We start from the raw sequence: 57,246 nt of genomic DNA, 5'->3' as shown, positions 1-57,246 counted from the left end.
TTCAATGCGGCAAACGCGCCAGCAACCGCCGCCAGGGCCGCACCGATGATCCAGGTCCAGCGCACCACCTTTGCCGTATCCAGGCCCGAGACTTCAGCCAGTTCGGGATCATCGGCCACCGCGCGCATGGACCGTCCGGTGCGGGTCATGGTCAGGAAAAAATGCAGCAGCACGGCAATGACCGCTGTCGCCACAATTGCCTGCAGATGCAACACGGACACCCTTATCGTGTCGAACAAGACCAGTGGCGGCTTCACGCCGGATGAAAACACCTGGTTTTCAGAGCCCCAGACAAGCTGGATGACGGACCGGAACACAAGCGCAATGCCAAAGGAGGAAATCACCGTGTAGATCGTCGGCAGGGACCTGAGCGGCTGGTAGAAATAGCGGTCGACAAAAAGCGCGGAGACAATCGTCAGGGCCATACCAAAGGGGATCAGCAACAGCGGATTGACCGGCATGACGGCCGCGGCCGCCAGGATCCCGTAGGTGCCGAGCGTCATCAGATCGCCATGGGCAAAATGGGCAAAGCGCAGGATCCCGAAAATCATCGAGATGCCGACGGCGCCCAGCGCGTAGATGCTGCCTATGGTGAGCGCCGGAAACAGATAGAAATTGATGAACTCGATCACGCCGCGCCTCCAAGAAAGAGACGGCGGACATTTTCGTCAGCCAAAAGCTCCTGTCCGGTTCCGCTGACGTGATTGCGCCCCCCGACCAGAATATGGCCATGATCGGCAATCTGAAGCGCCTGGCGCGCGTTCTGTTCCACCATCAAGATCGTGATCCCGGTTTTGCGAATGTCGAGCAGCAGATCGAAGATCCGCTCCAGATAAGCGGGGGAAAGACCCGCCGTGGGTTCGTCCAGAAGGACCAGCTTGGGCTCGCACATGAGGGCGCGGCCCATGGCGACCATCTGGCGCTGACCGCCCGAGAGTTCCCCAGCAGGCTGTTTGAGCTTGTCCCTCAGGTCCGGAAACAGGGTCAGCACCTTGTCGAGTGTCGCTCCCTTGTCTTTCGGCGGCGCGGCATAGGTCCCGACATCCAGGTTCTCGGCAACCGACATGGTCGCAAACACGTTTTTGGATTGGGGCACCGCTGAAACGCCCAGCGGCACAAGCGCCGAGGTTTTGGCACCGGTGAGGTCCCTGTCTCCAAGACGGATCGACCCTGCAGAGAGTTCTGTCAGCGCAAAGATTGTCTTCAGCAAGGTCGACTTGCCTGCCCCGTTCGGCCCCAGAATGACGGCAATCTCGCCAGGCTCGACCGCCAGAGAAATGTCCTCGATGATCGGAGGGCCACCGTAGCCGGCGGTCACCCCCATAACCGTCAGCTGCTCCGTCATATCTGGACCTCGTATTTGCCGCCGCCGAAATAGGCTTCGATCACGCGCTCGTCGTTGCGCACGTCTTCCACCGTTCCCTCGGTCAACAGGGTGCCCTGGGCCATGACCAGAACGTGGTCGCAAAGCTTCGAGACATAGTCGAGATCGTGTTCGATCAGGCAGAAGGTGAGCCCCCGCTCCCGGTTCAGCATCAGGATCTTGTCCGCCAGTTTGCCCAGCAGCGTCCGGTTGATGCCGGCGCCGATTTCATCCAGCAGGATGATCTTGGGATCACGCATCAGGGCCCGGCCAAGCTCGACGAGTTTCTTCTGCCCGCCCGACAGGTTGCCGGCCTGCTCGTCAATGACATGTTCCAGTTCCAGGAGCTTGATCGTTTCGCGCGCCCGGTCATAGACCGCCCGCTCCTCGGCGGCAAAACGGCCGCGCCGGAAAACGACATTGAAGACATTTTCCCCCTCGGGCGCGGCCGCCGCTGCCATCAGGTTTTCAAGCACCGAGAGCCGGTCGAATTCATGCGGGATCTGGAACGTGCGCGCGAGGCCCGCCGCTGCCCGCTCGTGGGGTTTCAGCCGCGTGATGTCGTGCCCTTCCAGCAGCACCCGGCCGGAACTGGGCCGGATCGCCCCGGCAATGACGTTGAAGGCCGTTGTCTTGCCCGCACCATTGGGCCCGATCAGACCGGTGATGCGGCCTGCGCCGATGTCGAAGCTTGCCTGGTCAACCGCCCGCAAACCGCCGAAATCGACGCAGATCTTGTCCAGCTGGATCACGAGTTATTCGACAATCGCGATCTGCTTGTAGCCATCGCCATCGACGACGAACTTGCCTATGTAACCGCCGACATCGCCATTGGCGTCGAACTCGGCAGCACCGCTGGCACCGTCATAGTCGATGTCCTTGCCGGCCTTGATCAGCGCGACGGCCTTTTCCCATTCACCCGGACCAACCTTTTCACCCGGTGCCATGGCAACATCCCGCAGGGCCTGAGCCATGGCCGCACGATCGGTGGAGCCGGCCTTTTCAATCGCCAGCAACGCCAGGAAGGTTGCATCATAGGTCTGGTCGACAAACGCCTTGTCCGCGCCTTCGCCATATTCGGCGTTGAAGGCATCATGCAGGGTCTTCTGGGCCGGATTTTCCGCCGGTGACGTCGGCGAGGAGAAGAAAGAGGTCTTCAACGCGTCCGCTCCGACATTTTCAATCAGGAGCTCATCCCGCAGACCGTCGGTGCCGACGAACTTGGTGAATAGCCCGCCTTCAATCGCCTGGCGCACGATCTTGCCGCCACTATCGCCGGCATAGGCGATCACCACGAGTGCTTCCGGCTCTCCCTTGGCGAGACTTGCCAGTTCCGAGCGATAGGAGTCCTTCTTTTCCTCGTGTTTGTTGGCTGCGGTGATCTTGCCGCCCGCGGCTTCATAGGCGGCCTGGAAGGTCTGGCCGATGCCGACGCCATAGTCGTTGTTGACATAGGTGAGCGCGACATTGTTCAGGCCTTCTTCCAGAACCATCTTGGCCAGGATTTCCCCCTGATAATTGTCGGAGGGCACAATGCGGAAGACCAGGCCATCGTCTTGCAGGTCGGTCATGGCCGGTGACGTTGCCGTCGGCGAGATCTGGGCGACGCCGGCCGGAATGATCGCCGCTTCAGCCGCTGCAATCGTGGTGCCCGACATCAAGGAGCCCATGACAATAGGTACGTTCTCGATGTTGACGAGTTTCTGCGCGGCATCCACCGCACCCTGGGCGGTGCCGGTGGTGTCGCCATAAACCGCGACAGCGTTGCCACCCAGCAGGCCACCCTGGTCGTTGACATGCTTGACCGCGAGGTTGGCCGCGTTCTGGAGCGGCGGAATGAAGTTGGCAATCGGTCCGGTAATGTCCATCAGGATGCCGATCTTGGTGTCATCGGCCTGAGCCGCAGTACCGGCCCCCATCAGGGCAGCGGCTGCCACGAAAGTCATCAGTCTGTTCATGCTGTCATCCCCTCTTACACACTTGCTCGTTCACGCCTGCACGGTTTGCTCATTCCTCCTCGGCAAACTTTCTTCCTGCAGGATTTCCGTCTCGAACCGGCCCGGCAAACTGACTTCCAGCAGCTCAAGGTCGGTCGTTGCGCCCGTGTATCTGGTCGCCAGTTTCGGCGGGATCACAAAGGCGTCTCCGGCAGTCAGGCGGAAAGGGTCTTTGCCCTCGCCCTCAAGGGTCATCTCGCCTGCCAGCACAAAGTTGAACAGAATGTCGCCGTGATGGCGCGTCCAGGGGGCCTCTTCCCCCGTCGGCCGCGCCACCATTACGGAGGCGACACCCTGGGTGTTGTCGCAAATGGTCGTGTCCCGCGCCTCGAAGCCCGGTACGCGAAACGGCCTGAACGTGCCGTCCTTTGCCAGATTATGCACGAATTTCTGGCCCTGCCATTCCCGGTCGGGACGCTCATGCGGCGTCGGCAGGGTCATGTCGTGATCGATTTCGGTAATGTGCTCCGCCGGAACGCCGATCTCGACCACCTCGATCCCGTCCGCCGCATGCATGACCCGGTGGCGGATTTCCGGCGGCTGGATGAAACAGTCCCCGGCCGTCAGCCGGCGCATGCCGCCCTGGTCTTCGTAAAGAACATCCACCCAGCCACGCACGCAGAAGATCAGCTGAAACCCAACCTTGTGGAAATGGACCATGTCCGGCACAGGACCATCCGGCACCCGGATATGCGATGCGATCATCGCACCACCCAGCCGTGTCGGCACCAGATCGCGGTATTCCATGCCTGCGCGCCCGATCACCCAGGGAGCCTGGTCCGCCAACCGGCGCACCACAAAGGCGTGCTCGGTCTCCGGCAGAACCAACGGCGGGTTCAGTTCATCGATTTCAACACGCGTGCCATTGGGCGCGACCAGCAACCGGTCTCCATCGGCAAAACCATCCGGGTCTTCGGTCAGAATTCGCAAGGTCCCCGGACCTTCCGGCGCTCCTTTTTCGACCCGAACACGCAGGCCGTGACCTGAAAAGACCGCGATTTCCGGATTGTCGGCCGGATAGATCATGTCCAGCCGCATCTTCAGAACCCTGGTGAAGAACGGCAGGTCCTTCGCCAGGTCTTCGGTCGGCAATCGTATCTCGGCACGGGTTTCCGTCATGTCGCTCTCCCCCTTCGATCCCCTTGTCACCCTGCCTTGGCAGGTGCAGCGGCTTTGTCTTTTTGTGCCGCCTCATGGGCGGCGAGATAGGCTGCCTCGCCATCAAAGACGAAGCGTAGAATTCTGTCGGACGCGGCCACGGCATCCCGGCGGCAGAAAGCCTCGTAGAGACGCGCATTGCCTTCGACGATCAGCGGGTGATTGTCGCCATCGGCAAAGGTCATCAGGCGCACAGCCTGGACCTGGGTCATGTAGCGCTGCAGGGCCTTGCGCAAGGAACCGTTCGGCACCGCATCGATCCAGCCGTTTCGGAATATCTCACAGGCGCGAAACAGCCGCTCCGCGTCTCCCACCGCCATGGCGGACCGCGCGTCGTTCAGCGTTTCACCCAGCGCGGCCAGCTCCGTTTCCGAGAACGCCTGCGCCGCCAGAGCCGCCGCACGGGGTTCCAGCAGCCGGCGCAGATCAAAAATCTCGAGAATTTCCTGATGATCGAGCCGCGGAAGGACAAACCCGCGCGTCGTCGGCTCCAGATAGCCCTCATGCGCCAGACGCATCAGGGCATCCCGGGCAGGCATGCGCGAGACACCAAACTCCGCCGCAACGGCCGTGTCGACCAAACGCACGCCCTGCACCAGTTCACCGCGCTGAATGCGCCCCATCAGAACGTCATGGATCTGAGCGCTGGTGCTTTGCCCGCTTGAAGGCGCCGGGTCGGCTTTGTTGGATGTCATAACCAGCTAGCTTTCATCAAGTCAGGCGCAAAACCGTATACAGTAAAAGTCAGGAGTCCGTGGCTTCGACCTTTAATTTCAGCCAAAAATCGCAAACCTGAAATCCTTTAAGCTTGAACTATTGTCAAAATTGTATACGAATAATCCCCTACGGGTCAACAGTCTTAACAACGCCCATGACGTCGAATTCGAACGGCGTGACAACCAAATAGCGGCGGAACCATCGGGGGGATCATGAGCACCAGAAAAGACGGCTATTTCCTCTATCATTCGATTGGCCAGTATCCGGAGAAGGAAGCGGATCTCGCTGCAGCAATGACAGACCTTGGTGCAGTGTGGAGCGCCTCAAACGACCGGCAATGGCCTTATCTTCTGGGCAAGCGCGCAGAGTTCATTGATCTTTGGCGACAGCTGCTTGGCGCACCGTCCGGATCGGTCACGACCTGCGAGAATGTCACGCAAGGCGTGCACATGTTTCTGACCGCCCTGCCCGAAAATCGGCTCAAGGGTCAAAAGGTACTGGTGGGGGAAGACTGCTTTCCGTCAAACCATTTTCTCCTGACCCGCCTGCAGGATCGCTTCGATTTTGACCTGGTCACAGTTCGGGCGCGCCAGGGGGCGGATTGGGTCGCCGACGAGGACATGATTGCCGAATGGGACAGTGACGTTGCCTTTGCCCTGATCACCTGGGTCAGTTCGACAACTTCGCACCGGGTCAACCTGGAAAATCTCGTGTCTCATGGACGCGCCAAGGGCAGTCTGATCGGCGTCGACATCACCCAGGCCGCTGGATTGCTGCCTTTCTCGGTCGCGGCGCCCGAGGTTGATTTTGCCGTCTCGACCAGCCTGAAATGGATGTGCGGTACACCAGGCGCAGGCGCGTTCTATGTTCACCCGGATCTGATCCCGGAGTGCAAGCCGGAGCTGCGCGGCTGGTTCAGCCAGGACAACCCGTTCAACTGGGACATCGACGCCTTCGACTACGCGCCGGATATCCGGCGCTTCGACAATGGCACGCCGGCCATTTTGCCCGCTGCTGCAACGGTCCCGGCGCTCAAGTGGCACAGGGATGCCGACACAGATGCCATCCTGGCACATAACAGGCGTCTTTCGGATCTGCTGATTGCCGGCATTGACGACATCGGACTGAAGCTTCTCACGCCGCGCGCTGAACAGGAGCGCGGTGGCAGCCTGATGATTTCGCTCGGCGCTGACGCGGAGGCAGGCCGTGCACTGGACGATCTTGGCAGGGCCGGCTTTTCCGCCGACACGCGCGGCGCCACACTGCGCTTGTCTCCGGGCGTCCAGACGACGGAAGAGGCCTGCCGGGAAGTGCTCGAGGTTCTGAAATCATCGGTGAGCGCTGCCGTTTGAGGTTGCTCCGCAACTTTCTGTTTGGGTACCGCAGAGCCCCCCTCGGGGCTGCCTCTCAAAGAGCCCGGGGTAAAGCGCCGATCCTTCGAGACGCCGCTAAAGCGGCTCCTCAGGATGAGGCTGGAGTGAACAGCAGCCCTCGGTTGCTTAAGAGAGCAACACTCATTCGTGTGAAGCTGCATTTGCCGGATTGAGCAGGCTGTTCCACAAACTGAAACCTCATCCTGAGGAGGGCCGACGGCCCGTCTCGAAGGATCGGCCACACACACCAACTCCCCTTCTACCGCACCCCGGTCAGGCAAAGCACTGACCGGGATGACGATGGAAAAGGCCTTACTCTACTTCTGCAAAACTCGCCACGGTCTTCAAGGCGCCGTCGAGATCGGTGCCCTTCTCGTCCTTCAACGCGGCCTCCCGCAAACGCGCTACCCATACCGGCCCATCCTCGCGGCTTTCCACCATCCGCGCGCCGGCCAGCACCTTGTCGAACTTTGAAAGACCTCTGGCATGGGTGTCGGAATAGCCCTTGATCAGACGGCGGCATTTCAGAATTTCAACGGCCATGGCGTAGCGGTCCGGCAGATAACCGGACACCATCTTGAGCCAGTCCTCCAGGTGGTCCTGCTCCATTTTATGGCGCAGGGTCTTGAGGCGCCAACCGCGCATGCCGCCAAGGATGTACAGCATCGCGAAACCACGCAATCCGTCGGCGCGCATTCGCCTGCCGCGGTTGAACCAGCGGTCGATGCGCGCCATCCAGGCCGGGTCGCGCTCCAGCCGACTGCCCAGCTTGACCGGCAACAGGCCAACGATCTCTTCGGCACGTGGATGAAGATAGTCCGTCAGACGCAGCAGCTTGCCATCGTCGATCCGCATTTCCTGATTGATGCGTTCGAAACGCTGCGGCCGTGTTTTCAGGTCGGCAACGCGAATGACGTCGTCATAGGCCATCGCATTGGCAATGTATTTGGCAGCTTCCCTTGAAAGCTCGAAGCCATGCTCTGCATCATCCTGCCGAACCAGAGCCTCCAGCCGGTCCAGATATTCGCTGCCATAAGCTACATCCTGAAAATCGACCACTTTTTGCAGCCCGGCACGCGCCATCTCCTGGGCAGGTTCGGGAAGCGCAACAATCCGGGCTTGCAGACTGGCATAGGCGGCACGGCTTTTCTCCGGCCCGGTCGGTTCGAGGATCTGCGGTTCCGGTGCGGTTTTCTCTTCCGGCTGCTCGGGCTCGCCCTTCCTGGCCAGCTCGTAGCCGGCCGCGAAGGCACGCAGGCTGGCCTCAACGCCCTTGCCACCGGCGCGAATAGCCTCTTCGAAGGCTTCCCGCCTGAACGGCAGTGCCTCGGATCCGGCAAGCGCACCGAAGAGCGATGCTGAAATCACGGACCCGACCTTGAGCGCCGCTGCATCCATGTCCGCCATGACCAGTTTCTGGGCGGCGAGTTCAGCGGCGGCCTTCACCTCTTCGGAGGACGCCATGCCATCGCCGGGCACGGTTTTCTCCGACACCGCCAGCATGCGATGGGTGGAGGCGATCAGCGTGGTCCGATCCGGCGTCACGAAGCCCCGCATTATCGCGCGGCCCGTTTCCATCATTTCCGCCGCGATGGTGATGTCAACGTCACCGGCTGAGGGAGCCAGCGAAAAGACCGGTGAGACCACGTCTCCCGGTGCCATTTCGATGTAGTAGATCGTGGCCCCGGTCCTTTGCGCCACCCCGGCGACGCTGGTCGCCTGGCAGTGATAACCTTCAGCGCGTGCCAATCCCTCGATCCAGTTGGTGAGCACACCGCCCCCCTGGCCACCGACAGCCAGGATCGCGATTTTCAGGATCCCTTCAAGCGCGGGATCGGTCGGCTGCCCCTCCAGGGGAAGTGCCAGGGACATCAGACCTCCTCCGCGCTGAAAGTCAGACGACGACCTGCGCGGCGCGTCTGCAGCCAGGCAATCACCTTCTGACGCAATCCGGCAAACCAGCTCTCAAAGCCACCCGGATTGTGAACCACGTTCGCCTCGTAAAAGGAGGGGCAGAGGATCGCGGCGTCGGCGACCTCGCCACAATTGCCACAGCCGACACAGGACTGGTCGATATGCGCGACGGGATCGTCTCGCAAGGGATCGTCCAGCTTCTTCAGCGACAAGGACGGGCAGCCCGACAGGCGAATGCAGGCGTGATCGCCCGTGCACACATCCTGATCCACCCCGAAGCGCGGCACCTCCACCCGCGTGCCGCCGGCAATCGCCTTGTTGCGCAGAGGCTTTTCGCGGCGCTGCCGGTTGAGCATGCACTCCGAAGACGCCACGATCACCTTTGGCCCGTCATAGTCGGTTGTCAGCGCTTCGCGGATGGTCGCCCGCATCTGCGTGACGTCATAGGTCCGGTCAATCTGTCGGATCCATTTGACACCCGCGCCTTCCAGCGCCTTGGTGATCGGATTGTTGGTGGACTTGGACTTGTTGCGCGCCCGGCTGGAGGGAATGTCCTGGCCGCCGGTTGCTGCCGAATAGTAATTGTCAACGATGATGGCAACGCTGTCGGACTTGTTGAAGACCATGTTGCCGATCGAGGAACTGAGGCCGTTGTGCCAGAAACCGCCGTCGCCCAGGATCGAGATCGCCCGTTTCTCGCCACCACCATCAAAAGCCGCGTTGGAGGCCGGACCAAGGCCATAGCCCATGGTCGAGCCGCCAATCTCGAATGGCGGCAGGCAGGCGAAGAGATGACACCCGATGTCGCCGGTGATCTGGTGCTGACCGACTTCCTGCTCCACCAGCTTCAGCGAGGCGAAAATCGGGCGTTCCGGACAGCCTGTGCAAAAGCCGGGTGGCCGGATCGGCACGGTCTGGCTGAGATCGGGAAGCTCCGGCTTGGGCGCATTGGGCGCCAGAACCTTGCCGGGCAACAGATCCGGTGCATGCTTGCGAACAAAAGCATCGAGACCGTCCAGCATGATCTGGCCGGTGTATTCGCCGGCTTTCGGAAAGATGCCCTTGCCTTCGAGTTTTGTTGTTCCCCCGGCCTTGTAGAGCATGGCTCCGAGTTGCTGCTCGATGAACTCCGGCTGCCCTTCTTCGACCATCAGGACGGCGTCCTTGCCAGTGCAGAAGTCAAGCAGGTCTGACTGAACCAGAGGATAGGTTACGTTCAGCACATAAAGCGGCACGGACGTGTTGCCGCTGATATCGGCGAGACCGAGCCGCTGCAGGGCACGGATGACGCTGTTGTAGAAGCCGCCCGGGCAGATGATCCCGACCTTGCCATTGTCCGGTCCGAACCGCTCGTTGAGCTTGTTGTCCAGGATGAATTTTTCGGCCGCCGGCCAGCGGTTGTCGACCTTGTCATGTTCATGCGCATAGGACATGGGCGGCAGGACCACCCGCTTGAAATCGCGCATGGGGTTGGCCAGAGCATCGCGGACCGAAAGCGGAGGCGGCACGTTGTCGCTTGTTTCAAAACTGCCGGTCACGTGACAGGACCGGATCCGCACCATCAGCATCACCGGTGAATTGCTTGCCTCCGACAGGGCAAATCCGTCGCCGACGGACTTGACGATCGAGGTCAGGTTCGGACGCGGATCGAGCAGCCAGAACTGGGATTTCATGGCAAAGGCGTAGGACCGCTCCTGCATGATCGAGGAGCCTTCGCCATAGTCCTCGCCCACGATGACCAGAGCTCCGCCATTGACCCCTGACGAGGCAAGGTTGGCCAGCGCGTCGGAAGCCACATTGACCCCAACCGAGCCCTTGAACGTGACCGCACCACGAATGGGATAATGCACGGAGGCCGCCAGCATGGCCGCGGCTGCGGCCTCCGAGGCATTGGCCTCGTAGCGGATGCCGAGCTCGCCCATCAGGTCCTCGGCATCGGCCAGCACGTCCATCAGATGGGAGATCGGTGCGCCCTGATAGCCGCCGACGTACCCGACACCGTTTTCCAGAAGCGCCTTGGTGATGGCCAGTATGCCTTCACCGGTAAAGGTGTCGCCGGTGCCTTTGCGAAGATGCTCAACCTCGGCCTTGAACGACCTTTCGGCCATCGGCTCCTCCCTCGAAACTCACGTCATATCGGGTGCTTGCGCACGTTCTTCAAAATGGTCTGCAAGGTGGCCACGAAGGCGCGCTGCTCGGCCTCGTCGATGCCCTTGAACATCGCCTGGTAGGCACTTGCAAGATGCGGCCAGAGCTGCTCATGCGTGTCGCGTCCCTTGTCGGTCAGATGGACGCGGACAGCCCGACTGTCCTCCTTGTCTGTCACCCGCCGCACCAGCCCGTCGCGTTCCAGCGCATCCAGTGCCCGGCTCAGCGTCGACACCTCCACGATGGCATAAACGGACAGATCCCGGATCAGCAGTCCGTCGATCACGGACAAGACGGCGAGAGACCGCATCTTGGGCGTGGTCAGCCCGAGCTTGGCCATTTCATCGCGCAGGGCAGCATTGTAGCGCCCCATGATGCGGTTCATCAGATAAGGCGGAAAGTTCTCAAGTCCGATTTCACCGAGCCGCGGCACGCGCTCGTCTTCAATCGCCTCTGCCGTCCGATCTTCCTCGTTCATGCACCCATCCGCTTTGCCAGATTGTAGCCGGATCCGCCGCCAAGCCCCGGACCGGGATGCGTCGAAGCCCCGATCTGGTGAAGGTTGCGGATTTGGGTGGCGCTATTAACGGACTGGGCCAAGGGGCGCCAGATGAAAAACTGGTCGATGCTGCAGGCTCCGCCATAGGGATCGCCGCCGACCAGATTGATGTTGAGGTCGTTGAGATCCGCCGGAGAATAAGCCCGCCGGGCCAGTTTGATCTCATCGAAATTCCGGATATGCCGCCGCAAGATGTCCTCCAGCCGATCGGCGAAGGCTTCGCGTGTCGCCTCCGTCCAGTTTGGTGCGGTCTGGATTACGCTTGCAGCGTCGCCCTTGATCACCCGTGGCGCATCCGGCACCTGCAGCCACAGCAGGGCTTTGCCTTCCGGGACACGCGTCGGGTCGAGCCGATGCGGCTGGCCGACACAAATTGTCGGTGTTTCCGGCAGCAGGCCGCGCTCTGCCTCGTTCGCGGATTTCGAAACACTGTCAATGCCATCCGCCAAATGGATCAGGGCAACGTCCTCCAGCCCCGCCGTAATCCAGTCCGGATCGCCATCCAGCGCATAATGCAGCTGAAAATTGCCGCGCCCATAACGGTAGGTGGCAGCGCCGGGGGCAGCCTCCTCATCATCAAGCAGGCGTCCATAAAGCTGGGTTGGGGTGACCGAAGCGATGACCGATTGCGCCTTTATGGTCTCGCTATCTGCCGTCCTGACACCGACCGCCTTGCCGTCTTTCACAAGGATCCGATCGACATCCGCACCGGTGCGGATGGTCCCGCCCTTCGCCTCGATGAGCTTTCGAAAGGCTTGCGGAACGCTTGCCGATCCACCTTTGGCAACGGGCGCGCCGGCGGCCTCCAGGGCAAAGGCAATGACCCGCCCCATCTGTCCGGAATACGTGCTTTCGGGTGTCAGGCCCGTGTGCAGAACCCAGGGCGCCCAAAGGGCCTGCAGGGTTTCACTCTTGTAGCCAGTTTCCAGCCAGCCTCTTGCCGGCTGCAATGCGGTTCCGAACCAGGCCTTCAGGCCGGTCAGACCCAGCTTCCAGGCCTGACCGACCATCAGGCGCGCCATCTTCACCGACCAGAGCGGGTTTCCGAGCAGGGCAAAGAGAAACTCGGCATCCGCCTCGACACCGCCGACATCGGCGGCATGTTGCAGCCCGTCGCCCGCCGAAAGCGCGTCAAAGGCGGCAATGTTCCGGCTCCGGTCCATAGACAAGACAGCCACCTCGCCTCCAGGCCGCAAAACGGCCGTCGGATGATTGCCATGGCAGAATTCCAGTCCGTGTTTGCCAAGATCCTCGGCCAGTTCCGCATAGGACGGCGACGTCAGAAACAGAACGAAGGTCGCCGCCATGACATCGTGGTGATAGCCGGGCAGCGTGATTTCTTCCGTGCGCATGCAGCCGCCAAGCCGATCGGACCGCTCCAGCACAAGAACGGGCTCGCCCCGGCGCGACAGCATTGCTGCCGCGACGAGGGCATTGATGCCCGAACCGATAATGACATGCGGAGCGGTCACGGTGTCTGCCTCACGCCTTGGGAACGAGTGCCAGGGCGCGGATCGGACTGCCGGTTCCGCGTTCGATTTTCAGCGGCGCGGCGATCAGGATTGCCCCCTTGGCCGGCAGCTTGTCCAGGTTGGCAAGCGAGGCCAGTCCAAAGCAGTTGTCCCGGTGCAGAAGATTATGCGCCGGATAAGGAGGCTCCATCCCCCCTGCCTGTCCGGCATCAGTCCCGATGCATTGGCTGCCCCAACCGACAATCTTCTTGGACAGCAGGTATTCGATGGCATCCGGCGTCGGACCGGGACTGTGCGGCCCGGTGTCATCTGTGTTCAGGAACAGCGCCTCGTCATGGGCGCGTTTGTCCCAATCCGTGCGCATGACAACCCATTCCCCCTCGCCGATCTCGCCATGTTCGGCTTCCCAGGCCTTGATCAGGTCCGCAGTCAGAAGAAAATCCGGATTGTCGAGGCTCTCCTGCGAACAGTCGATGACGTTCACGGGCGCCACAAGACGCTGTACATCGAGTGTGTCAGTAAAGCCGTCGTCATAGTCCTTGCCGGTGATCCAGTGATGCGGCGCATCGAAATGGGTTCCGGAATGCTCGCCCAGCACCATCCAGTTCCAGGCAAAAAACGGCCCGTCTGAATCATATTCGCTGATCTTGTGAATTTCGACCTTCGGCGTCGCCTTGGCGAAATCCGGCGGCAACTGAATGATCGGCGTGCTCGGTCCCAGGACGCCCGTGCAATCCACCACTTCCACCTCTCCGGACAGGAGCTTGGCTCCGAGCCCGCCGAGTGCGTTCTCTGCAGACATGATGTGTTCCCTCTGTACCTCTGCGGCCTGTCGGCTCGTTGTTGCAATTCGATGCTAGACAGATTTATTTGTATTTGCAATTATCTTCTTCGTCAGCGGAGGGGAAGAGCGTGACTGAGACCTTGGACAGCATCATTATCGGCAGCGGGCACAACAGCCTCGCCTGCGCTGTCCACCTGGCGGCTCGCGGCTGGAAGGTCGGTGTTTTCGAGCGCGCGGCAGAACCAGGTGGCGCGGTCAAGACTGGCGAATATACGCTTCCCGGTTTCCGTCACGACTGGGCCGCCATGAACCTGTCGCTCTTTGCCGGCTCGGCTTTTTTTAAGGAATATGGCGAAGATCTGGGTAGGAGCGGACTTGAATTTGCGCCGGTAGCCAATTGTTTTTCTTCCGTCTTTCCGGATGGCAGCTGGCTCGGCGTCAGCAATGACCTGGAAAAGACGGCACAGCGTATCGCCGCCGAAAATGCGCTGGATGCCGAAACATGGCGCTCCCTGACGGCCGAATTTCCGGCGCGCGCCGAGGGCCTGTTCGGCCTCCTGGGTGGTCCGGCGAAAAAACGTGCATTTGCATATATATTGTTCAAAGAGTGGCGCCGGAGCGGCACCGGCGGGGTGATGGATCTCGGCCGCTTCCTGCTGGCATCGCCAAGAGACTGGCTGAGCGAGACCTTCGTCTCTCCCAAGGTGCGCGCCCTCCTGGCCGCTTGGGGCATGCATCTTGACTTTGCACCCGATATTTCTGGCGGCGCAGTCTTCCCCTACCTGGAGGGCATGGCCAACCAGGCTTTCGGCATGGTCCTTGGCAAAGGCGGCGCAGATACGATCACCAGGGCGATGACCGCAACGTTGGAGAAAAACGGCGGCTCGATAACCTGTGATGCCGAGATCACACGCGTTCTGATCGAAAATGGACAGGCCATTGGTGTCGAGCTGTCCGACGGTCGACAGGTAATGGCAAAAAAGGCCGTGATCGCCAACGTTGCGCCGGCGGCCCTTGCCAGGCTCACCGGCGCGACCGGAAACAAACGCTATGACAGCGGCCTGAAGACCTCGATCCATGCGCCGGGCACCATGATGATCCACCTCGCGATGGAAGACCTGCCCGACTGGACGGCGTCTGAGGACCTCAAGACCTTCGCCTATGTGCATCTTGCCCCCGATCTGGACCAGATGGCACGGACTTATACGCAAGCGCAGGCCGGCTTGTTGCCTGATGAACCAGTGGTCGTCTGCGGCCAGCCGACCGCCATTGATCCAAGCCGTGCCCCGGACGGCAAGCACGTGCTCTGGCTTCAGGTCCGCATGGCCCCCGGCACGATCAAGGGAGATGCAGCTGGCCAGATCACGGCGACCGATTGGGAAAGCGCGGCCGAACCCTTCGCCGAACGTGCCCTTGATCTTCTCGAACGCTATGCGCCTGGCGCTCGAGCCAGGATCCTCGGCCGTCATATCGTGACACCCGCCATGCTGGAGGCGGACAATCCCAACCTGGTCGGAGGAGACCAGATCTGCGGGAGCCATCACTTGACCCAGCATTTCCTGTTCAGGCCCGTTCGCGGTTTTGCCGACGGCACCACTCCGGTTGGAAACCTTTTCCATACCGGAGCCGCCGTCTGGCCTGGTGCAGGCACCGGCGCCGGGCCCGGATATCTGCTCGCACAAAAACTTGCCGGATAGCGACAAAAGAAACGCACCGGCTCCAGAGACACGATGGGGAACAACATCATGAAGCTTACAAGACGAACGCTTTTACAAACTGCAGCGGCAACAGGCGTCCTGACCGCTGTTGGCACACCGGCCCTGGCCCAGGGCATCGAAGAACTGGTGATTGCCTACAATGTCAATCTGCCGAGCTGGGATCCGACGGTCGGTCCGTCGGCCGTCAATCCGACGATCCAGGGAATCTACCAGTCCGTCTTCGACATGTTCATTCATCAGAACCCGGATCTGAGCTTCGGCTCCGGCATTCTGACCGAGTGGGGCTGGAACGAGGACAAATCCAGGATCTGGATGGATGTGCGCGAAGGTGTCACCTGGCACAATGGCGACCCTTTGACGCCGGAAGACATCGTCTGGTCGCTGGAGCGGGCGGGCAATGCAGACACCGGCAATCCGATCCAGTTCATCTGGGGCAAGATCGGCAATTTCAGTGTCGAGGGAAACCGGATCACCGCCGACGTCAAGGAATACGAGCCGACCATCTTCAAGTGGATGAGCTTCCTGACGGGCTACGTGCTGCCGAAGAAGTACTACGAGGAAGTCGGTGCGGATGGCTTTGAGGCCGCGCCCGTCGGAACCGGTCCCTATATGGTGGACAAGTTCGAGCGCAACGCCTTCGTGCGCCTGAAGGCCAATGAGAAGTACTGGGGCGGGGCTCCGGAGTTCAAGACGGTGACCATCAAGTTTGTCACAGATGCCTCCAGCCGCACCTTCGAGGTCATGTCCGGCAATGCGCATGTGACGCTGGAAATGCCTTATGAGGAATTCGACCGGCTGAAGGAACAGGACGGCCTTGTCGGAACCGCCGCCCCGATCTCGGATATCGGAATGATCTTCATCAACGATGTCGAACCGATGAACGACCCGAATGTGCGCAAGGCCATGGCGCATGCCATTGACAAGAAGACCATCATCGAACGGCTCCTGTCGAATTACGGCGTCGCCATCGACACCCTGCAGACCCCTGATTACACCGCTTTCGATTCCTCGATCACGGTGCCCTATGACCCGGACAAGGCCAAGGAGCTGCTGGCGGCCTCCGGCTACGGTCCGGACAATCCGGTCACCTTCCGGATCCAGACAACGCGCGGCTTCAAGCCCAAGGATTATGAAATCATCCAGGCAATCGTCGGGCTCTGGCGCAAGGTCGGCATCGAGGCCGAGATCGAGGTTTACGAAATCGCCAAGCACTATGAACTGCGCGCGGCCGATACACTGGCCCCTGCCGCCTTCTACAATTGGGGCAATGCCATTGGCGACCCGACAACCTCGACCGGTTTTGCCATGTTTGGCCCCTCACCGCATTCGGTCTGGGACGGAGAAGATCTGATGCAGAAGATCCTGCCGCTCTGGGGTGAGGCCGACGAGGACAAGCGCATTGCCGGCTGGAAGGAGGTCGACCGGTTCATCGCGGACAACGCGCTGGTCATTCCGCTGATCCAGTATGTGCAGCCGATCCTGCATTCGGATCAGGTCAAGGTCACGCCTCATGCCTCTGGTGCCCTGTTGCCCCACCTGATGACGCGTTCTTAACTTCGCCTGCGCCGCAGCGCCCAGCTGTTCCAGCTTCCCGGGGCGCTGCGGCGGCTTTTTGATCCGATATCGGGCCACATCACCATGCAGATCGTGCGCGCGTTGCTGACGCGTTTCGCCACCACGCTGGTCACCCTTCTGGGGGCCGCCATCATCGTCTTTGTCGTCATTCGTGTCGTTCCCGGCAACCCGATTGCCATGATGCTGCCGCCTGGCGCAAGCGATGCCGACATTGACCGTCTGAAAGCCCTCTATGGCCTCGACAAGAGCATCCTGGAGCAATTTGTGATCTGGATCGGCAATGTCGTTCAGGGGGACTTCGGCACCTCGATCACACTGCGTCAGCCGGTTTATGACCTTGTGATCGGACGCCTGCCGGCCACGCTGGAGCTGTCGATCCTCGCCCTGTTGATCGCAGTTCTGATGGGCGGCGCCGCCGCACTGACGGCAACGCTTTATCGGGGCACGAAGATCGAAGGCGGCATTGATGTCACCGGCGGCATCGCTCTGTCATTGCCGGACTTTCTCTGGGGCCTGGCGCTGATCCTGCTCTTCGGCGTGCTCTGGCCGCTGTTTCACATTTCCGGGCGGGTCTCCCCTTCCCTCGGTTTTGAGTTCACCTCAAACTTCTACCTCTTCGAGGCCCTCCTGCGTCTGCGCTTCGATGTGGTTGGCGACCTGATCGGTCACATGCTGATGCCGGCGCTGGCGCTTGCCATCCCGCTTGCCGCCATCATCCTGCAGCTGCTCAAGCAATCCCTGAAAGAATGCATGCACGACGACTACATCACCCTGGCGCGCACCAAGGGCTATTCGGAGACCTCGATTATCCTGAAGGACGCGCTGCCAAATGCCATCCTGCCGACCCTGACGCTGATCGGTGTCCAGTTCACCTTCCTGATCGGCGGCACGGTGATCATCGAGCGGCTGTTTTCCTATGAAGGGCTCGGCAACATGGCTATCGATGCGGTGATCAATCGTGATCTGCCTCTGATCCAGGGCATCGTTCTGGTGTTCGCGCTGCTGTTTACACTCGTCAATCTGGTCGTCGACATGACCTATGCCGCTCTTAATCCGAGGCTGCGCCATGCTTGACGCCAGAGCACATGTCCGCCGTTTGCCCGGTCTGCGCCTTTGGCTGAGCGGAGGCTGGCTGACCCTCCTTGTCCTGGCCGCCATCTTCGCCCCCCTGATCAGTCCCCATGACCCGCTGGCCCAGGATCTCTTTGCCGGGCGACTGCCGCCGGTCTGGGAACAGGGCGCCGACCCGGCCTATCTGCTGGGCACGGACAGCCTGGGCCGCGATCTCCTGAGCCGCATGCTGTATGGTGCCCGCGTGGCCCTGATCGTGGCGCTGGTGGCCGGCACGCTGACCTGCCTGATCGGATCGGCACTTGGACTGATTGCCGGCTATTTCCGGGGCTGGGCCGATCTGGTGATCTCGCGCCTGATCGACATCTGGATGGCCTTCCCGCCTGTGCTCTTTGCCATCCTCCTCATAGCCGTCATCGGCACCGGCCTGACCTCCGTGATCGTCGCAATCGTGGTGATCGACTGGACGCGGTTTGCGCGCGTCGTGCGGGCAGAAGCCATGAGCCAGGGCGCCATGGATTATGTGGCGTCGGCCCAGGTCGCGGGCAGAACCCGCATCGGAACCGCGCTTGCGGAGATCCTGCCCAACGTGCTGCCGACGATCGTCGCCCTTCTGACCCTTGAAATGGGCATCGCCGTTATCGTCGAGGCGATCCTCTCCTTCGTGAACCTCTCCATTTCCACCGATCAACCGACCTGGGGCGGCATGATCGCCGAGGGGCGTGCCTCGATCTACCAGGCCTGGTGGGTGCTGGTGTTTCCGCTCTTCACCCTGTTCCTGACGGTGCTCAGCTTCTCCCAGTTCGGCGAGGGCTTGAAGGAACATTTTGACCCGGTGCTGCGATGAGTTTCCTGTCCATTCAAGACCTGAGCGTCCGGCTTTCCAACGGCATTCCGCTGCTTCGCAGTGTTTCACTCGATGTTTCTGCGGGCGAGGTTCGCGCGCTGGTCGGCGAGAGCGGCGCCGGCAAGAGCATGATCGGCAAGGCCGTGCTTGGGATCCTTCCAAGGGCCGCGCACCTAACGGACGGTCGCATCGTTCTCGATGGCGAGGATCTGGAAAGTCTCTCGCCCAAGACCCGCCGGCAACGCATCGGCGCGCGTGTGGCGCTGATCCCGCAGGACCCGCTCACCGCGCTCAATCCGTCGCGAAGAGTGGGCCCTCAAGTCACCGACCGGTTGGTCGACATTCTGGGATGGAAACGCCCGGCGGCCGAAGCCCGTGCGCTGGAGCTTCTGGAGGAAGTTCACATCGAGGCACCCGAAAGGGTGATGAAGGCCTACCCGCACGAGCTTTCCGGCGGCATGCGGCAGCGTGTGTTGATTGCCTCCGCTTTTGCCGCCGAGCCGAAACTGATCATAGCCGACGAGCCGACCACCGCGCTGGATGTCACGGTCCAGAAGCAGATCCTGAAACTGATCCGGGACATGCAACAACGGCATGGCACCGCGCTTCTGTTTGTCACGCATGATCTCGGCGTCGTTTCAAAGATCGCGCAGACACTGAGCGTGCTTTATGCCGGCAAGGTGGTGGAGGAGACCGGTGTCGAACACTTCTTTGCTGGCCCCTCCCACCCCTATTCGCGTGCGCTGCTGGCGGCAACGCCCAAATACACCGACCCGGACGGCTCACTCACCCCGGTTCCCGACAGCGTGGTCAGCGCCGTCGATGCGGAAATAGCCGCCTTTGATGCAAAGCGACTGGAGGCGGGGCAGCGATGAACGACACGATCTATCAACTCAGGGACCTGAAGGTGTCCTTTCCGGACCTGTCCCGGAAACCGCTGCTGGGCCCGGCACCGCGCGTGGACGTGCTGAAAGGCCTGACCTTCGACATTCCGAAAGGCGAAGTGCTTGGCATTGTCGGCGGCTCCGGGTCCGGAAAATCAACGCTCGGGCGGGCCCTGATCCGGCTGATCGAACCGGATGGCGGCAGCATTCAGTTTGAGGGTACCGACATTTCCCACCTGGGCGAAGACAGGCTCCGTCCGCTGCGGCGCCGTTTCCAGATGATCTTCCAGGACCCGATGTCCTCGCTTAACCCGCGTCGCAGGGTCGGCGGCATCATCGCCGGTCCGCTGAGGCTTCAGGGCATGGACAGTGTCCGGAACCGGGTCGACGAGGCCCTCGACATGGTCGGCCTGCCACGCTCCTTCGCCACGCGTTATCCGCATGAACTCTCCGGCGGTCAGAGGCAGCGGGTTGGCATTGCGCGCGCCATCGCCCTCAGACCCGATTTCATTCTCGCCGACGAAATCGTCTCCGGTCTCGACGTCTCGTCCCAGGCGCAGGTCCTCAACCTGCTGGAGGGCCTGGTCAAAGAGCTCGGCCTGACGCTCGCTTTCATCAGCCACGACCTCTCGGTGATCCGCCGCCTGTGCACCCGGATCCTGGTGCTTTACCAGGGCGAGATCGTCGAACATGCGGCAACGCCGGAGCTCTTCGACAATCCCAAGGCGGACTATACACGCATGTTGCTGGATGCGATCCCACTGCCCGATCCCGCACAAGTCTGGTTCTAGGGTCAGGCCGCATTCCTTTGAGTGAAATCGCCGCGATGAATTTGCTCGGTTACGAGGCGTAAAGCCACAGAAACCCTCCGGTTTCCAGAGATTTGCTGCGACGTTTCCGGTCAAATTCACCCTTTCCCGGAGGGACGCAAGACGGCTTAGATCTGCTGCGTCAAACAGCTCAAACGGGCAAGAAGCCCGCTTTTCGGGCTTTTCCCCGCAACCGTTGCCGACTGTTGCGCCATTTCGATCAGATGAATAACGCCTGGCCCTAAAGGTGCCCGGTCGGCTTGACCGGTACATTGAGACGCTTGGAGGCCGCATTGATATGGGCCGACATCGCCCGGCGCGCTTCCAAACGGTCGCCAACTTCGATCGCCTTGAGGATCTTCAGGTGCTCCGCACGTGTCACCTGAACCAGGTCATCCTTTTCATAGATGTTTGACGTGATGCGTGCGGTGTCCTTGAGACGCGAGGAAATGTAACAGATAATTCCATAAAGATAGGCATTGGCTGTTGCCTTGCCGATCGCCCTGTGGAACGCAGCATCCGCTTCCAGGCGCTGGTCATCGAACCGGCTTCCGCCGTCGAGTTCCGCAATTGCCTTGCACATCTCCTCAAGGTCGACCGACGTTCTGCGAACCGCGGCAAGCCCGGCTGCTTCGATTTCCAGAAGGCCGCGCAACTCGAACAGGTCTGCCAGATTGCCGGACTTGCCAAGGGCCTGGATATCGACGCGAAAGGTTTCCCGTTCCGTGATCGGTTTCACGACCGCCCCACGGCCCTGACGCGACTCGACCACACCGTCTGACCTCAGTCTGGCAATGGCTTCTCGCACCACGTTGCGGCTGACCCCGAACGTGCCTGCAAGCGCATGCTCCGTCGGCAGGGTGTCGCCCGGCTGCAATGTGCCTTCTGTGATTTTCGCCATGATGTCAGCGGCGATCTGGTCAGGCAGCAGCGTCGACCGCTGCACCTCCCTGTAATTCGTCATAGCCACGCTCCTCTTCGCCAACCCGCTGGCATTTATTTATTGTTGCGGCTTGTGCGCGGCGTTGCCCATCTTATCCTTTTGGCTAATACCACGCACCAATGCATGCATAGGCCAAGGCATTGATCTTGTCGAGACATCCTTCCCAAAGGGAAGGTCATCGTTCCAAGCCATTACAAAAATGTCACAGTGCGAAGATCACCTCGGCGGCGCGGACAGCGGCGGAAGCCCTGTTTTCGACGCCGAGTTTGACGAAAATCTGTTCCAGGTGCTTGTTCACGGTGCGCGGCGACAGGCCCAGGATCTCTCCGATATCCTTGTTGGACTTGCCCTTGGAAATCCAGATCAGCACCTCCGCCTCGCGTTGTGTCAGTTCGAATCGGTCCTGAAGCGCCTGCACCTGGCCGGCCTCGTCTTCCGCCGTCACACGGAACAGGTTCTCGTCCGGCCCGACCCGTCCCAGCGGATGCAGCTGGACGGCCAGCTCTTCCGACAGACCGAGCATGAAGCTCCTGCGCCGGTCTCCCTTTTCCTGAGAAACGTCCAACCAGTCCCCCAGCGCCTGACCAAGTTGGAAAAGACTGGTCTCGGCAGCCCCTGTGCGCGCCAAGAGGTTATGGATCTGCGGGGTTGACCAAAGCACGGTTCCCTCTCGGGAAACAGCCACCAGATGCCGGCCGGCTGCGTCGAGCGCCACATGGGCGCTTTGCACCGAACGAGCGTTTTTCAGATGCACCTTGATGCGCGCCTTCAACTCATCAACGTCGATCGGCTTGGTGAGAAAGTCGACACCGCCAGACTCAAGCGCCCGGACGATATGCTCGGTCTCGGACAACCCGGTCATGAAAATCACGGGCACGTGCTGCAGGGCCTGGCTGTCCTTGATCTTGCGGCAGGTGTCAAAACCGTCAAGACCCGGCATGACGGCATCCATCAGGATCGTGTCTGGAGTAACCTTCTCACAGACTTTCAATGCCGCCTCTCCGCTGGTCGCAACCAGTACGGCGACACCCGTTTTCTTGAGCGCTTCGGTGACAAAGCCCAGGGTTTCCGGGCTGTCGTCCACCACCAGAACCGTTTCGCGGCGCTCATCCGTCATGGGTTTCCAGTCCGTTCAATACGTTGCGATACGCCTCGAAGTCGAAACGGGTGAGATGTTCCTGCAATTCCCGAATGAGCGCCTTGTTCTCCGGCGTTTCTGCCAACTCGGTCAGTTTGGCCTCGATGCCCTCCACATAACCAATATCTGCGAGCGACATCAGGTCGGCGATATGCTCCGCGCCGGGCGACCGCAATGCATCGGGTTTGACAGGCCTTGTATCACGGTCCTTCGGCTGCTCTGTCCAGGTGATGCCCAGATGTTTCTGGAGGAGATCGTAGAGCTGTCCGATCGCAAAAGGTTTGGCCAGGGTTGCCGAGTGGTGGACCGGTCCTTCGGGGCGTAGGCTCTGATCGCCGATATTGGCCGACAGCATGACGATCGGCGCCTTGCCCCCGTGGCTGCGGAGCGCCTCTGCCAACTTCCATCCGTTCATGCCCGGCATCAGGATGTCGATCAGATAAAGATCGGGTGACAGAGGAGCAACCGTTTCAAGGCAAGCCCTGCCGCTGTCCGCTTCCACGACCACGAAGCCAATGGGTTTCAGAATGTCGCTGACAAGCGCCCGGTGATCGGGGTTGTCATCGATCACGGCAACGGTCCGCCGCGCCCCTTCGTACCCCCTGACCTGCCGTTCCAGCCGGGCGGTGTCCACAGGCCGATCGACACCGGCCAGCATCAGCCGCACCTCGAAGGACGCCCCCTCTCCCGGCTCGCTTGCAAGCGCAATCGCGCCACCCATGGTTTCGGTCAGAAGCTTGGTGATGGTGAGACCGAGCCCGAGACCTGGCACCCGCCTGCTGTTGGCAGCCCGGCTGCGGCCGAACGGTTCGAAGATCTTGGCCTGGTCTTGCAGATCAACGCCCGGCCCGCTGTCGGTCACGATAAAGCTGGCCACCTGGGAGCGATAGTTCACCTTCAGGGAGACATCGCCTTCTTCGGTGAACTTGATGGCGTTGGACAACAGGTTGACCAGGATCTGGCGCAAGCGTTTTTCATCGGTGCGCACAAAGACCGGCAGATTTGGCGCGCGCTCATATAGAAATCCGAGCCCCTTGGCCGTTGCCTGCATACGGAACATGTCCACGATCTGGTCGAGGAACTCGTGAATGTTGATCTCGTTGGAATAGACCTGCAGGCGCCCCGCCTCGATGCGGGAGATGTCCAGAAGACCGTCAATCAGGCCGGAAAGATGCTCCGCGCTGCGGCGGATGGTGCTGACGGCCGGCTTGCGGGCGGCCGGCAAGGTCTCGTCCTGCTCCAGCACCTGAGCATAGCCCATGACGGCATTGAGCGGCGTTCTGAGCTCATGACTGAGCCCGACCACGTAGCGGCTCTTGGCAAGGTTCGCGGCTTCGGCATCCTCCTTGGCCTTCTGCAGCGCTGCGTCGGTGACGCTGTGGGCATCGATTTCCTTCTGCAACAGTGCGTTTTGGCGCGCGGATTCCTCTTCTGCGACCCGGCGTGTGTCATGCGCCAGAACGAGGAACCAGCACGCAATGCCTGCCACAATGGCAAAGACGAAGAAGATCAAGGCAACCGTCTGGGCAATGATTCCAGTCGGATCGCCAAAGCGGCTCGCCGCCTCTGCATAGATGACCCAGACCACGCTTCCGATCGCGGCAATGGAGACCGCGGACGCCAGGGCATATCTGCCAAGCCGCGTGCGCAGAAAGGCAAGCACGCCTTCAGGCAGGAACAGGGCCGCGACCGTTCCGACCTGGTGCGCGGCTCTTGCCTTTGGCTTGCAACTGTCATGGCAACGCGCGTCAAGGGAACAGCACAAGGAACAGATCGGCGCCTGGTAGGCCGGGCAATAGGCCATGTCCTCGGGCTCGAATGGGTTCTCGCATATGGAACAGGCGATCTGATCCCTTTTCAGCCAGCTCTGGCGCGGCTTGCGGGCGAGATAGAACCGGCCATTTGTTGCCCAGGCAATCAAAGGCGCGGCCACAAAGGCAAGGGCCATCGCCAGAAACGTTGCCAGGGCGGCTGCAGTTTCGCCGAACAAGCCGAAATGGGCCGCAAGGGCGACCCCGGTCGCCAGCAGCATGGCGCCAGTACCCACAGGGTTGATGTCATAAAGATGCGCCCGCTTGAACTCGATCCCCGGCGGCGACAGGCCTAGCGGCTTGTTGATGAAAAGATCGGCGGAAATGGCGGACAGCCAGGCCATGGCAATAATCGAGAAAACCCCGAGGGTTTCCTCCAGAAGCCGGTAGATGCCGAGTTCCATCAATAGCAGCGCGATGCCGACATTAAAGACCAGCCAGACAACCCGTCCCGGATGCGAATGGGTCAGGCGGGAAAAGAAGTTCGACCAGGCAAGCGACCCCGCATAGGCGTTCATGACATTGATCTTGAGCTGGGCAACCACGACAAAGGCAGCCATCAGCAGAAGCACAACGGTCTCGTTCGGGATCATGTAGCCGAAGGCAACGGTGTACATGCGCGACGGCTCGTCCGCATGTTCGACAGGCACGCCGTGAGACAGGACCAGAACGGCCAGAAACGAGCCGGCAATCATCTTCGGCGCCCCAAGCACAACCCAGCCGGGCCCCGCCAGGAACAGGGCCAGCCGATGGCGGCGCCGGGCAAAGTCCTGGGCCGGCAGAAACCGCAGGAAATCGACCTGCTCGCCGATCTGCGCCATCAGCGCCAGGATCACCGCCGAGGCGGTACCAAAGCTGATCAGACTGATGCTGTCCCAGCCTCCGCCCGATGTCCTTTCCATCCCGGTCGCAGGATCGATGCCGGAGAAATTCAGCCATGTGCCGACCGCCTGCCAGTCGGTGAAGATGATGAAGATGAAGGGCAGGATATTGAGAATGATCCAGAACGGCTGGGTGGCGAGCTGGAACCGGCTGATCCAGGTGATGCCGTGCGTGACCAGGGGAATGACGGCTACCGCGCTGATGATATAGCCAAGCCAGAGCGGAACGCCGAAGGCGAATTCCAGGGCACTCGACATGATCGAGGCCTCGATCGCAAAAAGGATAAAGGTGAAACTCGCATAGATGAGCGAGGTTACCGTCGAGCCGATGTAACCGAACCCGGCCCCGCGTGTGAGCAGATCGATATCGACGCCATACCGCATGGCATACCGGCTGATCGGCAATCCCACGACAAGCAGCACCAGGCTGCCGACCAGGATGGCCAGGAACGCATTGGCCGTTCCGTGAGACAAGGTAATTGCCCCGCCAATGGCTTCCAGCGCCAGAAAGGAAATGGCTCCGATGGCCGTTTGCGAAATCGCCCGCGAGGAAAAGCGGCGCGCGCTTTTGGCGGTGAAGCGCAGGGCATAGTCTTCAAGTGTCTGGTTGTTGACCCACTTGTTATACCGGCGCCGGACCGGGAGGATGCGCTGGCGAGCGGTCATGACACCAGCGCCCTGTCAACGGCGTTTGGAAGACAAACCTGTTCTGCATCAGCCGAGGCATCACCTGCACAATCAGCCCAAAATTTCACCAGTTGCCTGTAATTTTGGCAATTGCCCCACACCAACACGCCGTTTTTTGCCTCGTTATTTGCGCCAATCCTTCTTCAGAGCACATTTCGTGCCGACTGCCCGAAAACTGTGCCAAAGGGCGGCCGGAGCCCACCTACGTCAATTGACGTATGTTGCAGTGCGATAGTTCGAGCGCACGATCCTCCCCGACAGCGGCAAACCTTCCAGCCGCCAATCACCGGCGTGGGACCTGGTGACGTCACAGAAGGGGAACATCCATGAAAAAGACATTCACGAAACTTGCACTTGCCGGCCTGATGGCCAGCACCATGATCGGCGGCGCGACTGCGGACGAAGACACCATCAAGGTCGGTATCCTGCATTCGCTCTCCGGCACGATGGCGATTTCCGAGACCACTTTGAAAGACGCCATGCTGATGCTCATCGAAGAGCAGAACAAGAAGGGCGGCCTGCTTGGCAAGAAGCTCGAAGCCGTTGTTGTCGACCCGGCATCCGACTGGCCGCTCTTTGCCGAGAAGGCCCGTGAGCTGATTGAAGTCAACGGCGTCGATGCCGTCTTCGGCTGCTGGACGTCCGTCTCGCGCAAATCCGTTCTGCCGGTCTTTGAAGAACTGAATTCACTGCTGTTCTACCCGGTCCAGTACGAAGGGGAAGAAAGCCAGCGCAACGTCTTCTACACCGGCGCGGCTCCGAATCAGCAGGCCATCCCGGCCGTCGACTACCTGATGAATGAAGAGGGTGTCGAGCGCTGGGTTCTCGCCGGAACCGACTATGTCTATCCGCGCACGACCAACAAGATCCTGGAAGCCTATCTGAAGTCCAAGGGTGTCGCTGAAGAAGACATCATGATCAACTACACGCCGTTCGGACATTCCGACTGGCAGACGATCGTCTCCGACATCAAGGCCTTCGGCTCCGCCGGCAAGAAGACCGCTGTTGTCTCCACGATCAACGGCGACGCCAACGTGCCGTTCTACAAGGAACTCGGTAATGCCGGCATCAAGGCCGAAGATATCCCGGTCGTTGCCTTCTCCGTGGGTGAAGAGGAACTTGCCGGTCTCGACACGGCCCCGCTGGTCGGCCACCTTGCTGCCTGGAACTACTTCCAGTCTGCCGACACCGACGCCAATGCCGAGTTCATTGAAACCTGGCAAGCCTTTATCGGTGACGACGAGCGTGTGACCAACGACCCGATGGAAGCACATTTCATCGGCTTCAACATGTGGGTCGAAGCGGTCGAGAAAGCCGGCACCACCGATCCGGATGCCGTGATTGACGCGATTGTCGGCGTGTCCGTACCGAACCTCACCGGTGGTTATTCCGCCATGATGCCGAACCACCACATCACCAAGCCGGTGCTGATCGGAGAGATCCAGGAAGACGGCCAGTTCGAAACCGTCTGGGAAACCTCCGGTCTCGTCGTTGGTGATGCCTGGTCCGACTATCTGGAAGGTTCCAAGGACCTGATCTCCGATTGGCGGGCACCACTCTCCTGCGGCAACTTCAACACCGCCACTGGCAAGTGCGGCGGCTCCGGGTCTTAAGGGAGGAGACACGGAGACGGGGCGGGCTTGGGTGAGCCCGTCCCCTTTTCTCCCGGCTCAGTGCCGGGGTGTTTGTTGGAGTCCCGTCCTGCCATTCGTGGCGTCCTCCCGAGGAAGACCGGCAGGTCTGTCTCGAAGGATCAGCGGCACCCTCCGACACACGTGAGCCATCCTTCGAGACACCGCATCGCGGCTCCTCAGGATGACGTCGATGGAAATATACGCCTAACGCGGTGGACATGATGTCCTTGATGAGACCAATTCTTCTTTTCTTCTGCCTGATCGCCAGCACCTTCGCGGCGCCGGTCCTGGCCCAGTCCGACCCGGAAAGCCTTCGCCCCCTGGTCAATGAACTTGCCAAGGGCAAATATGCCGAAACCGAACAGCAGATCGGCGCCCTCGCCGCGACCGGAAACCCGGCAGCTGCGCCCGTTCTGGAAGCCCTGAGTGGCGGGGATCTCTATTTCCGCAAGTCCGACGACCAGGTCTTCATTGCCGAGAAACAGGGCAAGGTCTTCAAGCTGACCGATCCGCTGACGATGGAAGCGGCCGGTGAGGCCGGACGGCGCGAGGTCAAGAAGATCAAGGTCAACAACAAGCTCCGCCGCGTGATCCGCGCAGCGCTCGGGTCCCTGACCCTGATGGCGCCGGATCCAGATGTTCGCAAGGCGGCCGCTGAAGCCATCTTCAAGGCCAAGGATCCGGACAGCATCGAAGCGCTCGACACGGCCCTTGCCGCCGAAGAAAACAGCGCCGTGCGGCAGGTCATGGAACAGGCACGTGCCGCCGCCGTTCTCAATTCGGATCTGGAGGAAAGCCAGAAGCTTAACGCCGTCGCGACCCTCTCCGACATGGGCAACCGCGATGCGCTTTCCCTGCTGATCGCCGCGCAATCCACATCTACAGGGCCTGTTCAGGCGGCTGCAGGTCAGGCTGTCGCGAAGATCGAGAAGTCGATCGCCGCCTGGGATGCTGCGCAGAACATCTGGTACGGTCTCTCGCTTGGTTCCGTGCTGCTGCTGGCGGCGATTGGCCTTGCCATTACCTTCGGGGTCATGGGCGTCATTAACATGGCGCATGGCGAAATGGTCATGATCGGGGCCTATACGACCTTTGTGGTCCAGGAGCTGATCAGAACCTCCGCACCGGGCCTGTTCGAGTATTCGCTGTTCATCGCCCTGCCCCTCGCCTTTCTGGCCTCCGGTTCGATCGGTGTCGCCATCGAGCGCGGTGTCATTCGCTGGCTCTATGGCCGCCCCCTTGAAACTCTTCTGGCCACCTGGGGCATTTCACTCATTCTGCAGCAGGCGGTGCGCTCGATCTTCGGTCCGACCAACCGCGAGGTTGGCAATCCGGACTGGATGTCAGGCGCATTCGAACTCGGCCAGATGACCATCACCTATAACCGCATGTGGATCATCGTCTTTGCGATGCTGGTCTTCGCCGGATTGATCCTGGTGCTGAAAAAGACGCCCTTCGGCCTTTATACAAGAGCTGTCACCCAGAACCGCCGCATGGCCGCCTCCATGGGCATTCGCACACCCTGGGTGGACGCGCTGACCTTCGGTCTGGGGTCGGGCATTGCCGGCATTGCCGGTGTGGCGCTCAGCCAGATCGACAACGTCTCGCCCAACCTCGGCCAGGGCTACATCATCGACAGCTTCATGGTCGTGGTGTTCGGCGGTGTCGGCAATCTCTGGGGCACGCTGGTCGGCGCCATGACACTCGGTGTCGTCAACAAGTTCCTCGAGCCCTATGCCGGCGCCGTGCTCGGCAAGATCTTCGTGCTCGTCTTTATCATTCTCTTTATCCAGAAGCGTCCGAGGGGCCTGTTTGCCCTCAAGGGCCGGGCAGTCGAAGCATGATGTCGTCATTCCTCTTTCGTGCCATGGACGCCCGGGCCGGGATCTTCCTCGCCCTGATGGCCGCCGTGATCGTGCTGGTACCGGCAGGCAACCTGCTCGTCCCGGAAACCTCGCCCTTCCACGTGCCGACCTATGCCGTCACGCTGATGGGCAAATACCTGACCTACGCGCTGCTGGCGCTCGCCGTCGACCTGGTCTGGGGCTATTGCGGCATTCTCTCGCTCGGCCACGCCGCCTTCTTTGCGCTCGGCGGCTATGCCATGGGCATGTATCTCATGCGCCAGATCGGCACGCGCGGGGTCTACGGCGATCCGCTCCTGCCCGACTTCATGGTCTTCCTGAACTGGCAGGACCTGCCCTGGTACTGGTACGGCTTCGACATGTTCTGGTTTGCGGCCCTGATGGTTGTCCTGGTGCCGGGCGTGCTGGCCTTTGTCTTCGGCTGGTTCGCCTTCCGCTCGCGCGTCACGGGGGTCTATCTGTCGATCATCACACAGGCGCTGACCTATGCGCTGTTGCTCGCCTTCTTCCGCAATGACATGGGGTTTGGCGGCAACAACGGCCTGACCGATTTCAAGGACATTCTCGGCTTTGACATTCAAGCCGACACGACCCGCGCCGGCCTGTTTGCAGCCTCAGGCCTGGCGCTGGTCCTGTGTTTCCTTGTCTGCCGCGCAATCACGCGCTCCAAGCTGGGCAAGGTCCTGGTCGCGGTCCGTGACGCGGAAAGCCGCACACGGTTCTTCGGCTATCGCGTGGAACACTACAAGCTGTTCGTCTGGACCTTGTCGGCGATGATGGCTGGTATCGCCGGAGCGCTTTACGTGCCCCAGGTCGGCATCATCAATCCGGGCGAATTTGCCCCCGCCAACTCCATCGAGGTGGTCATCTGGGTTGCCGTGGGCGGGCGCGGCACGCTGGTCGGCGCCGTCCTTGGAGCCATTCTGGTCAACTTCGCCAAGACGTGGTTCACCGCGGCGCTGCCGGACATCTGGCTGTTCGCCCTGGGTGGCCTGTTCGTGGTGGTTACGCTGTTCCTGCCGAAAGGTCTTGTCGGGACGGTCAGTTCCGGATGGACGGCGCTTCGCCAGCGCAAGGTATCGGCGGCCTTTGAGGCCGGCTCCGACGAGCCTCCCGGACCGCCGCAATCGCCGAGCGCCCCAGCCAACGTGACGGCTAACGTGCCCCCGGCCAAGCCGGCTCATCAGGCGCCGGGCCAGGCCGAACCCCAGCCAGCGGAGTAAACAGAATGACCCGTTCCACCAGTCTTCTCTACCTCGATGGCGTTTCGGTTTCCTTCGATGGCTTCAAGGCGCTGAACGAATTGTCGCTGACAATCGATCCGGGTGAAATGCGCGCCATCATCGGCCCCAACGGGGCGGGCAAGACCACGATGATGGATGTCATCACGGGCAAGACCCGGCCCGACAGCGGCGAGGTCTTTTTCAACGGCACCATCGACCTGACAGGCGAAGACGAGGCCTCGATTGCCGAACTTGGCATCGGGCGCAAATTCCAGAAACCGACGGTCTTTGAAAGCCACACGGTGTGGGACAACCTGGAACTGGCGCTGAAGGCACCGCGCGGACCGTTCGCCACGCTGTTTCACGTCATTGCCCAGGCGGAAAAGAAACGCATCGACAGCCTGCTGGAACTGATCCGTCTGGGCGACAAGCGGTACGATCTGGCGGCGAACCTGAGCCACGGCCAGAAACAATGGCTGGAGATCGGCATGTTGCTGGCCCAGGATCCCAAGCTCCTCCTGGTCGATGAACCTGCCGCCGGCATGACCGACGCGGAAACCGCCGAAACGGCAGATCTTCTCAAGGACATTGCCAAGGACCATTCCGTGGTCGTGGTCGAGCACGACATGGACTTCGTGCGCTCGCTGGGTGTGAAAGTCACGGTTCTTCACGAAGGCTCCGTTCTGGCGGAGGGATCGCTCGACCATGTCTCGGCCGACGAGCGCGTTGTTGAAGTCTATCTGGGGCGGTGAGGACCATGCCTAATCCCGACGGTTGTCATCCCGGTTTGGCTGATAGCCAAGACCGGGATCCAGTAATCCCAGTTTCAGCAAGAACCGCCAAAGATCGTGATTACTGGATCCCCGCCTCCGCGGGGATGACAAATCAAGTGCTTTGTCTGTGCACAAGCTACGAGGCCTGAACAATGCTGCAAGTTGACAAGATCGATCTTCATTACGGCGCCGCTCAGGCCCTGAAGAAGGTGTCGCTGAGCGCCGAGATCGGCAAGGTGACCTGTGTGATGGGCCGCAACGGGGTCGGCAAGACCTCAACGTTGCGTGCGGTTGCCGGACAGCACGGCATCAGTGCGGGAAAGATCCTCTGGAACGGGGAAGACATCTCGTCCCTGCCGGCCCATGCCCGCGCCCGAAAAGGCATCGCCATCGTGCCCCAGGGCCGCGAAATCTTCCCGTTGCTTACGGTCAAGGAAAACCTGGAAACCGGCTACGCGCCGATCCGCCGCAAGGACCGGTTCCTGCCGGAAACGATCTTCGAGCTGTTCCCGGTTCTGAAGGACATGCTGTCGCGGCGCGGCGGCGACCTGTCGGGCGGACAGCAGCAGCAGCTCGCGATTGCCCGGGCCCTGGTCACCCGTCCTCAGCTTCTGGTGCTGGACGAACCGACCGAAGGCATCCAGCCGTCGATTATCAAGGATATTGGCCGGGCGATCTCATGGCTGCGCGACCAGGGGACCATGGCAATCGTGCTGGTGGAGCAGTATTTCGAATTCGCGCGTGACCTGGCCGATGATTATGCGGTGATGGACCGCGGCGAAGTGGTCCTGTCCGGCAGCGGAGCGGAACTGTCGGAGACCGAGGTTCGGCGATATCTGACGGTCTGAGCCCGCCCTAGGCCACTTGCTCGGCCTTGTCCGCCAGCGCCTGCACATAGGCCAGGCACTTGTCGGGCGCTTGCGGCCGGCAGAAATGGTAGCCCTGAAAGTGGGTGCAGCCCAGCCGCAGCAAACGCGTGAGCTGATCTTCCGTCTCGACCCCTTCCAGAACGGTGCTGAATGCCAGGCTTCTGCTCAGATCAAGAATGGAACTTATGATGTGTTCGCTGACTTCCCCCTGACCGAACTGTGTCAGGGAGCGGTCGACCTTAACCTCGTCCAGCGGCAGCGCCTTCAGATACCGCAGGGATGTATGTCCCATGCCAAAATCGTCCAGCGCAATGCGAACACCATGCTCGCGTAAACGTTCCAGAGAGGCGAGCGCCGCGTCGTCCGGGATCAGCAGGGTGGATTCTGTGATTTCGAGCTTGAGGACATGGGTTGGCAGGTAGTGCGCGTCCAGCCGTTCAAACACGTTTTTATCCAGCGTCCCGCTCAGGATCTGCGCCGGCGCGACATTCACCGCAATCATGAAGTCATCCGCAACGCTGCCCTGCCAGTCCTTTCTTTGCGCACAGGCAAGATCCAGCACCAGGTAACCAAGTTCCGGCATGATGCCAAGCTCTTCGGCCAACTGAATGACAACCGGCGGCGGCACCCTGCCATAGACGGGATGGTCCCAGCGCAACAGCGCTTCCGCCGCGAAGGCCTGTCCGCTTCTCTGGCAGATCTGCGGCTGGTAGTCCAAATACAGTTGACCACGCTGACGAACCGCGAGTTCCAGATCTCCGGCGATTGCCAGAGCCATCCGGCCCGGATCACCGGTGCGTGACAAAAGACGTTTGCCCACGGCTCGGCTGTCACCCTGCTCGCTGAAAGCGACAAGATCCTTCATGGTTGCCTGCCCTTTCAGGGCGGCAACCCGTTCCGACAGGCGAACAAATGGCGCATAGACCGCAATGCTGGTCGCAAGACAAAGCCCTTGTGTCAGGGCGCCGTTGATCGAACCGGTGACCGCATAGCCATTGATGATGGCGGGTGTCGTCCAGGCAACCTGATGCCCGGTGAGCGGCATGAAATCGGCACTCATCGCCAGATACATCACAATCGTATTGATGATCGGAACCAGCAGGAACGGCAGCGCGAAAATCGGATTGAGGACGATCGGCAATCCGTAAAGCAGCGGTTCATTGACATTGCAGAGGGCCGGCAGACCGGCAAGGAGGGCGAAGTTCCGCATGCTGGGAGAACGGCTGAACAACAGCATGGCCACGATGAGACCAATCGTGGCGCCGGAGCCCCCCATGTGCAAAAGGTCGAAAAACTGGGACGTGAAGATGAATTCCGGTTGCTGGCCTTCCAGCACCGCGATGTTGTTGGCGATGCTGGCGGGAGCCAGCTGGGCGTCCTGAACCGATTGCAGAACGTTCGGGCCATGAATGCCGAACAGCCAGAAGACCTGCGACACGACGATATAGGTCAGCCCGAAACCGAGCGTGTCCTCGCCGGAGGTCAGCGCCCTAGCGAACGAGCCGTTGAGATCGGCAACGACGTCCGTTGATCCAAGGCTCAGCAGCACGGCCTTCAGAACCGCAAAGACGATGATTGTCAGGCCTGCGGCCGGCATGATGGTGAAAACATCGCCGATCATGCCCTCGTGACCGATTGATTTTGACTTGATCCGCAGCCACTGCAGCTTCGCAAGGCGCAGGAACACCTCTGTTGCACCGATGGCAACAAGGAGAGCGACCGGCAAACCGAAACTGAGCGAGATGGCGGCCTGGAGCGTCGGCTGATCGGTTGGCGCTACGAGCACAAAGAAGCAGGTGACAACAACCATCACGCTCAGGACCGGGTTCGCGACCGGGGTTTTACCGCGAGTGTTGCGCAGGTTGGTGTAGACATAGGCGTAGCCCGACATCGCCAGCAGCGCAGCAATACCGAAGGTCGAGGACACCAGGATCTGCAGCACAGGTGCAAATTGCGGTCCGAACAGGTCGGCAAACACGGCTTTGAGTTCGGGAAAGGGCGGATGCAGGAACAGCAGGGCCAGCGCCCCGACCATGATCAGAGGCAGCGTCAGGGCGAGACCACGCTGCAAGGCTGTCAGCATGGAAATGCGGCTCAAGACATCCGCGAAGCCGATGACATCGATCTTTAACATCAGTCCCTGTCTACACTTCACCTTACAACCAGAACAGCATGAGGTGAATCTTTTATAATTTTACGAGAACTTACAGCCTGGATCGTTTTGTTTTATATTGCACAGTCTTAACAATTACTCCTGCGCAATTTTACCAGTCCTCCCCATCATCGATACGCTGATCCCAAATCGGCATTCTTGAACGGTACGCGATGCGGCAGCGGCAAATTGAAGGCAGGATCGACTTCAGGTCTGGTCTTTTCGACTCCAGCCATGTAATCCGGGCACACTTGAAAAGCCTCATGGCGACCGGCGACTGCCGGACACCGCTCGGAAGCAGGAAATTTTAGAATGCGCGTTGCAATGATTGGGACCGGCTATGTCGGTCTGGTTTCGGGAACATGTTTTGCGGATTTCGGTCACGTCGTGACCTGCATCGACAAGGACGCGAGCAAGATCGATGCCCTCAACAACGGCCAGATCCCGATCTATGAACCCGGGCTCCAGGACCTGGTTGCCAAGAACGTTGCCGAAGAGTGCCTCTTCTTCACCACAGATCCGAGCGAGGCAATCAGGCAGGCAGATGCGGTCTTCATCGCTGTCGGCACTCCGACCCGCCGCGGCGACGGTCACGCGGATCTCTCCTATGTCTATGCGGCAGCCGAAGAAATTGCCGGGCTCATTGACGGCTTCACGGTGATCGTCACCAAGTCAACTGTTCCGGTCGGCACCGGAGACGAAGTAGAAGCGATCATTGCCAAGACCAATCCGGACGCGCAGTTTGCCGTCGTGTCCAACCCGGAATTCCTGCGGGAAGGCGCCGCCATCAGCGACTTCAAACGCCCGGACCGGGTTGTGGTCGGCACCGACAGCGACAAGGCGGTCGAGGTGATGCAGGAACTCTACCGGCCGCTTTATCTCAACGAAACGCCGATCATTGTGACCCGCCGCCGGACGTCCGAACTGATCAAATATGCTGCCAACGCCTTTCTGGCGGTCAAGATCACGTTCATCAACGAGATCGCGGATCTGTGCGAAAAAGTCGGCGCGAATGTTCAGGAAGTCTCCCGCGGTATCGGTCTCGACAACCGGATCGGCGGCAAGTTCCTGCATGCAGGACCGGGCTATGGCGGTTCCTGCTTTCCGAAAGATACGCTTGCCCTTTCCAAGATTGCCGCTGACGCCCAGTCGGACCTGAAAATCGTCGACAGCGTCATTGAAGTGAATACGGCACGCAAGAAGAAGATGGCCGACAAGGTCATTGATTTCATGGGCGGCGATGTCGACGGCAAGACGATCGCCCTCCTTGGCCTCGCCTTCAAACCGAACACCGACGACATGCGCGAAGCGCCGAGCATCGATATCGTTGCCAAGTTGCAATCCGCAGGCGCGAAAATCAGGGCTTACGACCCGGCAAGCATGGAAGAAGCCAAAAAGGTCATGTCCGGCGTCCTGTTCTGCGATGGTCCTTATCACGCCATCGAAAACGCAGATGTGGTTGTAATCGTCACCGAATGGGATCAGTTCCGTGCGCTCGATCTGGACCGGGTCAAATCCCTGGTCAACGCCCCGAAAGTGGTCGATCTCAGGAACATCTACAAGTCGGATTACATGACTGCCCACGGCTTCGAATATACCAGCGTCGGCCGCAGCTACTGATTTTTTCAGGGCATCATTTTACTGACAATTTTGGAACGCCGGGTTCAGAAACAGCCCGGCGTTCACTTTTTCTGTATTACCAAAATTTCACATCACATTTGTCTTTGGTTTATTGCCCCGGCGGCGACAGCATGGTAACCAAATCCTTAACAGACAACAATTTTCCGGATCTCGTTAACCATTAATTAACGATGTGATAGCGGGCGCAACCGCCACCGGATAGGATGATTTTGCACATCCCAGTGTATCGGGTTGAGGCTGACAAAACTTGGCAAACGAAACAGTTTCATACGACGCCGACGAGCCGAGCCGAGACACCTTGAGTCTCGCTGAATACGTCGTCTGGCGCGGCGCGAACGCTGACACGATCGACGTGTCGCGGCGGCGCAGCCGCGTCATGCGCGCGGTGGATTCCGGCCTCAAGAAGACCTTGGACCTGACCGGTGCGTTTGCTGGCCTGATCCTGCTGTTTCCCCTCTTCGTTGCAATCTCGGTTGCAATCAAGACCACCAGCCGTGGGCCGGTCTTCTTCCGCCAGCAACGATATGGCCGCGACGGCACGCCGTTCACGGTCCTGAAATTCCGCTCCATGCACATGCACCTGTGTGACAAATCCGGTGTTGCACAGACCGTCGAAGACGACCCGCGCGTGACCGCAGTTGGCGGGTTCCTGCGCAAGAGCAATTTCGACGAGCTGCCGCAGTTGATCAACGTTCTCAAGGGCGACATGTCACTTGTCGGTCCACGGCCACATGTTCCGGGAATGCTGGCAGCGGGCATGCCCTACGAGCATTTCGACACCCGCTACATGACCCGGCACCGGGTCCTTCCGGGCATTACCGGACTGGCCCAGGTAAACGGGTTTCGCGGCGAAACACGCGATCCCTATGCAGCGCGCATGCGCCTGGAATACGACCTCGCCTATATTCGCAGGCAATCCGTTTTTCTCGATATCCGGATCCTGGCCACCACGGTCGTGAAAGAGTTCTTCAAGGGCAAAGGCTATTGATCCTTTGCCTCTGGCTGGCCGAAGCCGACCTTCCTTCATGTCGAGTTGAATAAACTCCCGGACCTATCTTGAACCGTTCAGCCTTGCTGCATGCTGTACGGCGTAGACGTAGCCTGCAACTCCGCAGCCGGCGATGACCGCTTCGGCACGTTGCGACACGTAGGAATGATGGCGGAAGCTCTCGCGCTGGTGAACATTCGAGATATGCACCTCGATCACCGGGCAGGTACAGGCGCTCAGCGCATCCAGAATGGCAATGGATGTGTGTGTGTAGGCGGCCGGATTGATGATGATGGCTGACGCCGTCTCCCTGGCTTCGTGAATCCAGTCGATCAGCTGATGTTCGGCGTTGCTCTGCCTGAAGACGATTTCAAGGCCGGCCTGCTGCGCGGTTTCTGCGCACATCTGCTCCACATCGTCCAGCGTTTGGGACCCGTAAATCTTCGGTTCCCGCTTGCCAAGCAGGTTGAGATTCGGTCCGTTCAGGATGAAGATCGGGTGCGCCATGAAAAAGATCCTTTGAACTGCGTCAGCAGCATGCGGTTTGATCGTGGGTTTTACCAAGGTTTTCCCGAAGATTAAACACATCCCTGTGGACGGTTTCCCAACACGTTAACCTGCCTAAAACACAGCCTTGCGTTGACCGGTTTTACGCATTATTAACTATGCAAATCAGGGGAAAATCAAAACGGCTCAACGACGACCATGGTAAAGCGGGAACGGCTGGACACTCTTGAATCATTGATGGCGGCTGTGGACGGATATCAGCATTTGCCGATTGATGTTCTGTCGCAATTCCTGCTGGACCACTATACCGTTGACCTTGATGTGCTGGCCCAGTTTGCCGAAGCAGCGGAAACAGAAAATGCTGCCCTGCAATCCGGCTCCACCTATCATGACGTTCAGCGCAGCAACGCGCAGTCAGCCGCCTGATCCCATTCGAATTTGAAAATCGGTTAGCCGATGGCCGTGACGTTGTCGTCGCCGCCACCTTCGCCCGGCTGTCCGGGTTGCCCGGGACCGCCCTGCCAGATTTTCTGACGATTGCGAATTTCGCGCGGCGCGGGACCGAAATACGTGGCGGTCTTGATGAAGTCACGCGGATGGAGGATCACGCTGGAGACCCTCTGGTAGAGGGACTTGGCCGAGATCGGCTTGGAAAGCAGTTCGTGAACCCCAAGTCGCCGTGCCTCCACGATCCGGCTGCGCTCGGTGTGAGCCGTCACCATGATGATCGGGATATAGGCAAAGGGATTGTTCGGGCTGCGGATCATGCGCACCATGTCGGCTCCGTCCAGGATCGGCATGACCCAATCGAGGATAAGGATATCCGGGTTCGCGCGATCCATGGCCTCAAGGCCGGACGCACCGTCTTCGGCCTCGACAATGCGGCGCGCGCCGAAGCCCTGCAGCATGGTGCGCAGGATCGTCCGCATATAGGCACTGTCTTCAACCAGCAAGAATGTCAGCGAGGCAAGATCGAGGCTCACCTAGTCCTCCATGTTTGCATTCAATCTTGACATGAAAGTCTGAACAATGAGTTAGCCTGATCCAGGCTGACGTGAGAACGCTGCAAATCGCCTTGCAACCATCATACAACTCTTGAATGGTGCAATTTCCTGCACAAAAACTTCGGAATACAAGAGACGATTTCATCCCTTGGTAATATTGCAGCGAATTAATCTTTTGTGGGAAGCGATGTTAACGGGACTTTCAAGACTGAAACGTCATCTTGGCAAGCAGAAAACCAAATCCAAGAGACGCCTTTGCACACGACGTTTAGAACCATGTCCCGGGATCCAGACCCTTTCGGGGAAGACAAACCGCTCCCTCACGAGCCTCAGACGTCCGAACCGGAAACCAGTGGCGGGTTACGGGACAATCTGCTGCTGCTCGCCGGTGTCGGGCTTGTCCTGCTGGCCACGGGCATGGCGTTGTCCAACGTCCTGTCTTGACCTTTCACTGCTTCGGACCCTCCGGTCTCGATGGGTCACTACGCTGAGCGAGGCAGCCGGGCGCTGAACAGCGCAACACATCCGACAATGTCTATCTCGACTTCTTCGAAGCGCTCCTGCAGAGCGCCTTCAAGAGCTTCAAGCGTGTCGTTTTCATTGCTGAAAACACCCTTGGCGTTGTAGATGCCCATCAACTTCCGGGCTGCCCATGACCGGGGCACATCGCCCTGCAGGATGGTTGACCCGAACACCGTGCCGCCGGGAGCCAGATGGGGCTGCAAGTGGTCCAGCAGAACCATCTTGTCCGACATGGTTCCGGGCAGACAGTGAAAGACGTAATTCAGCCCGACCGACTGAAACGTGCCAAGCGTCTCCGGCCACGGGATCAGAGCATCGGCCCTTACCTTATGTGGCTGGTACCGGCTGATCCGTTCCGCCGCGGCCTCCAGACATTCCGCATTCGGGTCGAGCAGCGTAATCCTGGGCTTGGCCTCCGGAAACACAGCCTTGTCCAGAAAGTACCCGGTCCCGACGCCGATATCGAGATGATCCGCAGACAGGTGACGATCATAAAGATCAACCAGATGCCGGCTTGGACAGCGCCAGAGGAAGCTGTTGGAAAAGCCCAGCACGAGGGCGTCATAGACGGCCAGTGACTTTCGCGAATAAATCGCGTAGCCGGGTTTGTGAGCCTCGGGGAACTGTTCCATGCCTCATCCTCGCAATTTTGCGGAGGCATCGCTAGATGGCCAATGCGGCGCCGACAAGGCAGGACCGCCCCCAACCGTCGCAAGTTGGAACGCAGGCCTGTTACAATCACGGTCCCGTCTATTTGCCCGGCAGATCGTCATCATCCAGGATGCGCCACTTGGCGCCTTCCAGATCATCATATTGGCCGCTTTTCAGGGACCAGAGAAACGCACCGAGGCCGAGCGCTCCCAGCAACAGGGCAATCGGGATCAGGAAAATCAGAACATCCATTGTCGTTAACCTTGCACCGGGCTTTCGCCAACACCGTGATCGGTCTGCTCCATTTGGGAACGCCCCTCTCCCCAGCGAAGTTTCAGGGCATTTGCCGTTACCGCCAGAGACGAGGCGGACATGGCAACGGCAGCCATGAGCGGCGTTACAAAACCTGCAACCGCGATCGGCACCGCAATGACATTGTAGATCGTCGAGATCCAGAGATTCTGTTCGATCGCCGCGCGCGCCCGTTTCGACAGGCTGAGCGCATCGGCAACCGGCTGCAATTTGTCACCCAGGAAGACCGCATCTGAAGCGGCCTGACTGAGATGGACCGCCGAGACCGGCGACAGCGAGACATGCGCACCGGCAAGCGCCGGTGCATCATTGAGGCCGTCACCGACCATCAGCACCTTGCGCCCCTGTCGCTGAAGCTCCTCCAGGCGCGCGATCTTCTGGGCCGGTTTCATACCCGCCTGCCAGTTGGCAACACCCAGGGTTTCGGCACAGTCAGCAACGGCGGGCTGCGTGTCGCCCGACAGGATTTCGAGCGCAAGGCCCTGTGCCTCCAGGCTTGCAATGACGGACTTTGCGTCCGGGCGCAGTCGCTGACGGAAGGCGAGCAGGCGGACCGGGCGGTCTCCAAGCCCGATGGCAAGAAGCGATGCCCCCGGCGCGTCCCGCAGAGCCTTATCGATCTGCTCCGGTGACGCGCCGCAAAAGACCGGACTGCCGAGGCGCAGACGGTTTCCGTCCACAACGGTTTCCAGACCTGCACCGGAGTGTTCCGTGACCTCCGGAAGTGGCGTCAGGGCGCCTGTCGCCTTGACCAGCGCGGTTGACAACGGATGGCGGCTGGCCAGGGCCAGACGACCTGCCAGTGCAATATCGGTGTCATCCGGATCGATATCGCTGCACAGGTCCGGTTCGGCAAGCGTCAGCGTGCCGGTCTTGTCAAACAGGATCGTGTCGATCTCGGCAAGACGTTCGATGGCATCCCCCGAATTGAGCAGCACCCCGCGGCGGAACAGTTGACCGGACGCAACGACCTGAACGGCCGGCACGGCCAGCCCCAAGGCACAGGGACAGGTGATGATGAGAACGGAGATGGAGATCACGAGTGCGGGCTGCCAGCTCAGCCCTGCGAGCAGCCAGCCCAGAAAGGTCAGGGCCGCGGCGCCGTGGACCAGCGGCGCATAGAGCTGAGCCGCCCGGTCCGCGATGCGCACATAGCTGGACTTGGCCTGAGAAGCTGCCTCCAGCAGCCGGTTGACCTCGTCGAGCAGCGTCGCGCCGGATGCGGCCTCGACACGTACCTGCAGGGCCCCTGCCCCGTTCAGCGTGCCGGCATAGACCCGCTGGCCGGCGATCACCGGAACGAGAACGCTTTCCCCGGTCACCAGGCTCTGGTCGATTTCCGACGTTCCGGTTTCAACCAGACCGTCGACGGGCACCCGCTCACCGCCGGACACAAGCACAAGATCTCCCGAAACAACCTTTGAAAGAGGGACCTCGCGAACGCTTCCGTCCGGATTGATGCGGGCGGCGACTTCGGCCTTGAGGGCGGCAATGTTCTCGGCAAAGGACCGCGTGCGCCCTTTCATGTTGTGGTCGAGATACCGCCCGACCAGCAGAAAGAACAACAGCATCACGGCCGATTCAAAATAGGCGTGATGATGATGCTGCAGCGTTTGCACGATGGACAGCGCAACGGCCAGAAAGACGCCGATCACGATCGGCACGTCCATGTTGAGCCGGCCGGCCGACAGCGCCCGGAAAGCGCTGATGACAAAAGGACGGCCGGAATAGACGACGGTCGGCAAGGCGATCAGGGCAGACAGCCAGTGAAAGAAGTCTCTCGTTTCGGGCGTGATGTCGGTGGCATTGCCCGACCAGACGGAGACCGACAGCAGCATGATGTTCATGCCGGCAAAACCGGCCACCGCCAGACAGCGCAGAAGCTGTTTGCCGGTCTGGTCCTGGCGCTGCTTCTGGCTGGCCGGATCGAACGGGTGCGCCGTGTAACCCAGCCGGTCGAGCTCGGCAACGATTTCGTCTGCGCCGGTCTGATCCTCGACCCAGTCGACCGCAAGCCGCTGACTGGTCAGATTGACCCGTGCGGTCCGGATACCCGGCAGACGTTTCAGCCCACGTTCGATCTCGCCCATGCAGGCCGCACAGGTGATGCCGTCAACGGCGAGATCCATATGGACCGCGCCGTCTTTTCCAGGCGTTACAAAGGACTGCCAGTCGCGCTGATGAACCGTCACGCCGTCACTCTTTAACGAAAATCCGGTTTTCGGATTTGAACTTGCGCTCACCGTCCTGGCTGATCAGCAGAATGAGCGACCAGTTGCCGGCGGTCACATCGCTGACTTCACCAATGTAGCGGCCGCCACCATCGGCATTGAAGACAACGCTCATATCGGCATTGTCATCGACCGGGTTGCGCATCATGGCATTGAGTTCCACGCCGAAAAGCGGTGTGCCTTCGGCATCCTTGGCGGTGACGATCAATTCGCCACTGTTTCCGTCGGTGCGCACGAACTCGCTTGTCACCTGCCAGTTGAGTTCCGCCTGTGCCTTTGCCGCGGCGATTTCCTGATTATAGGCCTGTCCGGCCTCGTAGGAACTTTCCACCACCACGCCCGGGAAAGACCCGAGCGCGAGATAGATGAAGATCGCATTGGCGGTGAAGACCACACCGAAGAAGCAGAGCAGCCAGGCGAGCACCGTCTTGCCGGTGATGGCCTTGGGGTCCTTCATGTTCGACTGAACCATTGTCATCCGTTTCTCCTCAAGGCTTTTCCGGCGCTTTGAACGTGTCTTTGGCGGTGATCACCTCGCCCATCACGCTTTCGGTGATGCGGAAGGTCACGGGTGTGGAATGCGGCATCTCGGCCCAGGGCGGTGACGTCACCAGAACCCGGACTTCACGGGTTGTGTCCGGCCCGACGGAAATGATCGGCCGGCCGGCAAAGGTCGAATCGACACCGACGGCTTCCACGAGCGTGTTGGGCGGCATGCCTTCGACATGCAGCATGAAGCTGCGCTCGTGGCGGCGTTTGTTGGACAGGCGCACGGTGTAACCGTTGCGGACGGTGCCGTCGGACTGTTCCACGAAGACCGGGTTGCGGTCATGGAGCACGCTGATGTCGGCAAAATCGCGGTTCAGCAGGGTGAACAGCATGATCGCTCCAACCAGGGCGATGATGGCCGCATAGACGACCGTACGCACGCGGACGATCTCGTAGACAGGTTCCTTGCCCTCGATCCGGCGCTCGATATTCTCGTCCGTATCATAGGCAATCAGCCCGGTCGGCTTGCCGATCTTCGTCATGATGTTGTCGCAGGCATCGATGCACAGGCCGCACTGGATGCAGTCCAGTTGCATGCCCTTGCGGATGTCGACACCGGTCGGACAGACCTGGAAACACTGGTAACAGTCGATGCAGTCGCCGGCCGGCATGCCCTCGGCGGCCAGTTTCTTGTTCTGCTTCAGCGAGCCGCGCGGCTCGCCCCGGTCCCAGCGATAGGTGACGTTCAGCGCCTTTTCGTCGGTCAGCGCCGCCTGGATGCGCGGCCACGGGCACATATAGATGCAGACCTGTTCACGCATGAAGCCGGCGAGCAGATAGGTCGTCGAGGTCAGGATACCGATCCAGATATAGGCAATCATCGGCGCCTGAAAGGTCAGAAGCTGCCAGACCAGCGTCGGAGCATCATTGAAATAGAGCACCCAGGCCCCGCCGGTCCACCAGGCGATCATCAGCCAGAAGAAGTGTTTGGTGGCACGCTTGCCCACCTTGCCGAAGGTCCAGGGTTCCTTGTCGAGCGCGATCCGCTCGCGGCGGTCGCCTTCGACCTTGCGTTCGACCCAGAGAAACAGGTCGGTCCAGACCGTTTGCGGGCAGAGATAGCCACACCAGATTCGCCCGGCGACGGCGTTCATCAGGAACAGCGCCACTGCGGCAATGATCAGGAGACCGGTCAGGTAATAGACTTCCTGAGGCCAGATCTCGATGAAGAAGAAATAGGCCCGTTTGGCCTCCATATCGATGAGAACAGCCTGGCTCGGCGCGTCCGGGCCGCGGTCAAAGCGAATGAAGGGCAGGAAATAGTAGATACCAAGGGTGATGAACAGCAACGTCCACTTGATCCTGCGGAACAGGCCGTGTGTTGCCATTGGGTAGATCTTTTTGGCGGAAGCAAACCACTCCTCTGAGTGCGCGTCCCCCTGCGTTTCGGTGTCCGTAGACATACCGTTCCGTCCTTTGTAACGCGATCCCGCCCCAATGGGATCCTGATAAACGAGATGCCGTCGATCATGGACGACATGGGCTCAAAATAAACCGGCGCAAAGCGTCACACTTTGCGCCGGATCAAATTGGCCTTCAGTTCCGGCGCTTTTATCGCGCCGGACACTGTCAGTCTTACTGACCGCCCCCGAAGGAGTGGACATAGACGGTGAGCGACTTGATGGTCGCCGGGTCCAGACGATCTGCCCAGCCGGGCATGACGCCGTTGCGCGGGTTGGTGACCTGCGCCTTGATGGCCGCAAGCGACTTGCCATAGAGGTAGTTGGCCGAGGTTAGGCTCGGAGCGCCGACTTCCTGGATGCCTTCCAGGTTGTCGCCGTGACAGGCCGCGCAATTGTCCTCATAGAGAACCTGCCCGGCCGCCAGATCGACACCCTCGTCCGTCTCCAGTCCGGCACGGGACGCCACATAGTTGGCGACCTGGTTGATCTCGTCCTTGCTCAGGAGCTCGTCGCGACCGTAGGCCGGCATTTCGCCGATGCGGGCATCGTCATAGTCCGAACGGATGCCGTAAAGCAGCGTGGTGTGGATGTCGTCCAGCGTGCCGCCCCAGATCCAGGTGTCGTCCTGCAGGTTCGGATAGCCTTCCGACCCCGTGCCGCCGGAGCCGTGGCACGGTGCGCAGTTGTCACCGAAGGCAGCCTGACCGTTTGCCAGCGCAAACTGCAGCAGTTCCTGATCGGCAGCGATGTCCTCAAGGGACGCCGCGACGATCTTGTCGGCAAACTCGGACCGTCCGGCGACGCCGTCATCATAGGCCTGGATCGCCTCCAGACGCTGGTTGGCGCCCAGAACACCGGTGGTGTAGCTGGAGATCAGCGGCCAGGACGGATAGAGCACCCAGTAGACCAAGGCCCAGACGATGGTGGCATAGAAGACATAGAGCCACCATTTCGGCAGGGGATTGTTGAGCTCCTTCAGACCGTCCCACTCGTGGCCGGTGGTTTCGACCCCGGAGACCTGGTCGACTTCCTTGTTGTGTGTATCAGCCATCAATCAATCCTCCCGAAACGGGATCTGGGCAGCGTCGTCGAACTTTTTCTTGTTCTTCGGCCACAATGCGTAGGCCAGAACGATGCCAAACAGGATCATGAAGTAGAGCAGGCCCCAGGTCTGCGCGAAGCCCGCGAAAGCGGTATACGTCTCGTTCATCGCCGTTACCTCGCGTTTGCCTTGTCGTCATAGATCGAGAAGTCGACCATGGTGCCGAGGACCTGGAGATAGGCCACGAGGGCATCCATCTCCGTGACCGCGTCCGGATTGCCGTCGAAGTCGCGGATCTTGGCCGTCGGCCAGCGTTCCTCGAACTCGTAGGCGGCATCCGTGTCCGGCCGGGCCTGGGCCATCAGGTCGCTGAGCGCGTTTTCGACCTGCTCGTCCGTGTAGGGCACACCGACAATGGTGTTCACGGTCAGGGCAGCCTGGATATCGCGTCCATTCAGCTTGTTTTCAGCCAGGAACGGATAGCCGGGCATGATCGAGGCCGGCACCAGCGAGCGCGGATCGATCAGGTGCTCCGTGTGCCAGGCGTCGGAATACTTGCCGCCAACGCGGGCAAGATCCGGGCCTGTTCGCTTGGACCCCCACTGGAACGGGTGGTCATACATCGACTCTGCTGCCAGAGAGAAGTGACCGTAGCGCTCCAGTTCGTCCCGCATCGGCCGGATCATCTGCGAGTGGCAGAGATAGCAGCCCTCGCGGATGTAGATGTCCCGGCCGGCGAGTTCCAGCGGCGTGTAGGGCCGCATGCCTTCCGTCTTCTCGATCGTGCTCTTCAGATAGAAGAGCGGTGCAATCTCGACCAGACCGCCAACTGAGACCGCGACAAGGATGCCGACAAGAAGAACGAAGGAGTTCTTTTCGAAGATTTGGTGCTTATTCCATGCAGACATTTATCAAGCCTCCCTTATTCGGCCGGAGCCAGGGAGCCAGCCGGCGTGGTGTCGGCTTCTTCAGCCTCGCCATGACGGACGGTCATCCAGAGATTGTAGGCCATGATCACGGCGCCGATCACGAAGAGCGCACCACCGAGAGCACGGATGATGTAGAAGGGATGCATCGCCTCCACGGTTTCCACGAAGGAGTATTCCAGGAAGCCGAGGCTGTCATAGGCGCGCCACATCAGGCCCTGCATGATACCGGACACCCACATCGCTGTGATGTAGAGAACGATACCGAGCGTGGACAGCCAGAAGTGCCAGTTCACCAGTTTCAGCGAATAGAGCTGCTTCTTGTTCCAGAGCCACGGAACCAGGCAGTAGATCGCGCCGAAGGAGATGTAGCCGACCCAGCCGAGCGCACCGGAGTGAACGTGACCGATGGTCCAGTCCGTGTAGTGCGACAGGGAGTTGACGGACCGCAGGCTCATCAGCGGGCCTTCGAAGGTGGACATGCCGTAGAAGGCGACCGAAACCACCATCATGCGCAGCACCGGATCGGTGCGGAGCTTGTCCCAGGCGCCTGACAGGGTCATCAGACCGTTGATCATGCCGCCCCAGGAAGGCATCCACAGGATGATGGAAAAGGTTGCACCGAGGGTGGAGGCCCATTGCGGCAGAGCGGTGTAGTGCAGGTGGTGCGGTCCGGCCCAGATATAGATGAAGATCAGGGCCCAGAAGTGCACGATCGACAGCCGGTAGGAGTAGACCGGACGATCAGCCTGCTTCGGAATGAAGTAGTACATGATGGCCAGGAAGCCGGCGGTCAGGAAGAAGCCCACCGCGTTGTGGCCGTACCACCATTGAACCATCGCATCCTGAACACCCGCCCAGACGATGTAGGACTTGGTCGAGTAGATCGAGACCGGGATCGTCAGGTTGTTGGTGATGTGCAGCATGGCAATCGTGACGATGAACGCCAGATAGAACCAGTTGGCCACATAGATGTGCGGTTCCTTGCGCTTCCACAGCGTGCCGAGGAACAGGAGCAGGTAGAAGACCCAGACGATGGTCAGCCACAGATCGGCATACCATTCCGGTTCCGCATATTCCTTGCCCTGCGTGGCGCCGAGCAGATAGCCCGTGCCGGCAATCACGATGAAGGCGTTGTAGCCGAGGATCACGAACCAGGGCAGGATCTTGCCCGGCATGCGTACGCGGCAGGTCCGCTGCACGACATACATGGACGTTGCCAGCAGGACGTTGCCGCCAAACGCAAAAATCACCGCAGAGGTGTGCAGTGGGCGCAGGCGTCCGAAATTGGTCCAGGGCAGATCGAAATTGAGCGCCGGCCAGGCCAGCTGCAACGCGATGACAAGCCCGACGGTGAAACCCGCAAGCCCCCAGAACATCGCTGCAATGGTGCCGAACTTGACCGGCCCCATGTTGTAGTTCGGTTTGCCGTCGACTTCCGCCGGGATTTTCTGCCCGCCGTCGTCGAAGTAGTTTTTGAAGATCAGGAAGACACTGACCGCGGCGAACAACGCCCCGATGCCAGCGTGGAATGCCATGACCTGATCAAAGGTCTTGCCTGCAACGATGATGCAGGCGAATGCAAGCAGCACGAGAAAGATGGCAAAACCACCTTCCTCGAGCGAGACCATATTGGTCTTGTTTTGTGACATTTTAGCGCCCCAGTCCTTAGAATCCATGCAAGGTGCCAACGATGGCACGACCATGCGCACGATCCTTCGGGAGACGCGTTGATTCATATCAACGGAACCGGGTTTGCCCCTCCGCCTTTGGTAGAAATCCCGGGATGCGCGACAATCTGGCAGTGCCATAAGGGCCTGTTGCAGCTGTAATTTTCTGAAAGCAACGGGTGACCATTCGTGCTAAGCAACGCAGCTCTGACGCCCTTCCGGCCCTGTTCCGGAAACAGGCGCATCTCTTCGCAGCCCTTCCCGATCCGGACCTGATCCTTGCCTTTTCGTTTCCTCAAATCCGCGGTGCTGTCTTCGAATGTCGCCGGCAGCCTCTGGATGATTGCCGCGATGGCCGCCTTCGCCCTGGAAGATGCCCTGGTCAAACAGGCCGCTTCGGGCCTACCGGTGAGCGAAGTCCTGATCCTGTTCGGGCTTGGCGGTGCCGTCGCCTTTTGGGCACTGGCCGCCATCAAGCGGGAGACCGTGTTCCACCGGGACGTGCTGTCGCCCGTCATGAAGATCCGCTTCGCCTTCGAACTGGTCGGGCGCCTGTTCTACATTCTTGCGCTTGCCCTGACGCCACTGTCCTCGACAACGGCAATCCTTCAGGCTACGCCGATCTTTGTGGTGCTCGGCGCTGCGCTGTTCTTCGGAGAAACGGTTGGCTGGCGCCGCTGGACCGCGATCCTCATCGGCCTTGTCGGTGTTCTGATCGTTTTGCGTCCGGCGGGCGACAGCTTTTCCCTGCTCTCTCTCCTGGCGGTTGTCGGCATGCTCGGGTTTTCGGGCCGCGACCTGGCCAGCCGTGCCGCGCCCGTAACCCTGAGCACCAACGTCCTGGGCTTTTACGGCTTTCTGACGATTGTCATTGCCGGCCTCGCCTTCGTGCTCTGGGAACAGCCGGCATTCGCCCTGCCCGGACAGGAAACGCTGCTGGCTCTGCTCGCTGCCGTGGCCTTCGGCGTTGTCGCCTACAGCGCGCTGATGAAAGCCATGCGGACAGGTGAAGTCTCCACCGTCACGCCGTTTCGCTACACAAGGCTTCTGTTTGGCGTCCTTCTGGGTGTCGTCTGGTTTGGCGAGGGCATCGACGCCCAGATGCTGACCGGATGTGCGGTCATTGTCGGGTCAGGTCTGTTCATCCTGTGGCGGGGCGCAAAGGTGCAGTCCGGTTCGTCCGACCGGGCAAAGGACAATCCCGCCTGAAATCATCAGGACGCAGTCAGCTTGCGCAACTCTTCGCTGACGCGCGCAGCAGTTCCGCTGCCCTGCCCGCCGGGCAGGCTCCACATCGAAATGACATCCGGCAGGGGCACACGGATGCTGAACGGTGCCACAAGCGTTCCGCTTTGCAGATGGTCAGCAACCAGAGCCTCATGGGCCATCAGAATCCCGGCGCCGTTGAGTGCCTCTTCCACCGCAAGGGCATAGAGGGAAAAAACCGGACCTTTCGGCACCAGGCCGATTTCCGGGCAGGCCGCAGCTGCCCAGACTCGCCAATCCTCTGCCCAGGCCGTATCGGTCAGGCAGACGGCATCGACGAGGTCTTCCGGCTTGTGCAGTGTCTCGGCGACCTTCGGCGTGCAGACCGGCACGAGCGCGTCAGCGCCAAGCACCGTCTTTCCCCGGGCTGGCCGTCCTTCATAAAAGAGACAGAGGTCAAACGGCACACGTTTCAGATTGGGCGGAGCCTCCATCGCGGTGACTGATATACCCAGACCCGGAATGCGCTCGCGCAGCAAGGGCAGTCGCGGCGCCAGCCAGAGCTGCGCCAGCGCGGGCAGCGCGGCGACATGAACCCTGCCCGGCGCCGCATCAAGTTTCATTGCGCGGACGGCGTCGGTCAATGTGTCAAATGCAGTCACGAAACACGGCAGGCTGCGCTCGCCCAGGGCCGTCAGCCGCACCCCTCTGGCATGACGTTCAAAGAGCGCCTCTCCAACCTCCTCTTCCAGGGACTTGATCTGCGCGGCGACAGCACCGGGCGTGACCTGCAATTCCTCCGCAGCCTGAGCAAAGCCGCCAAGTCGCGCGGCAGCCTCAAAGGCCCTGAGGGCGTTCAGGGAGGGCAATCTGGGAACAGGAGGCGATACCGGCATCGATAAGACCTAGTTTTTCTAGCCCTTTATTTTCTAAATTCTGATTTGCAGAAAAGCAAGCAAACGAAGACACTCCAGGCAACAGGTTTCCGAGACGCTTGGAGCAACGACATGACACTTGCCGATACCCTTCCCTGGCTCGCCAGCGAGGTCAGAACCCGCATTTCAGACATCACCAGCGCCACCTCCGGACTTTCGTCTACGGCACTCGCCGGGCGCATCGAAACGCTTGCGGAGGAAAACCGGCAGATCCACGAACGCGACTGCTTCAACCTCAACCCGGCGACAAATGTCATGAACCCGCGCGCCGAGGCCTTGCTGGCCAGTGGCCTCGGATCACGGCCCTCGCTGGGCCATCCGGGTGAAAAATACGAAATGGGGCTGGAGGCGATCGAGGAAATCGAAGTGATCGCGGCCAATCTCGCCTGCGAGATTTTCAACGCGACTTATGCCGAGATCCGGGTCGCTTCCGGCGCCCTCGCGAACCTCTATGCCTTCATGGCCACCACAAAGCCTGGAGATGCGATCATCGCCCCGCCGGCCTCGGTCGGCGGCCACGTGACCCACCACGCTCCAGGATGCGCCGGTCTTTATGGCCTCACCATTCACGAGGCTCCGGTGGACGCCGACGGCTACACGATCGACCTGGAAGGCCTGCGTGCCATGGCTCTGGACGTGCGCCCCAAGCTGATCACCATCGGCATGAGCCTCAACCTCTTTCCGCATCCAGTCCGGGAAATTCGCGCAATTGCCGACGAGGTCGGGGCCCACGTGCTGTTCGATGCAGCCCACCAGTGTGGCATGATCGCAGGAGGTGTCTTTGCCGATCCGCTGGCCGAGGGTGCGCACCTGATGACCATGAGCACCTATAAAAGCCTGGGTGGTCCCGCCGGCGGCCTGATCGTCAGCAACGACAGGGATCTTGCCGCAAAGGTCGACAAGATCGCCTTTCCGGGTCTGACCGCCAATTTCGACGTCGCCAAATCGGCGGCCCTTGCGATCACGCTCCTGGACTGGCGCGACCATGGCAAAGCCTATGCAGAGACCATGGCGGCAACGTCGAAGCGCCTGGCCGAGGCCTTGTCCGCAGAGGGGCTGCCGGTCTTTTCCACCAGCAAGGGCATCACGGCGTCACATCAGTTCGCCCTGGAAGCGGCAGCTTTAGGCGGCGGACAGACCGCCTCGAAGAAACTGCGCCAGGCCGGGTTCCTCGCCTGCGGCATCGGCTTGCCGATCGCACCGGTCAAAGGCGACATGAACGGTCTGAGGTTCGGAACACCGGAACTCGTCCGCTGGGGGATGAACGAAGCCGACATGCCGGAACTGGCCGGGCTGGTCGCCGAGGCACTTCGATCGAATGATCCGGCTGCGATGGCTGAAAAAACAGCGGCCTGGCGGAGAACCTTCAACAGCCTGCATTTCGTTTCAAACTGATCCCGGCCCCAGTTTGGACAAGGAACCGCTACCTGATTTTCAGCGAGCACTGAAGCTAGGTGACGTGGTCATTTTGATCGGTCAAATGACCTCACACCTGCCGGCGGCCGAGCACCAGCCCGGTTACCAGCGGCAGAAGCAGGACCATGCCGGTGAAGCGGGCGATCTGGTGGGCCGCGACAAAGGCCGGATCAAGATCGAGCATGAAGGCGAGGATCGTCATCACTTCCAGCCCGCCCGGCGCGTAGGCCAGGAGCGCCTGTCCGAAGGGAATGTCGACCAGGTTCGATACCAGCAATGCTCCCGCGATCGACGTCAGGAAGGCTGCGCAAAAGGCCGCGAGCGACGCACCGAGCACACTGACAAATTCGCGAAACGTCATGTTGGCGAAGCGGCAGCCGATCATGGCGCCCATCATGACAAAACAGGGAAGCACGACAAATTGCGGCAGGGCCAGAGTGAGTGCACCGGATGCGTTCAGGCCCGCGCTCATGAAAAAAGCGCCCGTCATCCAGCCCCCGGCACCCTGGCCCTGACGGCCAGCCAACTGGCCAGCAGGCAGATAGGGACCCCGACAAGTATTTCTGCCGGGGACGAGACCAGAACCTGCCCGCCCTCGCCTTCGACAACGCCGTTGGTCGACACAACCGCAAACGGCAAAATGGCAACCAGCACAAACAGGCGCAGCGACTGGCTGGAGGCAATGCGCGGCAAGTCTGCGCCCCGGTCCGTGGCAAGGGCGATCACATACGAGAGAGCACCGGGAATCGCCCCAAAATAGGCCGTTTCCCGCGACCACTTCGCCCCGAAATGAAGAACCGCGTAGCCGGCCACCGTAACGCCGACAACAACAACAACCAGCAGCGCCATGGAGATTGGCCATTCGCCGATCCGTTCGACCACGTCCGGCCGGACACCCGCACCCATCGAGATGCCGATCAGAACAAACAGGGCGTCGCGGAGGCGATTGGGCAGCAGCGTCGGTGCCCCTGCAAGGGTCGAGACGGCGACGAACACCATCGCACCGGACAGCCACGCAGCAGGAAGCCCCAACCAGTAGAAGACACTGCCACCGCAAGCGGCAATCAGGAGGGTCAGGGCGAGGCGCGCAGCCGAAACTTGGAAGTGGGAGAACGACATGAACAACCGGATATCATCTACGGACATCCCGTTCTATATGCGAAGATTTTTCAGGCTTCATGATTGATTGCATGGATCAACATGATCAATCTGATCAATATTATCCTCTGACACCCGGCAAGGTCACCGGCACCGGTTTCGTGAAGGGCAGCCCCTCGATGCCTTCCTTCTGGCAGGCCAGGCGCAGAGCCGGGCGATCCTCCAGGGTCTCCATGAGCTGTTGCAGACAAGGCGTTCCGGCAAGGTCCCACTTGCCGCTATTTCCGTAAATCTGCGCCCAGCGAACACAGGCCGCCAGGTAAAGATCGACGCAGGAAACGTCCTCTCCCAGCAGAAAGGGCCCGCTACCCGTTTCCAGTTCCGCCTCCAGGAACTGAAACCCGGCGCCGATCCGCTCAATCAAGGTGTCTGAAAACAGCTGATGCCTGCTCTGGTCGGGCAGATAGCGTTTGACCTTGAAGGAAATGCGCAGATCCGAATGCAGCGTATTGGAAAGATAGAACAGCCATTTGAGAAAGCGTCCGCGTGCCGGAGAGGCCGCACCCGGCGCCAGTTGTGCATGACGGTCACTCAGGAAAAGCAGGATCGCGCCTGTTTCAAACAGGGGTGCATCCTGTCCCGGCGCCTCGAGCACCGGAATCAGTCCCTGCGGATTGAGTTTGCGGTAGGCTGGCGATTTCTGCTGCGAGGTCAGCCGGTCAACAGGCACGTAGTCATAGGCTTCGCCCAGTTCCTCCAGCATCATGCGAACCACCAGATTGGCACTGTCCGGCGACCCATGCAGCCGATACCGCGTCAATGCACCATTTTCCTCGAGTTTCGGGCCGACAGCCGCAGGTATCTGGGTCACGTAAGTCATCCTCTTCCATTTCCGAACCGGCCGGCTGGCCTTGAGCAATATCAAGGCGGCGCGACTGGACTGTCGCTTAGATGGCGCCATGATGAAGGACCCGCTCTCCCACGCCATGCGCAACGTACCGCGCTACACCAGCTATCCGACAGCGCCGCATTTTCATGACGGCGTGACGGCCAAGACTTATGCGAATTGGCTGAGCGCCATCTCGCCTGACGATTCGCTGTCGCTTTACCTGCATGTGCCCTATTGCCGGGAGCTTTGCCACTATTGCGGTTGTCACACCAAGGCAACCCGTCAGGATGCGCCGCTGAAGACCTATGCAGCGACGCTCGGCCAGGAAATCAGCCTGGTCAGTGAGCATCTGGCCAATGCCGGCCCAGTACGGCACATCCACTGGGGCGGCGGCACGCCGAGCCTGCTGCCGCGCCAGAGCCTGATCGATCTGGCGGGCTTGCTCAGGGTTCAGTTCGATCTTGATCCGAAAGTGGAACACGCCATTGAACTCGACCCGCGTCTTGTCAGCGCGGAACTCGCCGAGACACTCGCCCTGATCGGGGTCAACCGGGCGAGCCTGGGTGTTCAGGATTTCGATCCTGATGTTCAAAGGGCCATCGGGCGTGTACAGCCTTATGAAATCGTGGAACAAGCAGTGGCGCATCTGCGCAGCGCCGGTCTTGAGGATCTCAATTTTGACCTGATGTACGGCCTGCCGGGTCAAACCGCTGCCACGATCCTGGACACGGTGGAAAAGACCCTGTCACTGGCCCCCGGCCGGATTGCACTGTTTGGCTACGCACATGTTCCCTGGATGCGCAAGCATCAGCGTCTGATCGACGAAAGCACCCTGCCCAACGCCGCGGAGCGGCTGCACCTGGCCGACCTTGCCCGGGCGGAGCTGACAAAGGCCGGCTATGTCGCCGTCGGTCTGGATCATTTCGCCAAGCCGAACGACAGCATGGCCGTTGCACTGGAAGACGGCTCACTGAAAAGAAACTTCCAGGGGTACACGACCGATCAGGGCGACCAGTTGATAGGCTTCGGCGTATCGTCCATCGGCAAACTGTCCTCCGGGTTCATCCAGAACATGCCGGATGTCGGCAACTGGCGCCGGGCGGTCATGGCCGGTCAGCTGCCCGTTTCCAAGGGCCTGGCCCTGTCGACCGACGATCGCCTGCGCGGGCGCATCATCGAAGAGATCATGACCAATTACGCCTGCGATCTGACACCGGTCTGCCAAGCCTTTGGCCTGTCGGTTCAGCACGTGCAGGACGCACTCGCCGCACTGGATGAACTGGCGTCGGACGGGCTGGTGCGCGTTCAACGCGACGACGAGCAAACGGCCCGGCTTGAGGTGACCGAAGCCGGACGGCCCTATGTTCGTCTCGCGGCGGCAGCCTTTGATGCCTATCTGGCTGACAGCCAGGCGAGCGGCAAGGCGCGTCACTCCGCAGCGGTTTAGGTTTCCCTCGAGTGCGCCGGGCATGTGCTCGCGCACCATTTTCCCTTTGATTTGGGATCGCTTAGAGGGTGTCGGCCTCACGCAACGGCCGATCAAGGGACAGATCAGCCCCTGCCCGGCCAGACCGCCTGCTGCGCGTGGGCATGACAGATCTGCCGTGATGAAGCGCTACGCTTCAAGCGCCCCTTCCGGATCTCATGAAACACTCGCCCTGTCGGCGTGTTTCTGAGAAAACCTCGACCCGGCTCCAGACCTTTTTCGGCCATTTCAAAGCCAAAACGAAAAAGGCCGCGATGTTCGCGGCCTTTTCAGTTCCACATCTGCGTGGACGTTTAATGCATACCGGTCATCTGACACAGACCGCAAACCTTGTTGATATGGATCCGGTCAGCCTTGTCGACACGGATCACGTTCCGACGCTTCAGATCGGAAACGACGCGGCTGACAGTTTCGATGGTCAGACCCAGGTAGTCGGCGATTTCCTGACGGGTCATGTGCAATTGCAGGTCATGACCGTCCTGCTCCTCGACGTCTGGGCCAACACAGCCCAGCCCGCCACGGTCCGGCACAAGATGCATCAGGAAGCTCGCGACACGTTCAACGGCGGACTTCCGGCCGAGAAGCACGGCGTGCTCATGCAGAACGCGCATCTGGTTGGTCAGACACTTGGTCAGCGTACTCTGAAGCTCCGTGGATTGTTCGACCTGACGCAGATCGATTTCATGCATCTCGGCTTCAGTCAGCGTTTCGGCTGTGCAGTCATATTCGTCGCCACCGGCAAGACCGAAAATATCGCCGGGCTGCAGGACTTCGACCACCTGGCGGCGCCCGTCCGGCAGCAGTTTGAAAAGCATCACAGAACCGCTGGCCAATTCATAAAGGCGTCTGGCGGTGTCCCCTTCGTAATAGATGACCGAATGAGTATCGTGTGAAACCTTCTTCGCCCCGAAATCCGAAAAGGACTGCTTGCGGTGCTTGTGGAGTGGCGTAACCTGCGGTCTTGCACCCGCGCCCTGGCCGGTGGTGCCTACGTCGAAATAAGCCATAATCCCTCCTTCGTGCCCAATTGCACGGCATTTGTTGCGGCGAAGCCGCGCCACCTCCCGTTGCCAATTCGTCCGGGCGCCGGAAAGTGAGCCACCACGAAGACGTCCCGTCCGACGTTTCGCGATTTACAGGGCAACTCTAACGAGCTCCAGGGGATGAAGAAATTCGGTCGACTGCGTAAGAACAATTACATATGAGCTAAATAGTCGCGTGACAAAGCGTCAGGCTATTCACACACCTCAGGCAATCGCTTTCGTGAGCATGTCGATGGAGAGCGGTTTTCTGAGTACCGTCAGGTTCGGCAAATCCCTGATCTGCTGCAACAAGTTGACGCGGGGCTTGCCGGATATGGCGACAATGCCCGGCGTTTCCGGCCGGTCCAGCAATTCACGCACGACATCGGCCCCGCTCTTGCCGGGCAAACCCAGGTCGACAATGACCCAGTCCTCTGCCGAAGGCATTGCCTCGGCCAGAAAGGTTTCACCGTCCTGATAGGTTTTCGGACGATGGTCCTGAGCTTCCAGCGCAATTGCCAGCGCATCGGCTACCGCTTCATCGTCTTCCACAATGTGAATGATCACGCGCACAAATCCTGACAGCGCCACAACAGGTCGCGCCATCTTTCATGATACGCCAATTGAACGGCCAAGACTGTACGCAGTAATACGTTTTAACTGCATGCTCACGGCGGTTTTACTGGTTGAATTACCCCGCGTGGAGGCTATGCGCCGGTTGTAGGGTGACCCAATACAATGCGGACCAGGTCTGCAGCATTTCGCGCACCCAGTTTTTCCATGATACGCGCCCGGTGCACCTCGACGGTTCTCGGACTGATGCCCAGCGAGCGCCCTGCTTCCTTGTTCGAAGCGCCGTCCGTGATTTCCTTGAGCACTTCCAGCTCGCGCCGGGTCAACGACTCGGCCCCTGGAAAGACGGTGCAGCGTCTTCATTTTGCCTTGCGCGGTTGATGGCAATGCTTTCCTTGACGCGCTCCAGAACAGCTTCGGCTGAAAAGGGCTTTTCGATAAAGTCAAAGGCACCGTTGCGGATGGCTTCCACTGCCATGGGAATGTCGCCCTGCCCGGAGATGATGAAGACCGGAGCCGGGTAGCTTTCGGCGTTGAGCGCCTTGAGAATCTCGATGCCGGAACGTCCCGGCATGTGCACGTCGAGCATCACGCAGGCCGGTGTGGACTTCTGTGCGGAGCTGACAAATTCGTCGCCATCGGAAAAGGTCTCGACAACGTAGCCTTCCATGTTGAACAGAACCGACAGGGCATCACGAACCGCAGGGTCGTCGTCAACGATGTAAATGGCCTCCGCGTCAGCTTTCATTTGGTTCAATTCCCTGTTCTCTCTTCAATCAGACTGGCCGATACCGGCTCTCCGTCCGGCCC

Annotated in this window: 50 protein-coding genes and 2 pseudogenes (2 of these 52 only partly in view); 19 read left to right on the top strand and 33 right to left on the bottom strand. The window is 60.3% G+C overall.

Annotated elements, in window-relative coordinates; translation table 11 throughout:
• The 6 genes in view from CHH27_RS27255 to CHH27_RS27230 are tightly spaced (at most 30 nt apart) and all read right to left on the bottom strand, a layout consistent with a single transcriptional unit that may run on beyond the window.
• Positions 1–632 carry the 5' portion of a branched-chain amino acid ABC transporter permease gene (locus CHH27_RS27255; protein WP_094074391.1) on the bottom strand. The gene continues 259 nt to the left of window position 1, outside the view, so the window shows 632 of its 891 coding nt (coding positions 1–632); it begins with the start codon at positions 630–632; its stop codon lies beyond the left edge, outside the window.
• Positions 629–1,345 carry an ABC transporter ATP-binding protein gene (locus CHH27_RS27250; RefSeq protein ID WP_094074390.1) on the bottom strand — a complete coding sequence of 239 codons (717 nt, stop codon included), beginning with the start codon at positions 1,343–1,345 and terminating at the stop codon, positions 629–631. The genes CHH27_RS27255 and CHH27_RS27250 overlap by 4 nt, the downstream gene beginning before the upstream one ends.
• Complete coding sequence (locus CHH27_RS27245) at positions 1,342–2,115, bottom strand: ABC transporter ATP-binding protein (RefSeq protein WP_094074389.1); 774 nt, start codon at positions 2,113–2,115, stop codon at positions 1,342–1,344. The genes CHH27_RS27250 and CHH27_RS27245 overlap by 4 nt, the downstream gene beginning before the upstream one ends.
• 3 nt (positions 2,116–2,118) lie before the next feature.
• Positions 2,119–3,321, bottom strand: a complete 1,203-nt coding sequence (locus CHH27_RS27240) for an ABC transporter substrate-binding protein (RefSeq protein ID WP_198338314.1) — start codon at positions 3,319–3,321, stop codon at positions 2,119–2,121.
• A gap of 30 nt (positions 3,322–3,351) precedes the next feature.
• The gene (locus CHH27_RS27235; protein ID WP_094074388.1) at positions 3,352–4,479 is read right to left on the bottom strand and encodes a cupin domain-containing protein; all 1,128 of its coding nucleotides are present in this window, start codon (positions 4,477–4,479) and stop codon (positions 3,352–3,354) included.
• Between the two features lie 26 nt (positions 4,480–4,505).
• Positions 4,506–5,213: a GntR family transcriptional regulator gene (locus CHH27_RS27230; protein WP_094074387.1), complete on the bottom strand. Its 708-nt coding sequence runs from the start codon at positions 5,211–5,213 to the stop codon at positions 4,506–4,508.
• 234 nt (positions 5,214–5,447) lie between these two features.
• Between CHH27_RS27230 and CHH27_RS27225 the strand changes: the two genes are divergently transcribed.
• Positions 5,448–6,587, top strand: a complete 1,140-nt coding sequence (locus CHH27_RS27225) for an aminotransferase class V-fold PLP-dependent enzyme (protein WP_094074386.1) — start codon at positions 5,448–5,450, stop codon at positions 6,585–6,587.
• 333 nt (positions 6,588–6,920) lie between these two features.
• Here CHH27_RS27225 and CHH27_RS27220 read toward each other — a convergent pair whose 3' ends face one another.
• Genes CHH27_RS27220 through CHH27_RS27200 form a run of 5 tightly spaced genes read right to left on the bottom strand, consistent with a single transcriptional unit; the run spans position 6,921 to position 13,503 of the window.
• Entirely contained in the window at positions 6,921–8,480 is a 1,560-nt protein-coding gene (locus CHH27_RS27220) for an indolepyruvate oxidoreductase subunit beta family protein (protein WP_094074385.1), read from the bottom strand.
• Complete coding sequence (locus tag CHH27_RS27215; protein WP_094074384.1) at positions 8,480–10,630, bottom strand: indolepyruvate ferredoxin oxidoreductase subunit alpha; 2,151 nt, start codon at positions 10,628–10,630, stop codon at positions 8,480–8,482. The genes CHH27_RS27220 and CHH27_RS27215 overlap by 1 nt, the downstream gene beginning before the upstream one ends.
• Before the next feature lie 23 nt (positions 10,631–10,653).
• Entirely contained in the window at positions 10,654–11,148 is a 495-nt protein-coding gene (locus CHH27_RS27210) for a MarR family winged helix-turn-helix transcriptional regulator (protein ID WP_094074383.1), read from the bottom strand.
• Complete coding sequence (locus CHH27_RS27205) at positions 11,145–12,701, bottom strand: NAD(P)/FAD-dependent oxidoreductase (RefSeq protein WP_094074382.1); 1,557 nt, start codon at positions 12,699–12,701, stop codon at positions 11,145–11,147. Before CHH27_RS27205 ends, CHH27_RS27210 begins: the two co-directional genes overlap by 4 nt.
• Positions 12,702–12,711: 10 nt before the next feature.
• On the bottom strand, positions 12,712–13,503 hold the full coding sequence (locus tag CHH27_RS27200) for a cyclase family protein (RefSeq protein ID WP_094074381.1): 792 nt from the start codon (positions 13,501–13,503) through the stop codon (positions 12,712–12,714).
• Between the two features lie 110 nt (positions 13,504–13,613).
• Here CHH27_RS27200 and CHH27_RS27195 point away from each other — a divergent pair, with 110 nt between their 5' ends.
• The 6 genes from CHH27_RS27195 to CHH27_RS27170 all read left to right on the top strand — a co-directional run bounded on the left by CHH27_RS27195 (position 13,614) and on the right by CHH27_RS27170 (position 20,371).
• Positions 13,614–15,182: an NAD(P)/FAD-dependent oxidoreductase gene (locus CHH27_RS27195; protein ID WP_094074380.1), complete on the top strand. Its 1,569-nt coding sequence runs from the start codon at positions 13,614–13,616 to the stop codon at positions 15,180–15,182.
• A gap of 48 nt (positions 15,183–15,230) precedes the next feature.
• Positions 15,231–16,757 (top strand): ABC transporter substrate-binding protein, encoded by a 1,527-nt coding sequence (locus CHH27_RS27190; protein WP_094075048.1) that lies wholly within the window; start codon positions 15,231–15,233, stop codon positions 16,755–16,757.
• 84 nt (positions 16,758–16,841) lie between these two features.
• The gene (locus tag CHH27_RS27185; RefSeq protein ID WP_094074379.1) at positions 16,842–17,852 is read left to right on the top strand and encodes an ABC transporter permease; all 1,011 of its coding nucleotides are present in this window, start codon (positions 16,842–16,844) and stop codon (positions 17,850–17,852) included.
• Entirely contained in the window at positions 17,845–18,696 is an 852-nt protein-coding gene (locus CHH27_RS27180; RefSeq protein ID WP_094074378.1) for an ABC transporter permease, read from the top strand. Before CHH27_RS27185 ends, CHH27_RS27180 begins: the two co-directional genes overlap by 8 nt.
• Positions 18,693–19,571, top strand: a complete 879-nt coding sequence (locus tag CHH27_RS27175; RefSeq protein ID WP_094074377.1) for an ABC transporter ATP-binding protein — start codon at positions 18,693–18,695, stop codon at positions 19,569–19,571. Before CHH27_RS27180 ends, CHH27_RS27175 begins: the two co-directional genes overlap by 4 nt.
• Positions 19,568–20,371 (top strand): ATP-binding cassette domain-containing protein, encoded by an 804-nt coding sequence (locus tag CHH27_RS27170; protein ID WP_094074376.1) that lies wholly within the window; start codon positions 19,568–19,570, stop codon positions 20,369–20,371. The genes CHH27_RS27175 and CHH27_RS27170 overlap by 4 nt, the downstream gene beginning before the upstream one ends.
• Before the next feature lie 259 nt (positions 20,372–20,630).
• On the opposite strand, the gene CHH27_RS27165 is transcribed toward CHH27_RS27170, so the two are convergent.
• The 3 genes from CHH27_RS27165 to CHH27_RS27155 form a co-directional block, all read right to left on the bottom strand.
• Positions 20,631–21,353, bottom strand: coding sequence for a FadR/GntR family transcriptional regulator (locus CHH27_RS27165; protein WP_094074375.1), 723 nt, complete (start codon positions 21,351–21,353; stop codon positions 20,631–20,633).
• Between the two features lie 181 nt (positions 21,354–21,534).
• Positions 21,535–22,449, bottom strand: a complete 915-nt coding sequence (locus CHH27_RS27160) for a DNA-binding response regulator (RefSeq protein WP_094074374.1) — start codon at positions 22,447–22,449, stop codon at positions 21,535–21,537.
• Complete coding sequence (locus tag CHH27_RS27155; RefSeq protein ID WP_094074373.1) at positions 22,439–25,828, bottom strand: ATP-binding protein; 3,390 nt, start codon at positions 25,826–25,828, stop codon at positions 22,439–22,441. The genes CHH27_RS27160 and CHH27_RS27155 overlap by 11 nt, the downstream gene beginning before the upstream one ends.
• A 347-nt stretch (positions 25,829–26,175) precedes the next feature.
• On the opposite strand from CHH27_RS27155, the gene urtA reads away from it, so the two are divergent.
• The 5 genes from urtA to urtE all read left to right on the top strand — a co-directional run bounded on the left by urtA (position 26,176) and on the right by urtE (position 32,192).
• Positions 26,176–27,462, top strand: a complete 1,287-nt coding sequence (gene urtA, locus CHH27_RS27150; protein ID WP_094074372.1) for an urea ABC transporter substrate-binding protein — start codon at positions 26,176–26,178, stop codon at positions 27,460–27,462.
• 242 nt (positions 27,463–27,704) lie between these two features.
• Entirely contained in the window at positions 27,705–29,327 is a 1,623-nt protein-coding gene (gene urtB / locus CHH27_RS27145; RefSeq protein ID WP_094075047.1) for an urea ABC transporter permease subunit UrtB, read from the top strand.
• Positions 29,324–30,571: an urea ABC transporter permease subunit UrtC gene (urtC, locus tag CHH27_RS27140; RefSeq protein ID WP_094074371.1), complete on the top strand. Its 1,248-nt coding sequence runs from the start codon at positions 29,324–29,326 to the stop codon at positions 30,569–30,571. Before urtB ends, urtC begins: the two co-directional genes overlap by 4 nt.
• A gap of 5 nt (positions 30,572–30,576) precedes the next feature.
• Positions 30,577–31,323 (top strand): urea ABC transporter ATP-binding protein UrtD, encoded by a 747-nt coding sequence (gene urtD, locus CHH27_RS27135; protein WP_094074370.1) that lies wholly within the window; start codon positions 30,577–30,579, stop codon positions 31,321–31,323.
• Positions 31,324–31,496: 173 nt separating this feature from the next.
• A complete protein-coding gene (gene urtE / locus CHH27_RS27130; protein ID WP_094074369.1) occupies positions 31,497–32,192 on the top strand; it encodes an urea ABC transporter ATP-binding subunit UrtE in 696 nt (231 codons plus the stop codon).
• A 7-nt stretch (positions 32,193–32,199) separates the two neighbouring features.
• Here urtE and CHH27_RS27125 read toward each other — a convergent pair whose 3' ends face one another.
• Positions 32,200–34,347, bottom strand: a complete 2,148-nt coding sequence (locus CHH27_RS27125; RefSeq protein ID WP_094074368.1) for an EAL domain-containing protein — start codon at positions 34,345–34,347, stop codon at positions 32,200–32,202.
• A gap of 330 nt (positions 34,348–34,677) precedes the next feature.
• Between CHH27_RS27125 and CHH27_RS27120 the strand changes: the two genes are divergently transcribed.
• Both CHH27_RS27120 and CHH27_RS27115 read left to right on the top strand, forming a co-directional pair.
• Complete coding sequence (locus CHH27_RS27120) at positions 34,678–35,985, top strand: UDP-glucose/GDP-mannose dehydrogenase family protein (RefSeq protein ID WP_094074367.1); 1,308 nt, start codon at positions 34,678–34,680, stop codon at positions 35,983–35,985.
• A 319-nt stretch (positions 35,986–36,304) separates the two neighbouring features.
• Positions 36,305–36,994 (top strand): sugar transferase, encoded by a 690-nt coding sequence (locus tag CHH27_RS27115; RefSeq protein WP_247646166.1) that lies wholly within the window; start codon positions 36,305–36,307, stop codon positions 36,992–36,994.
• Between the two features lie 63 nt (positions 36,995–37,057).
• Here the strand turns inward: CHH27_RS27115 and aroQ are convergent, their stop codons facing one another.
• Positions 37,058–37,501: a type II 3-dehydroquinate dehydratase gene (gene aroQ / locus CHH27_RS27110; RefSeq protein ID WP_094074365.1), complete on the bottom strand. Its 444-nt coding sequence runs from the start codon at positions 37,499–37,501 to the stop codon at positions 37,058–37,060.
• A 237-nt stretch (positions 37,502–37,738) separates the two neighbouring features.
• Here aroQ and CHH27_RS27105 point away from each other — a divergent pair, with 237 nt between their 5' ends.
• Positions 37,739–37,927, top strand: coding sequence for a hypothetical protein (locus CHH27_RS27105; RefSeq protein ID WP_094074364.1), 189 nt, complete (start codon positions 37,739–37,741; stop codon positions 37,925–37,927).
• A gap of 23 nt (positions 37,928–37,950) precedes the next feature.
• On the opposite strand, the gene CHH27_RS27100 is transcribed toward CHH27_RS27105, so the two are convergent.
• The gene (locus tag CHH27_RS27100; RefSeq protein ID WP_094074363.1) at positions 37,951–38,484 is read right to left on the bottom strand and encodes a response regulator; all 534 of its coding nucleotides are present in this window, start codon (positions 38,482–38,484) and stop codon (positions 37,951–37,953) included.
• A 297-nt stretch (positions 38,485–38,781) separates the two neighbouring features.
• Between CHH27_RS27100 and CHH27_RS27835 the strand changes: the two genes are divergently transcribed.
• A complete protein-coding gene (locus tag CHH27_RS27835) occupies positions 38,782–38,949 on the top strand; it encodes a hypothetical protein (RefSeq protein WP_157739120.1) in 168 nt (55 codons plus the stop codon).
• Positions 38,950–38,987: 38 nt separating this feature from the next.
• On the opposite strand, the gene CHH27_RS27095 is transcribed toward CHH27_RS27835, so the two are convergent.
• The 9 genes from CHH27_RS27095 to ccoN all read right to left on the bottom strand — a co-directional run bounded on the left by CHH27_RS27095 (position 38,988) and on the right by ccoN (position 47,793).
• Positions 38,988–39,659: a bifunctional 2-polyprenyl-6-hydroxyphenol methylase/3-demethylubiquinol 3-O-methyltransferase UbiG gene (locus tag CHH27_RS27095; RefSeq protein ID WP_094074362.1), complete on the bottom strand. Its 672-nt coding sequence runs from the start codon at positions 39,657–39,659 to the stop codon at positions 38,988–38,990.
• A gap of 118 nt (positions 39,660–39,777) precedes the next feature.
• On the bottom strand, positions 39,778–39,930 hold the full coding sequence (ccoS, locus tag CHH27_RS27090) for a cbb3-type cytochrome oxidase assembly protein CcoS (RefSeq protein ID WP_094074361.1): 153 nt from the start codon (positions 39,928–39,930) through the stop codon (positions 39,778–39,780).
• A 5-nt stretch (positions 39,931–39,935) separates the two neighbouring features.
• A complete protein-coding gene (locus CHH27_RS27085; RefSeq protein WP_094074360.1) occupies positions 39,936–42,182 on the bottom strand; it encodes a cation-translocating P-type ATPase in 2,247 nt (748 codons plus the stop codon).
• Between the two features lie 4 nt (positions 42,183–42,186).
• Complete coding sequence (locus CHH27_RS27080) at positions 42,187–42,699, bottom strand: FixH family protein (protein WP_094074359.1); 513 nt, start codon at positions 42,697–42,699, stop codon at positions 42,187–42,189.
• A 10-nt stretch (positions 42,700–42,709) separates the two neighbouring features.
• A complete protein-coding gene (gene ccoG / locus CHH27_RS27075) occupies positions 42,710–44,098 on the bottom strand; it encodes a cytochrome c oxidase accessory protein CcoG (protein WP_198338313.1) in 1,389 nt (462 codons plus the stop codon).
• A gap of 247 nt (positions 44,099–44,345) precedes the next feature.
• On the bottom strand, positions 44,346–45,224 hold the full coding sequence (ccoP, locus tag CHH27_RS27070) for a cytochrome-c oxidase, cbb3-type subunit III (protein ID WP_094074357.1): 879 nt from the start codon (positions 45,222–45,224) through the stop codon (positions 44,346–44,348).
• A gap of 3 nt (positions 45,225–45,227) precedes the next feature.
• Complete coding sequence (locus tag CHH27_RS27065) at positions 45,228–45,383, bottom strand: cbb3-type cytochrome c oxidase subunit 3 (protein ID WP_094074356.1); 156 nt, start codon at positions 45,381–45,383, stop codon at positions 45,228–45,230.
• Between the two features lie 5 nt (positions 45,384–45,388).
• Positions 45,389–46,123: a cytochrome-c oxidase, cbb3-type subunit II gene (ccoO, locus tag CHH27_RS27060; RefSeq protein WP_094074355.1), complete on the bottom strand. Its 735-nt coding sequence runs from the start codon at positions 46,121–46,123 to the stop codon at positions 45,389–45,391.
• A gap of 14 nt (positions 46,124–46,137) precedes the next feature.
• Positions 46,138–47,793 carry a cytochrome-c oxidase, cbb3-type subunit I gene (gene ccoN / locus CHH27_RS27055; protein ID WP_094074354.1) on the bottom strand — a complete coding sequence of 552 codons (1,656 nt, stop codon included), beginning with the start codon at positions 47,791–47,793 and terminating at the stop codon, positions 46,138–46,140.
• Positions 47,794–48,090: 297 nt separating this feature from the next.
• Here ccoN and CHH27_RS27050 point away from each other — a divergent pair, with 297 nt between their 5' ends.
• Entirely contained in the window at positions 48,091–49,020 is a 930-nt protein-coding gene (locus CHH27_RS27050; protein ID WP_247646165.1) for a DMT family transporter, read from the top strand.
• Between the two features lie 5 nt (positions 49,021–49,025).
• Here CHH27_RS27050 and CHH27_RS27045 read toward each other — a convergent pair whose 3' ends face one another.
• On the bottom strand, positions 49,026–49,913 hold the full coding sequence (locus CHH27_RS27045) for a LysR family transcriptional regulator (protein ID WP_094074353.1): 888 nt from the start codon (positions 49,911–49,913) through the stop codon (positions 49,026–49,028).
• A 111-nt stretch (positions 49,914–50,024) separates the two neighbouring features.
• Here CHH27_RS27045 and glyA point away from each other — a divergent pair, with 111 nt between their 5' ends.
• Positions 50,025–51,347 (top strand): serine hydroxymethyltransferase, encoded by a 1,323-nt coding sequence (gene glyA, locus CHH27_RS27040; protein ID WP_094075045.1) that lies wholly within the window; start codon positions 50,025–50,027, stop codon positions 51,345–51,347.
• A 91-nt stretch (positions 51,348–51,438) separates the two neighbouring features.
• On the opposite strand, the pseudogene CHH27_RS28415 reads toward glyA, so the two are convergent.
• Together CHH27_RS28415 and CHH27_RS27030 are read right to left on the bottom strand one after the other, a co-directional pair.
• A pseudogene (locus CHH27_RS28415) lies at positions 51,439–52,487 on the bottom strand (AbrB family transcriptional regulator).
• 100 nt (positions 52,488–52,587) lie between these two features.
• Positions 52,588–53,337 (bottom strand): glutathione S-transferase family protein, encoded by a 750-nt coding sequence (locus CHH27_RS27030; RefSeq protein WP_198338312.1) that lies wholly within the window; start codon positions 53,335–53,337, stop codon positions 52,588–52,590.
• A gap of 88 nt (positions 53,338–53,425) precedes the next feature.
• On the opposite strand from CHH27_RS27030, the gene hemN reads away from it, so the two are divergent.
• Positions 53,426–54,802 carry an oxygen-independent coproporphyrinogen III oxidase gene (hemN, locus tag CHH27_RS27025; protein ID WP_094074351.1) on the top strand — a complete coding sequence of 459 codons (1,377 nt, stop codon included), beginning with the start codon at positions 53,426–53,428 and terminating at the stop codon, positions 54,800–54,802.
• 332 nt (positions 54,803–55,134) lie between these two features.
• Here the strand turns inward: hemN and CHH27_RS27020 are convergent, their stop codons facing one another.
• From CHH27_RS27020 to CHH27_RS27005, 4 genes and pseudogenes are all read right to left on the bottom strand, one after another.
• Entirely contained in the window at positions 55,135–55,848 is a 714-nt protein-coding gene (locus tag CHH27_RS27020; protein WP_094074350.1) for a Crp/Fnr family transcriptional regulator, read from the bottom strand.
• A 240-nt stretch (positions 55,849–56,088) separates the two neighbouring features.
• Positions 56,089–56,469: a response regulator gene (locus CHH27_RS27015; protein WP_208988401.1), complete on the bottom strand. Its 381-nt coding sequence runs from the start codon at positions 56,467–56,469 to the stop codon at positions 56,089–56,091.
• A 101-nt stretch (positions 56,470–56,570) separates the two neighbouring features.
• Positions 56,571–57,184, bottom strand: a pseudogene (locus CHH27_RS27010) (response regulator transcription factor).
• 5 nt (positions 57,185–57,189) lie between these two features.
• Positions 57,190–57,246: the 3' portion of a nitrogen regulation protein NR(II) gene (locus CHH27_RS27005; protein WP_094074349.1), read on the bottom strand. 1,143 nt of this gene lie beyond the right edge of the window; only the last 57 of its 1,200 coding nucleotides appear in the window; its start codon lies off the right edge, out of view; it ends in the stop codon at positions 57,190–57,192.

The sequence above is a fragment of the Labrenzia sp. VG12 genome (genome assembly GCF_002237595.1).
Taxonomy (GTDB): Bacteria; Pseudomonadota; Alphaproteobacteria; order Rhizobiales; family Stappiaceae; genus Roseibium.
This window is presented reverse-complemented; position numbering and strand designations above follow the sequence as displayed.

What these genes read in the sequence shown, in the direction of transcription:
- ccoS (WP_094074361.1), bottom strand. Translation starts at nt 39,930, where the DNA reads ATGGATGTTCTGATTTTCCTGATCCCGATTGCCCTGTTGCTGGGAGCG.
- CHH27_RS27220 (WP_094074385.1), bottom strand. Translation starts at nt 8,480, where the DNA reads ATGTCCCTGGCACTTCCCCTGGAGGGGCAGCCGACCGATCCCGCGCTT.
- urtE (WP_094074369.1), top strand. Translation starts at nt 31,497, where the DNA reads ATGCTGCAAGTTGACAAGATCGATCTTCATTACGGCGCCGCTCAGGCC.
- CHH27_RS27225 (WP_094074386.1), top strand. Translation starts at nt 5,448, where the DNA reads ATGAGCACCAGAAAAGACGGCTATTTCCTCTATCATTCGATTGGCCAG.
- CHH27_RS27165 (WP_094074375.1), bottom strand. Translation starts at nt 21,353, where the DNA reads ATGACGAATTACAGGGAGGTGCAGCGGTCGACGCTGCTGCCTGACCAG.
- urtB (WP_094075047.1), top strand. Translation starts at nt 27,705, where the DNA reads ATGTCCTTGATGAGACCAATTCTTCTTTTCTTCTGCCTGATCGCCAGC.
- aroQ (WP_094074365.1), bottom strand. Translation starts at nt 37,501, where the DNA reads ATGGCGCACCCGATCTTCATCCTGAACGGACCGAATCTCAACCTGCTT.
- CHH27_RS27120 (WP_094074367.1), top strand. Translation starts at nt 34,678, where the DNA reads ATGCGCGTTGCAATGATTGGGACCGGCTATGTCGGTCTGGTTTCGGGA.
- CHH27_RS27210 (WP_094074383.1), bottom strand. Translation starts at nt 11,148, where the DNA reads ATGAACGAGGAAGATCGGACGGCAGAGGCGATTGAAGACGAGCGCGTG.
- CHH27_RS27835 (WP_157739120.1), top strand. Translation starts at nt 38,782, where the DNA reads ATGTCCCGGGATCCAGACCCTTTCGGGGAAGACAAACCGCTCCCTCAC.
- CHH27_RS27170 (WP_094074376.1), top strand. Translation starts at nt 19,568, where the DNA reads ATGAACGACACGATCTATCAACTCAGGGACCTGAAGGTGTCCTTTCCG.
- CHH27_RS27080 (WP_094074359.1), bottom strand. Translation starts at nt 42,699, where the DNA reads ATGACAATGGTTCAGTCGAACATGAAGGACCCCAAGGCCATCACCGGC.
- CHH27_RS27125 (WP_094074368.1), bottom strand. Translation starts at nt 34,347, where the DNA reads ATGTTAAAGATCGATGTCATCGGCTTCGCGGATGTCTTGAGCCGCATT.
- CHH27_RS27015 (WP_208988401.1), bottom strand. Translation starts at nt 56,469, where the DNA reads ATGGCGCGACCTGTTGTGGCGCTGTCAGGATTTGTGCGCGTGATCATT.
- CHH27_RS27185 (WP_094074379.1), top strand. Translation starts at nt 16,842, where the DNA reads ATGCAGATCGTGCGCGCGTTGCTGACGCGTTTCGCCACCACGCTGGTC.
- urtC (WP_094074371.1), top strand. Translation starts at nt 29,324, where the DNA reads ATGATGTCGTCATTCCTCTTTCGTGCCATGGACGCCCGGGCCGGGATC.
- ccoG (WP_198338313.1), bottom strand. Translation starts at nt 44,098, where the DNA reads ATGGCAACACACGGCCTGTTCCGCAGGATCAAGTGGACGTTGCTGTTC.
- CHH27_RS27175 (WP_094074377.1), top strand. Translation starts at nt 18,693, where the DNA reads ATGAGTTTCCTGTCCATTCAAGACCTGAGCGTCCGGCTTTCCAACGGC.
- hemN (WP_094074351.1), top strand. Translation starts at nt 53,426, where the DNA reads ATGATGAAGGACCCGCTCTCCCACGCCATGCGCAACGTACCGCGCTAC.
- CHH27_RS27020 (WP_094074350.1), bottom strand. Translation starts at nt 55,848, where the DNA reads ATGGCTTATTTCGACGTAGGCACCACCGGCCAGGGCGCGGGTGCAAGA.
- CHH27_RS27250 (WP_094074390.1), bottom strand. Translation starts at nt 1,345, where the DNA reads ATGACGGAGCAGCTGACGGTTATGGGGGTGACCGCCGGCTACGGTGGC.
- CHH27_RS27180 (WP_094074378.1), top strand. Translation starts at nt 17,845, where the DNA reads ATGCTTGACGCCAGAGCACATGTCCGCCGTTTGCCCGGTCTGCGCCTT.
- CHH27_RS27215 (WP_094074384.1), bottom strand. Translation starts at nt 10,630, where the DNA reads ATGGCCGAAAGGTCGTTCAAGGCCGAGGTTGAGCATCTTCGCAAAGGC.
- ccoO (WP_094074355.1), bottom strand. Translation starts at nt 46,123, where the DNA reads ATGTCTGCATGGAATAAGCACCAAATCTTCGAAAAGAACTCCTTCGTT.
- CHH27_RS27155 (WP_094074373.1), bottom strand. Translation starts at nt 25,828, where the DNA reads ATGACCGCTCGCCAGCGCATCCTCCCGGTCCGGCGCCGGTATAACAAG.
- ccoP (WP_094074357.1), bottom strand. Translation starts at nt 45,224, where the DNA reads ATGGCTGATACACACAACAAGGAAGTCGACCAGGTCTCCGGGGTCGAA.
- CHH27_RS27160 (WP_094074374.1), bottom strand. Translation starts at nt 22,449, where the DNA reads ATGACGGATGAGCGCCGCGAAACGGTTCTGGTGGTGGACGACAGCCCG.
- CHH27_RS27190 (WP_094075048.1), top strand. Translation starts at nt 15,231, where the DNA reads ATGAAGCTTACAAGACGAACGCTTTTACAAACTGCAGCGGCAACAGGC.
- CHH27_RS27095 (WP_094074362.1), bottom strand. Translation starts at nt 39,659, where the DNA reads ATGGAACAGTTCCCCGAGGCTCACAAACCCGGCTACGCGATTTATTCG.
- glyA (WP_094075045.1), top strand. Translation starts at nt 50,025, where the DNA reads ATGACACTTGCCGATACCCTTCCCTGGCTCGCCAGCGAGGTCAGAACC.
- ccoN (WP_094074354.1), bottom strand. Translation starts at nt 47,793, where the DNA reads ATGTCACAAAACAAGACCAATATGGTCTCGCTCGAGGAAGGTGGTTTT.
- CHH27_RS27105 (WP_094074364.1), top strand. Translation starts at nt 37,739, where the DNA reads ATGGCGGCTGTGGACGGATATCAGCATTTGCCGATTGATGTTCTGTCG.
- urtD (WP_094074370.1), top strand. Translation starts at nt 30,577, where the DNA reads ATGACCCGTTCCACCAGTCTTCTCTACCTCGATGGCGTTTCGGTTTCC.
- CHH27_RS27235 (WP_094074388.1), bottom strand. Translation starts at nt 4,479, where the DNA reads ATGACGGAAACCCGTGCCGAGATACGATTGCCGACCGAAGACCTGGCG.
- CHH27_RS27230 (WP_094074387.1), bottom strand. Translation starts at nt 5,213, where the DNA reads ATGACATCCAACAAAGCCGACCCGGCGCCTTCAAGCGGGCAAAGCACC.
- urtA (WP_094074372.1), top strand. Translation starts at nt 26,176, where the DNA reads ATGAAAAAGACATTCACGAAACTTGCACTTGCCGGCCTGATGGCCAGC.
- CHH27_RS27065 (WP_094074356.1), bottom strand. Translation starts at nt 45,383, where the DNA reads ATGAACGAGACGTATACCGCTTTCGCGGGCTTCGCGCAGACCTGGGGC.
- CHH27_RS27200 (WP_094074381.1), bottom strand. Translation starts at nt 13,503, where the DNA reads ATGTCTGCAGAGAACGCACTCGGCGGGCTCGGAGCCAAGCTCCTGTCC.
- CHH27_RS27045 (WP_094074353.1), bottom strand. Translation starts at nt 49,913, where the DNA reads ATGCCGGTATCGCCTCCTGTTCCCAGATTGCCCTCCCTGAACGCCCTC.
- CHH27_RS27240 (WP_198338314.1), bottom strand. Translation starts at nt 3,321, where the DNA reads ATGAACAGACTGATGACTTTCGTGGCAGCCGCTGCCCTGATGGGGGCC.